A 56936-nucleotide genomic window follows, 5' to 3' on the forward strand; every position below is an offset into this window, starting at 1 on the left:
CGGATGCCAGTGGTGCGATGCTCACGATCGCGACTAATGCCCCCCACTTGACCAATGGGCGCATTGGAATTCTCCGCCGATTATCCGCAACAATAGTGTCCGCAGGGGCGCGCGCACGCGTTGGCCGAATCTGCAGGAACAGTCGTCGTGAGTGCGGCGAGAGTGAAGACAAAAAGCAGTGCTGCGAACTTCATGGCCTGTCCTCCTATGGATTGACAGATGTTCGCTCGGCTTGACGTCCGGAAACCCGCAACGCTTTGGCGCCGGGACGCGAGACATCTCCTTGCAAAACTACGCCCGGCATGGGGTCGCTGATATGAACTAGCTCACACTCTATCTATAATTGTGCTGAGTCTCGCGGGGCGTCGCCCTTCTGTATGTCCTCAGCGCCCCTTGATCTCCGAATATTTCGCCATCGCGCGCTCGAACTTGCGGTTGAACAGCCACATCGCAGCGAGGATCTCCCGGAAGCTGGCCGAGTTGCGCGCCCGGTCGGCCTGTCCGAACGCGAAGATGCTGTTGTTGCGCAGGTGCTTCATGATGGTCGGGCTGGACACCCTGTAATTCAGGACATCGCCTGATTTGAGCGCGGACCGCGTCGGGGTCGGCACGATCTGGATCAGTTCGAACAGCTTCATTTGGTCGATCGGATCGGGCAGCGTCTTCACGATTCCCGGGATCTCCCGAAACACATCCGCGTGCGCGTTCATCAGGCCGTCGCGCACGTTGGTCCAATGGTTGAAGCGATAGTCCGTGCCGCGGGCGCGCGCCTCTTCCTTGTCGTCGCGGGCGCTCAGCTCGGGGTTGGCCGCCGCGATCTCGCTCTTGATCGCCTCCCACTTCCGGCGGCCGTTGCGGTCCTCGGACGGGCCGGTCTGGAAGCTGCCCATATAGGTATTCGAGCGCCCGTTGCGGACATTCTGCTTGCCGTTGGTCTCGGCGAAGAACAGCCCGAGGCTGATCCGGCCCGCAGCTTCGGCGTGAGCCGGTGCAAGCCCCTTGGCGCGTGCGATCGCTGTGGCGAGATCGACGACGTCCTTGAACGGCGTCGCCGAGTTCTGCGCGCCGGCGGGCGGCGCCTCCATGACGTCGAACAGCTTTGAATATTCGTCGATCAGCGGCTCGATATCGGCGTCGAAATAGGCCGGTGGTATCTCGAACTTGTTGGGCTTGCCGATTCGCGACGGCATGGCGTCGGTGAGATCCTTGTAAGCACTGATGACCGCGACGCGCGCCAGATAGAGCGCCTGTCCCGGCAGGTTCGGCAGCGGCTCCTTTGCCTCGATCTGTCGGTGCCGCTCGGCAAGGATGGATTTGAAATCGCCGAGCGCGCGATCATAGGTGGCGAGCGCCTCCGATTGCTTCGCGTTAAGCGTTTGTGCCCGGCCGACTGTGAACGTCGTGAGGATCAGCCCAAGCACCGCCAGGGCTATGGCGGCGTGACATCGTCGTCCCATGGCCGGTTCCCATGTGCCGGAGATTCGTCGGTCACGGGATCGTAAACATCAAACGCGCGGACTGGCGAGTTGCAAATCACGCTCAGCCCGGGTTCTCCGACCTTATGCTGTGGCCCGGTACTCCGGCGCCGTCGCCAGGAACTTCGCATAGGCATCCGCATCCGGCGGCTGGAAGTGTCCGGCGAGCCCGCCGCGCTTCTGGTTCTTGGCGCCGATGTCCGCCATCAGCTCGTCGAAATGGCGATAGTGATAGGGCGCGACGCAGAGGCCGCCATAGACGCCGGCAGCCGGCCGTTCGACCCGCTTGAAGTGCAGCATCATCTCGACATTGTCGCGCATCGCTTGCGCCGTCGGCTGGTTCGAGAGCTGGCCGTCGGCGTAGCGCACCAGCCAGTTCGCGGCGAGATCGGCACAGAGCACGGTGCAGAACGACGAGTTGAAGCCGACGAAGCCCATCTCCGGCAGATCAGGGTTGGCGATCAGGCGGTAGAGCCGGTATTGCCCGTCCGCATCGACAAGTTTCTGCCGATAGGCCTCGGGCAGGAACGGCACGCCGAGCTTGTAGCCGATCGCGAGCACGGCGACGTCGGCCGCGACGCGCTCGCCGCCGCTCATCACGATGCTGTCGCCTTCATAGTGGTCGAAGCTGCCGAACACCGCCTTGATGCGGCCGTCGGCGACCATCGGGTAGAAGTCCGGCGTTGCGATCGGCACCGAGCAGTTGACGCCGTCCTCGATCCGCTCCTTCGGCACCATCTTGCACCGGTTCAGCTTGAGCTGCGCCTTCAGCAGGCTCTCCAGCCCGCGCCAGTTCGCCCAGATCAGCGGCGCGGCGATGCGGTGCGCGAGCCGTGCCATGGAGCTCGCGCCCCAGCCCGGAAACATCTCCTCCTGCGCGCGGATGTAAAGGATGCGCTTGAAGTTCACGAGCCCGCCGATGAAATAGGGAATGCGCCACACCGGCTCGCGCATCACGATCGTGACTTCGCGTGCACCTGATTTCACCGCGTTCACCGCGATGTCGGTCGCAGACTTCGAGCCGCCGAGCACGACGACGCGCCGCCCTTTCGCCAGCGTTGGATCGCTGTATGTCGACGAATGCAGGATCTGGCCGCCCTGCGCCAGAAAGCCGTCCTCGCCCGGGCAATGCAGCTCGCGCGGCTCGTTGAACTGCCCGGTGCAGACCGCGACGAAATCGAAGTCTTCATTCGTCGCCGCGCCGTCCTTGCCCGATAGCGCGAGCGTCCAGCCCGGTTTGCCATCGGCGCGGCGCTCCATGCCGGCGACCCCAGTGTTGAGGCGCAGCATGTGGTCGAGGCCGAAGTTTCTCGCATAGTCGCAGAGATAGGCATGGACCTGCGGCCCGGTCGGCCATTCCGGATAGGTGTCCGGCATGGCGCGATCGGTGTAGCGGTAGAGCTCCTTCGGGCTCTGGGTCTGCACGTCAGGATAGGAGCGCGCCGGCTCCCAGACGCCGCCGAGATCGGCACTGCGCTCGACGATGGTGACGCGGTGGCCGTGGTTCGAGAACGCCTTTGCGGCGGCGAGGCCGGAGACGCCGGCGCCGATCACGCAGACATGCTTGGGACTGACCATGGGATTCCTCGGAATCAATGTGTTTCGGGCGCAAGCGACCACGCTCGGCCGCGATGCGCGCCCGGCGGACCTGCAGGCAGATGAAACTGGACGAGAAGGCTGGCCGCCTAATCGTTGGCCTCGGGCGGCAGGAAGTCGACCTCGTGCAGCGCCGAGATGCGCACGACTTCGGCGGGGTCCGTCAGATTGTGGAGCTGGTTGAACAGCGCCTCCAGCTTCTGCATCGGCGAGACCCAGAACAGCGCGCGGCACGGCTTGTCGGACTTGTTGAAATAGCCGTGCGGGATGCCGCGCGGCATGCGCACGAGATCCCCGGCATGGGCCTTGACCCATTGGCCGTCGAGCTTGAGGTCGAGCGTGCCTTCCTGCACCAGGATGAACTCGTCCTGGGTCGGATGGATGTGCACGGGCACGAACTGGCCGGGCTCGCTGTTGGTCTCGAACGCGAAGGTGGAATCTGTGACGGCCTTGGGAAAATAGACCTGGCCAAGGATGTTCCAGCTCTTTCCGCCATAGCCCGTGCCAACAGCGGTTATGCCCTTTTCGAGTGCAGTCATGGCTCACTCCTCATGGATTCCGGCGAGGATGGAGCTTCGGCCCGTCGACGGTCGCTGTCTATCCGCTAAACGAATCCGGATGCGGCTGTTGCCATGCAGCACGACGATTTTGCGACGCGGCTCTTTTCGCGTCCCGGGAACTATTATAGGCTTAAAGCAACTCCGTGACCCGAGGCGTGGTCGACGATGTCCGCAGCCGAGCTGGAAATGAGCACGCGGCGGTCCGAAGCCGAACGGCTTGCGGACTTCGCCCGCGTCACCACGGACGATGTCGACGAAGCGGCAGAGCAGATCGGACGCATCTTCTGCCCGCACGATCTCGAGCCGGTACGGCCGCGCGGACCGGGCTTCTCAGCCCGGCACAATTGCGCGGCGTTCGACGGCTTCTCCATCAACTATGTCGCCTATGGCGGGTCGGTGAGCATCGATCCCGGCTGCCTCGAGCGCTTCTTCCTGGTACAGGTCCCGCTCACCGGCACCGCCCGCATTCGCGCCGGCGTCAGCGAAATCGATGCCGCGCCGGGCCGGACGGCGTCGCTGCTGTCGCCGACCATCCCGACCCGGATGATGTGGAGCGATTGTGCGCAGGCGATCCTGCTGCTCGACCGTCGCATGGTCGAGCAACGCGCTGCGTCGCTGTCGGGCAGGGCGGCCGGCCCAGTCGAGTTTGATGCCGCGATCGACCTCGACGCACCGGCGGGGCAGGACTTTCGGACCAGCCTTGCCGAGCTGATGCTGCTCGCCGAGCGTCTCGGGCCGTCCGGCAGGCTTTCACCGGTCGCAATGGCCGATTGGCGCGAGGTGCTGCTCGATCATCTCCTCAATGGCCAGCGCCATGGCCTGTCGGATGCCATCAGGAGGTTCTCGGGGCAAGCCGAGCGTTTGCCGCGTGCACTGCGCGCCGCGCGGGACCATCTTGCGGAAAATGCCGGTGAGCCGCTCGACCTCGCGCAGCTCGCCTGCGCGTCCGGGATCGGCGTCCGCGCGCTCCAGCTCGGCTTCCGCCGCCACTTCGGCGTATCGATCTCGGAGATGCTGCTCGACATGCGCCTCGCTGCTCTGCACGCCCGGCTCGCGCAGGCTTCGCCGGATGTCTCCATCACCGAGATCGCCTTCGATCTCGGCTTCACCCATCTCGGCCGCATGGCGGGTGCCTACCGTGAAAAATTCGGCGAGACGCCGTCGGCAACGCTGCGGCGAAGGATGAGCTAGGCGTCAGACATCTATTTTCGCGATCGCGTCGTGCCGCTGTCTTCAGCCGCCTGCCTCCGCAAAAAGCCCTCGACATCCGCCTGCACCGAGTACGGCGTCGGGATCGGATCGCCCGCGGCGTCGACGGCGGTGTCGAGGGAGCGGCGCAGCATGCGCGCGAGCTCGGCTTTTCGGTACGGCTTTGCCAGAAGCGGCGCACCCATGGTGGCGCGTCCCTGCGCGTGCAGCGAATCGTAGGCATAACCCGACGTGAACAGCACCCGCAGCGAGGGCCGCGCAGCCACCATCTGTTCGGCGAGCTCGCGTCCGTTGACGCCGCCGGTCATCACGATGTCGGTGAAGAGCAGATCGAACGGCGTGCCGTCGGCCACGATGGCGAGCGCTTCGGTCGCGTTGGCGGCGGAGATGACCTTGTAGCCGAGGCTTTCGAGCTGGACGGTGACATATTGGCGGACGTCGCGATCGTCCTCGACGCAGAGGATTGTCTCCGTGCCGCCCACCACCTTGCGCTCGTCATAGCCAGCCGGACGGAGCGTGCTGGTCTCAGCCTTCGGCAGGTAGATCGTGAAAATCGTGCCGCGGCCTTCTTCAGAAGTGACCTTGATGCCGCCGCCGGACTGCTTGACGAAACCGAACACCATGCTGAGACCGAGCCCGGTGCCCTTGCCGACATCCTTGGTCGAGAAGAACGGATCGAAGATGCGTTCGAGAATGGCTTGCGAAATACCCGTGCCGGTATCGGCGATCTCGATCTCGACATAGTCGCCGGCATAGCCGGCGCCCACCGCCACGGCCTCGCGCACGCCGAACACCACGTTGCGCGTCGTCAGCGTGAGCTTGCCGCCATCCAGCATCGCGTCGCGGGCGTTGATCGCGAGGTTGAGCAGCGCTGCGCTCAGTTGGCCGCGGTCGGCGAAAGCCAGCCAGACGTTGCGGTCGAGCCTGGACACGATCTCGATCTTCTTGTCGAAGGTCGCCAGCAGCAGCTTTGCCACTTCTTCGAGCAGTTCGTTGACGTCGATCTCGGCCGGCTGGAGCGCCTGCTTGCGGGCAAAGGACAGCAGGCTCGATGTCAGCGCGGCGCCGCGATCGGCCGCCTCGCTGATCAGCTTGGTGATGGTCGCAAGCGGCGGGTCGTCCTTCACGGCGTCGGCGAGGATCTCGATCGTGCCCGTGATCACGGTGAGCATATTGTTGAATTCGTGCGCGATGCCGCCGGTGAGCTGGCCGACCGCCTCCATCTTCTGGGCCTGGATCAGCTGCTCCTCGGCCGCGCGCTTCTGGGTGACATCCTTGACGAAATTGTTGATGATGGTGCGCCCGCCGAGCTGGAGCGCCGTGCTCGACGCCTCGATCAGGATCTGGTCGCCGTTCCGGTGCAGCAGCGTTGCTTCGAACCGGATGCCGATCGGCGTATCCGACAGTTCCGGCAAAAGCCGCATCATGCGTTGCCTGAAGCCGTCGCGGAGCGGCTCGGCGATGAGGAGGTTGACGACGTCGGCGCCGAGCGCCTCCTTGCGTGTCCATCCGGTCAGGGCCTCGGCCTGGACACTCCACTCCAGGACGATGCCGTTCGCGTCGGTCTGAACGAAGGCGTCGAGCGCGGTCTTGATGACGGCCTGGGTCATCTGTGCGCTGGCCTGGGCCTGCTCGGCCAGTTGCGCGGCGGCGCGCTTGTCCTGCGCCGTTTCGATCGCGCGCGTGCACAGGCGTGCGAGCAGTACCGCGACGGCGCCGCTTGCCAGCAATGCGACGACCTGGGCAAAGCCGAACCCGGTCCCGGTCGCGGCATAGGAGGCGAGGAGGGCCGCGGCGGTCACGGCGACCTGCGCGGCCATCGCGAGTGTCAGAAGCGGTCTGAGTTTCATGGTCTCACACCAACGACGTCAATCGCGGGACCCTCGCGTTCGCGCTGTAGATTGCTCCGGCTTCACGTCAGCTACAGGCTCCGCGGGCCTGCGTCGAGGGGCAATTTCCGGCAGGGCGCCGGCGTTCCTCGCGCTCAACCTGCCGGCGAATCGGTCTGGCGCAGCGTCGTGACCCAGATCACACGCGCGGCCTGCTGGGTCGGGTTGTCGAACATGTGCGGCACGATGCTCGGAAAGCGGAAACTGTCGCCGGCCTCGAGCAGATGAGCCTGGTTGTCGAGCCACAGCCGCAGGCTGCCGGAGAGGATGTAGCCGGCCTTCTCGCCGGTGTGCTGCAAGAAGTCGGTGCCGGACGAGGCGCCGGGGTTGAGCGTCAGCTCGTAGAGTTCGAGCTGGCCCTCGTCTGCCGGCGTCAGCGCTTCCTTGACGACGCCGCTGGCGGTGAGCCGCAACAGGCGCCGGCTGTTCTTGCGCACGATGTAGCGCTGCACGTCGGCGGGATCGGTGGTCTCGAAGAAATAGGAGATGGGAACGTCGAGCGCGATGCTGAGCAGGCGCAGCGTCCGTATCGACGGCATGGCCCGCGCGCGTTCGAGCTGGCTGATCATGCCGTTGGAGAGCCCGGTCTTGGTGGCGACGTCCTGGATCGAGAGGCCGGCGCGCTGCCGCAGCAGCCGCACGGTCTCGCCGAGCCGCTGGTCGACCGCATCGTCAGCCTCGATCGCCGGGGCGTCCTTCGGGCTGTTGGTCTCGCCGCGACCATCCATGTCGCTCTCCCATGCATTGCCTCGCCGCCGGAATGGCCGGCGGCGTGAAAAGGTCGCGCATCCTAGCAATGTGATTGACAGCTGTATTTAGTCATGATGAACTTTTGACTGAAAAATTTAGAAGCACTAAAGCCCACTCCTGTCCCTTTGCCGGGTCTCGGGGGCGCGGGAGACGGTGCCGTGTGCGGGAACGGAGACTGGTCATGGCAGACAGCACCGGCAAGTTCGGCGTTGGCGGACTGCGTCATCTCGGCATTCCGAATCGCCGACAATTCTTCCAGCTCGGCGCAGGCGCCGCAGCGGGATGGACCCTTGCAGGCGACGCCTTTGCGCAGAGCGAACGCCCGACCAATCCGCCGGACAAGCCGCGCGGGCAGGTGATCGCGGCGCTGTCGCAGGAGCCGACCGTCTTCCATCCGCTGATGCCGGGGATCGAGGTCGATCAGGGCATCTGGTGGCAGGTGTTCTCACCGCTCTGGTTCATCGAACCCGACGGCAAGTTCGTCCCTGATCTCGCGCGCGAAGTCCCGACCGTCGAGAATGGCGGCCTGTCGGCCGACGGCCTGACCTGGAAGATCAAGCTGCGCAGCGACGTGAAATGGCACGACGGCACGCCGTTCACGGCCGAGGACGTGAAGTTCTCGCTGGACCTGATCAACAATCCCGAATTCCGCGTCCGCAACCGCGTCGGCCACAACCTCGTCAAGGACATCAAGGTCGTCGCGCCCGACGAGATCCATTGGCGGATGGAAGCTCCCTATTCGCCCTACATGTCGATCCTGTCGCTCACCTTCATCGTGCCGAAGCACATCCTGGAGAAGCTGTCGGATCCGAACGCCTCGCCGTTCCACAATGCGCCTGTCGGCACCGGGCCGTTCCGCTGGGGCGAGCGCGTGCCCGGCGACCACATTCAATTGAATGCCCACGCCGGCTATCACGGCAAAGGACCTTACGTCGAACGCGTGGTCTTCAAATACATTCCCGATCTCACCGTCCTCTACACCCAGTTCCGCACGGGGCAGGTCGACTACACCGGCCTGCAAGGCATCTTGCCGAACTTCGTGCAGGAGGCGAAGACGCTGAAGGGCCGCAAGATCTTCGTCTCCGCGACGTCCTCGGTGGAACACGTCGCGCCCAATCTCGAATTCGGCCCCTTCGCCGATCGCGCGGTGCGCGAGGCGCTCTACCTTGCCATCAACAAGCAGGCGATCATCGATGCGCTGAACTACGGCCTGCCGACCCAGACCGAGAGCTTCGTGCCGCAACAGGCCTGGTCGTTCCAGCAGGGCCTGCCGCAACACAAATACGATCCGGCCAAGGCCAACGCGCTGCTCGATGCAGCCGGTTGGACCCGCGGCTCCGGCGGCATTCGCGAGAAGGGTGGGGTCAAGCTCGAATTCACCAACTCGACGACGTCGGGCAATGCGGTGCGCGAGCAGACCCAGCAGCTCCTGATCCAGGACTGGCGCGCGATCGGCGCAGCGATGCGCGTCAACAACATGCCCGCCGCCGTGATCTGGGGCGATTTCTGGCAGCAGTCGAAGTTCAATTCGGTGCTGGTGTCCGTGAACTTCATGCTCGGCAGCGACCCTGATGTGACGCCGCGCTTCGGCTCCGGCGCTATCCCTGCCAAGGGCGGCCGTGGCTTCAACACCTATCAGTACAACAGCGCCGAGGCCGATCGTCTGCTCGCTGAGGGCGCCAGACAGTTCGATCTCGCCCAGCGCAAGACGACCTATGGCGATCTGCAGAAGCTGATCCGCAACGACCTCGCTATCCTGCCGCTGTTCCAGGGTTTTATCGCCGAGGGCGTGAAGGAGGGGCTGCAAGGCTTCCGTCCCAACATCAACACCTCGATCAATTGCTGGAACATCCGCGAATGGTATTGGGCCTGATGCGCTTGGCGCACTGGATCGCCTGAGATGGCCCGTTACGTCGTCAACCGCCTGGCGCAAGCGATCATGCTGCTGGTGATCGTCTCCGCGATCGGGTTTGCCATCCTGCATCTGGCCCCCGGCGGTCCGCTGTCGCAATACGCGGCGTCCGCGCAGATGACGCAGGAGGACCTCGACCGCGTCACGAGGCAGCTCGGCCTCGATCGCCCGTTGCCGATCCAGTATCTCGACTGGTTCGGCCGCATGCTGAAAGGCGATTGGGGCAAGTCCTACCGCGACGGCGAGGCGGTGCTGTCGGTGATCTCCTCCCATCTCGGCGCCACGCTGGAGCTGATGGCGACGGCGACGATCATCGCGGTTTTGCTCGGCTGCTGGATCGGCGTGCTGGGCGCGCTGCGCCGCTATTCGCTGTTCGATACATTCGCGACCGTCGGCGCCATGATCGCGCTGTCGATCCCGACCTTCTGGTTCGGCCTCGTCACCATCTACGTGTTCTCGGTGAAGCTCGGCTGGCTGCCGGCCGGCAATCGCCAAACCGTCGGCGACGGCTCCTTCCTCGACCTGCTGCATCATCTGATTGCGCCGGCGCTGGTGCTGGCGCTGGTCGAGACCGCAATGTGGGGCCGGTTCATGCGCTCCTCCATGCTCGAGGTGATCAACCAGGACTACATCCGCACCGCGCGCGCCAAGGGCATGCCGGAATGGCGCATCCTCACCGTGCACGCGCTGCGCAACGCCCTGCTGCCGATGATCACGGTGGCCGGCCTCCAGTTTCCGACGCTGCTCGGCGGTGCGCTGGTCGCCGAGACCGTGTTCACCTGGCCCGGCATGGGCCGGCTGTTCCTGGATTCCATCGGCTACCGCGACTATCCCGTGGTGATGGGCATCCTGATGTTCTCGGCGACCATGGTGCTGATCGGCTCGCTGCTTGCGGACATCCTCTATGCCGTCGTCGATCCGCGCATCCGGGTGGGCTAGGGATGACGGTTGCGACCCTCTCGACCGTTCAGCTCGCGCCCGGCCAGGCCGCATGGCGGCGCTTTCGCCGGCACCGCCTCGCACTTGCGGGTGCTGTCATTATTCTGGTTCTCGTCCTCGGATCGGCGTTGGGTCCCTATCTGCTGCCGTTCGACGACACCTATATCGACATCATGAAGCGGTTCGCGCCGCCGTTGTCGGGCGCGCACATCCTCGGCACCGACGAGCTTGGCCGCGACGTGCTGGCGCGGCTGATGATGGGCGGGCGGATCTCGCTCTCGATCGGCATCGTCGCGATGGTGATCGCGATGGCGGTCGGAATCGCCGTCGGCGCCTTCGCCGGCTTCTATGGCGGCGTGGTCGGCGCGGTCCTGATGCGGCTGGTCGACGCCGTGCTGTGCTTTCCGACGATCTTCCTCCTGCTTGCGCTGGCCGCCCTCACCGAACCTGGCCTGATCACCACGACGGTGCTGATCGCGGCGACCGCCTGGATGAGCGTTGCCCGCGTCGTCGAGGCCCAGGTGCGTTCGCTGCGCGAGCGCGAATTCGCGCTCGCCGCGCTCGCCTTCGGCTCGTCGAACCTGCGGATCATGTTTCGCGAGCTCGTGCCCAACGCGATTGCGCCGATCGTGGTGGCGGCGACGCTGAACGTCGCCAAGGCGATCCTGCTCGAATCCTACGTCAGCTATCTCGGCTACGGCATCCAGCCGCCGGCCGCGAGCTGGGGCAACATGCTCAACAACGCGCAGATCTATCTCACCAGCGCGCCATGGCTTGCGATCGCGCCGGGCCTCGCCATCACGCTCGCGGTGACGAGCTTCAACTTCCTCGGTGACGGCCTGCGCGATGCGCTCGATCCTCGAATGAACATCCCATGACGAGCCTGCCCCCGAGCCGACTTGCCTCGATCGAACCGAATAGCTGGAGTGTCCCATGTCCCCGCCGCTCACCCGTATAAACAGCGACGAACGCCTGCCGGCGCAGGTGGATGTCGTCGTCATCGGCGGCGGTGTCATCGGCGTGTCCGCGGCCTATCATCTGGCGAAGAAGGGCCTTTCCGTTGCCCTCGTCGAGAAAGGCCATGTCGGCGGCGAGCAGTCGAGCCGCAATTGGGGCTGGTGCCGCCAGCAGGGCCGCGCCCGTGAGGAGATCCCGCTGGCCCGCGAGGCGCTCCGGCTCTGGGAGGACATGCAGAACGACGCCGGTGTCGATGCCGGCTTCCGCCGCACCGGCGTGCTGTTCCTGACCAAAAGCAAGGACGAGCTTGCCAGTTGGGAGCGATGGGCCGCAACGGCGCGCGAGATGCAGGTCCACTCGACCGTCCTGACGCCGGCGGAAGTCGCCGAGCGCCTGCCGGGGAATTCCGAGAAATGGGTCGGCGGCCTGCACACGCCGAGCGATGGGCGCGCCGAGCCGTCGATGGCCGTGCCGGCGCTCGCCACCGCCGCACGCAAGCATGGCGTGACCATCCATCAGGGCTGCGCTGCACGCGGACTGGAAACGCAGGGCGGACGGGTCAGCGCTGTCGTCACCGAGAAGGGCACCATTCGCACCCAGTCCGTGCTGCTGTCGGGCGGTGCGTGGTCGTCGCTGTTCTGCCGCCGTCATGGCATCGAGCTGCCGATCGGTCTTGTCAACGCCACCGCATGCCGAACCACGCCGGGACCGGAGATCACGTCCGGCGCGCTCGGCACCGACTTCTACTGTATCCGTCGCCGCCTCGACGGCGGCTTTACACTGGCGCTGCGCGGCCGCGGCACGGTCGAACTGTCGCCAGACCTGTTCCGCTACGCGCGCACCTTCTGGCCGACCTACCTGCATCGCAAGAACGGGCTGAAACTGTCGTTCGGCAAGTCGTTCTTCGACCAGATCGTGCGCGGCACGAGCTGGAGTTTTGACAAGCCGTCGCCGTTCGAGACCGAGCGGGTGCGCGATCCGGCGCCTGACATGTCGCTGGTCAACGCGGCGCTGGCTTCGCTGATCAAGTCGAATCCCGAATTGAAGGACATCGAGATCGCGGAAGCCTGGGGCGGCACGATCGACTGCACGCCGGACACCATTCCCGTGATCTCGCCGGTCGATGCCTTGCCCGGCTTCTTCCTCGCGACCGGCTTCTCCGGCCACGGCTTTGGCATCGGTCCTGCGGCCGGCAAGCTCGCCGCCGACATCGTGACCGGCGCGACGCCGCTGGTCGATCCCGCGGCCTACAGCCACAAGCGCATGATCGACGGCCGGCGTCTCGCGCCGGTCAGCCCGTTCTGAGAGTGCTGGTGGCATGACGGTTCTCTACAAGGCCAACATGGTTCGCGGCGCCGAATGGGCGCGCTTCTTCGCGGAGCGCGCGCCCGATGTGCCGTTCCGGCTCTGGCCCGACATCGGCGATCCCGCCGAGGTGCGCTACCTGGTGGCGTGGGTGCCGCCGGACGATATCGCGACGACCTTTCCCAATCTCGAGCTGGTCTTTTCGGTCGGTGCGGGCGTGGATCAGTTCGATGCCACGAAAGTTCCGGCGCACATTCCGCTCGTCCGCATGCTGGAGCCCGGCATCGCCGAGACCATGGTGGAATACGTCACCATGGCCGTGCTCGCCCTGCATCGCGATCTCCTGCACTTCATCAGCCAACAGAAGGAGCAGGTCTGGCGCGAGATCCGGATCACGCCGGCCAAACGTCGTCGTGTCGGCGTGATGGGGCTAGGCCAGCTCGGCCAGGCCGTGCTCGACCGGCTCAAGGCGTTCGACTTCCCGCTTCTCGGCTGGAATCGTTCGCCGCGCGAGATTGAAGACGTCACCTGTTACGCCGGTACGGACACCTTGCCCGAGTTTCTCGCGCAGGCCGACATCCTCGTCTGCCTGCTGCCGCTGACAGACGAGACCCGCGGCATCCTCAATGCCGATCTGTTCGCGCGCCTGCCGCGCGGAGCAGGGCTCGTCAATGTCGGGCGTGGCCCGCATCTCGTCCAAGCCGATTTTCTCGCGGCGCTCGACAGCGGCGCACTGTCCGGTGCGGTGCTCGACGTTGCCGATCCCGAGCCGCTGCCCGCCGGCCATCCGTTCTGGAGCCATCCGCGCATCCTGCTGACGCCGCACAATGCCAGCATGACGACGCCTGATACGGCCGTCGATTTCGTGCTCGACGTCATCGCGCGCCACCGCCGCGGCGAAGATCTGCCGGGGCGTGTTGATCGCAGTCGCGGCTATTAGGGCAATCGCATGAGCATCGGCGCAAGCAGGCCTGATCCGATCGTTGCCGAAGCGCAGGCGCCCGTGTTGTCGGTCGCGGGCCTGACCACGTCCTTTCTGCGCGAGCGGCAATGGATTCCCGTCGTCCGCGACGTGTCGTTCGATATCGCGGCCAAGGAAACCGTGGCGATCGTCGGCGAGTCCGGTTCGGGCAAGAGCGTCACCGCGCTTTCCATCATGCGGCTCATTCCGAAGGAGAGCGGCCGGGTCGAGGGGCGCGTCACGCTCGCGGGCCGCGATCTGCTGACGCTGTCCGAAGCGAGCATGACGGATGTCCGTGGCAACGATGTCGCCATGATCTTCCAGGAGCCGATGACGAGCCTCAATCCGGTGCTCACCATCGGCTTCCAGATCGCCGAGGCGCTGATCCAGCATCGCGGCCTGTCGCGCGCGGCGGCGGAGGCCGAGACCATCCGTCTGCTCGATCGTGTCCGCATTCCCGCGGCGGCATCACGCTTCCACGAGCATCCGCATCGTTTCTCCGGTGGCATGCGCCAGCGCGTGATGATCGCGATGGCGCTCGCCTGCAAGCCGAAGCTGCTGATCGCCGACGAGCCGACCACCGCGCTCGACGTCACCATCCAGGCGCAGATCCTGGAGCTTCTGAAGGAGCTCCAGCAGGAGGAGGGGATGTCGATCCTCTTCATCACCCACGATATGGGCGTGGTCGCGGAGATCGCGGACCGTACCGTGGTGATGTATGGCGGGCAGGCGGTCGAGACCGATGCGACCGCGCGCATCTTTGCTGCGCCCTCGCATCCCTATACGAGCGCGCTGCTCGCGGCCGTACCGCGCCTCGGCTCGATGGGCGGGCGGACGCGGCCGATGCGGTTTCCGGTCGTCGACAAGGTGACGGGCACCTCGGACGAGCCGACGGAGACACCTGAAACGGTCTCAACCGCCGAGCGGCCGCTGCTCGAAGTCTCCAACCTCACCACACGCTTTCCGATCCGCTCCGGCTTGTTAGGCAAGGTTTCGGGCCGCGTCCACGCGGTCGAGAACATCTCCTTCACCCTGCGCGCCGGCGAGACGCTGGCGCTGGTTGGCGAATCCGGTTGCGGCAAATCGACGACAGGCCGTTCCATCCTCAAGCTGACGGAGCCGGACAGCGGCACCGTCCTGGTCGACGGCCAGGACGTCCTCGCCATGAACGCCCGGACCTTGCGCGACTTCCGCAAGCAGATGCAGATCGTATTCCAGGATCCGTTCGCGAGTCTCAATCCGCGCATGTCGGTGGGGACGGCGATCGCAGCGCCGCTGCTCGCCAACGGGCTCGCCACGGCATCGCAGGCGCGCGACAAGGTCGCCGACCTCCTCGTGCGCGTCGGCCTGACCGCCGACATGGCCGCGCGCTTTCCGCACGAATTCTCCGGTGGCCAGCGCCAGCGCATCTGCATTGCGCGCGCGCTCGCGCTCGGGCCGAAGCTGATCGTTGCGGACGAAGCGGTCTCCGCCCTCGACGTCTCGGTCAAGGCGCAGGTCGTCAACCTGATGCTCGACCTCCAGGCCAGCATGGGCCTTGCCTATCTCTTCATTTCCCACGACATCGCGGTGGTCGAACGCATGAGCCATCGCGTCGCCGTGATGTATCTCGGCGAGATCGTCGAGACCGGCCCGCGCGCAGCCTTGTTCGGCAATCCGCAGCATCCCTACACGAGGAAGCTGATGGCCGCGGTGCCCGTGCCCGATCCGTCGCGCCGCGGCACGAAGCGCGAGACCTCGAACGACGAGATCAGAAGCCCGGTGCGCGCACCGGATTATCAGCCGCCGGTCCGGCAGTATCGCGAAGTCTCGCCCGGCCACGTCGTCCAGGTCTGGGGCGAGGAATGGTCGGCCTAGCGGCGCAAAGGCGCGCAGCGGATGCTTTCCAGAACGCACGATAAAATCGTGCCCTGATCAGCCGCACACGTTAACGCTGTTGTCCTTCGCGATGCCAAGCCTGTGAAATCGTGCTGAAATCACAATGAATTCACCTCGTCGCGACGGAGTGCGACCGCCTGCCACAATCTATATGCTAATCCGGCGAAGCTGGACCGTCGGCCGTCGATCTCCGATAATGCATCGACTCGGAAAGGCTGGCGCAGACGTGCCTTTCACGGATGGAATATTGAAATGACACAAGCAGGCGTCTACGGGCAGAGGCTCGGGCGGGGCCTTCACGTGAAGGAAGCTCCGGTTCTGATCACGCGCTCGCTGCGCAGCGCGGAGCTCGCGGTCACCGAAGTCCGCAATGACAAGCCGACGTCCGAACTTTCCGGCTCGTTGCCGGCTGAAGATGCTTACCTTGTCAGCTTGAAGCTCCGCGACTATCCCGCTTGCGAATGTTGGGAGGAAGGCCGCTACGTCACCAGGGAGGATATTCGTGCGGGCGCGACCTATCTGTACGACCTCAAGCGCGACCCGCGCTATGTGATCGACAAACCGTTTCACTCGCTCTTCTTCTATTTGCCGCGCTCGGCCCTTCACGACATGGCGAGGCAACCCGGCGCGCCGCGCATTGGCGAGCTCAGTTACGAGCCCGGCGTGGGCCATGACGATGGGGTCATCCGTCATATCGGCGCCAGCTTGCAGGAAGCACTGCGTCGGCCTGACGAGACCAACCAGCTTTTCGTCGATCACATGATGCTCGCGCTCACCGCCCACGTCGCCCAGACCTATGGCGGGCTGAAGCCTGTCGCAGAGCCTAACCGCGGCGGCCTCGCGCCATGGCAGGTGAAGCGCGCCTGCGACCGGCTCGACTCCGATCTCTCAGGCAAGGTCGCGCTGGAGCAGATCGCGACCGAGCTCGGCCTTTCGGTCAGCCACTTTTCACGCGCATTCCGGATCTCCACCGGCCTGCCGCCGCATCAATGGCTGCTGCGCCAGCGCGTGAAGGCGGCCACGCAGTTGATGACCGTCCGCAACCTGCCGTTGTCCGAGATTGCGATCTCGGCCGGATTTGCCAATCAAAGCCATTTCACGCGGGTGTTCACCCAGATGGTCGGCGTTAGTCCGGGCGCATGGCGCCGCGAAACCCATGGCGGGCGGGACGCGTAGAGCGTTTTCGCGTCAAAGTTCCATCTTCAATCCGGCCAATCTCGCCGACGGCATCGGCCATCCGCCTGACGAGATTTCTGTGGCGCAACGCGGGACAGCTTGCGAACTCACGGCGCCTGTCAGTTCGCGCTTCTGCGCTCCCGCGTATGCAACGATGCAAACTTAGTCCTCCTGAGATCGTGACTGGATGGAGCGACAGGGAACAGGAGTATGTGAACAGTCTCATAGTCCATCACTCTCTTTTCGAGCTAACTCTCCCCCAAGAAATTGCTGCACCCGGAGCTGACTGACAGACACGGGTGAGATGCAATGCCTGCGAAGCCGCGAGCTCGCAGCTTTGGACTGGCTCTCGTCTTGGTTACGAGCAAGCCAGCCCCATCACTCAGCCACATCTTTTGGAAATTGGAATCAAGGGCATCGCGAAGCGCGTCCACGCAGCTTCTAATCGGGGTCGGCCGGTAGGCTGCTACTTATTGAGGAGCCCCCAATGAAGATAGGCAACGCAGTTTCCAGCGCATTTTCCCTAACGAGGTACGCCGGTAATCTTGGGATCGCCCGTTCCAGTCTTATCAAGTCGGCCCATCTCCTCGAAAGAATTGGGCTAGCAGCCGTTGGGGCCTCTTGCGGCCTCTATGTGGGTGCGACCCTGTTGCGTCAGCAAGGCGGGCTTTTTGAAAGCGGCTGGATCGTGCTGCTAACAATGCTCTACGGAGCTCTCAGCTATTATGTTGGAATTGATTTGTCCCGGTCTGTCGCTCGGAGGTCGATTTCGAGCACCTCGGAAGAATACAACGGCTCTGAGGTTGCTGAGATCATGAGTGCGGCCGGTACGTTCGGCGCGGCGATTGCAGCAACTCTGTCCGTCAGCATCCTTGTCCTTGATCAAAGCCTACCCAATGCGCTGATAGCGTTTCTCGCCGGCTGTTGGGTCGTTGGGTCTTCGCTTCAAGTTGCGGCGGGAACGATGGCGCGCAACTACGAAGTGCCCAAGGACGAGGAATGAAGACAATTGTGCTCACGGAAAAACGTCTGCTTGGCGTCGTGATGTGGGCACCAGTGCCAGTGCTGACGTCAGGTCTGAAGGCGAGTGGTTGACGGCTCATCGCAACTTCTGTCGTTCAACGCTGCGTGCAGACGATTTTTAGTAGCGCGACCGTTTGCATCGAGCAATGTCCTTGCTTGGAAGCGGCATCGGTACTGAGCAACCTAAGTTATCGCGCAACAAACAAGACGTGCCATCATGGTGGCGTTGGGATATTGTCCCCGCGCCGTGGTCCAAAATTCTGCTAACCGCCAACCGCACGATCGGTGGAGCCAATGCAGATTGCGGAGTGGCTCGAGAAGCTGGGGCTTGGACAATACGCAGAGCGTTTTGTCCAAAATGGGATCGACATGGGCGTCCTTCCCGAACTGATGGCCGAGGACTTCGATAAGCTCGGAGTCCTGCTTGGCCATCGCCGCAAAATGCTGCGTGCCATTGCCGACCTCGATCCAGCCGCGTTGATCGCATCGCCGGCTCCTCCTCACGACGCCGAGCGGCGTCACCTGACCGTTATGTTTTGCGACCTGGTCGGCTCGACTGCGCTCTCCGCGCGTCTCGATCCCGAGGATATGTGGGAAGTGATCCGGGCCTACCGCGCCGCCTGTGCGAGCGTCATCGCTGCTTATGACGGCAGGATCGCCAGGTTCGTCGGTGACGGAATACTGGTCTATTTCGGCTATCCCCGCGCCCACGAGGACGATGCGGAGCGCGCAGTGCGAGCCGGCCTCGACACCATCGCTGCGGTCGGGCGACTCAGGACGGGCGCCACTGAACGGGTTGAACTGCGGATCGCAATCGCGACCGGGCTTGTGGTGATCGGCGACCTCATCAGCGGCGATGCGTCGGAGGAGCACGCAACGGTCGGCGATACACCAAACCTTGCTGCCAGGCTTCAGAGCCTGGCCGAACCGGGAGTGGTCGTCGTCGCCTCGTCGACGCGCCGGCTGCTTGGCGATCTCTTCACTTTTCGCAATCTCGGCCGCCGCGAGGTCAAGGGGATAGCCGAACCCATCGCGGTCTGGGCGGTCGAGGGGGCGGCCGCGTCGGAGAGTCGCTTCGAGGCGGTCCGCGCAGCGCGTTCGATCGGCTTTGTCGGTCGCAAGGAGGAGATCGAATTCACGCTCTCGCGCCAGCGATTGGCATGGCAGGGGCAGGGCCAGATGGTTTTGATCTCCGGCGAAGCAGGCATCGGCAAGTCGCGCATCGTCGCAACGCTGTCCGAAAACCCCGCGTTGGGGGCGCACCGCCGGGTGCGATATCAGTGTTCGCCCTACCACACCAACAGCGCGCTTCATCCCTTTGTCGCGCAGCTGGAGCGCGCAGCCGGTATCCGCTCGCACGACACGCCGGAGCAAAAGCTCGACAAGCTTGAGGCAATGCTGGCGCTTGGAACGCAACAGGTCGCCCGGGCGACACCGCTCATTGCGGCTCTCCTTTCGATTCCAACCGGCGACCATTATCCGCCGCTTGGTTTGAGCCCGGCGCAGCAGCGGCGACAGACATTTGCCTCGCTTCTCGATCAGCTCGAGGGGTTGGCGCGAGAGCAACCCCTGCTGGTTATCTGCGAGGATATGCATTGGGCCGACGCCACGACACTTGAACTGTTCGATCTCGGGGTCGACCGGATCAGGGGACTGCCGATACTCATGCTCATGACATCCCGGCCAGAGTTCGAGCCCTCCTGGTCGGGCCTCGCCAACGTCAGCCTGTTGCGGCTCGACCGGCTCGACCGGCAGGACACGCGTGCGCTGGTCGAGCAGGTGACCGTTGGCCGCCAGCTGCCGCGCGAGATGATGGAGCAGATCATCGACAAGACGGACGGCATCCCGCTATTCGTCGAGGAACTGACCAAGATGGTGCTGGAGTCCGGACTGCTTGTCGAGGATTCCGGACGCTACCGCCTCGATAGTCCGCTCCCACCGCTCGCTATTCCCGCGACGCTGCAGGATTCGCTGATGGCGCGGCTCGACCGGCTGGCTCCCGTCAAGGAGGTGGCGCAGATAGGCGCCGCCATCGGCCGCGACTTTTCATACGCGCTGCTAAGATATGTGACAGGACGCGATGATCTGACGCTGAGCGCTGCGCTGGGGCAACTCGAAGAGGCGGAACTGCTGGTGCGTCGCGGGACACCGCCGGACGCAAACTATAGCTTCAGGCACGCTCTCGTTCAGGAAGCGGCCTATGAAGGCCTGCTCAAGAGCAAACGGCAGGTGCTTCACAAGCGCATCGGCGATGTCCTGCGCGAGAAGTTTCCCGTCGTTGCCGAGACTGAGCCGGAAGTTCTGGCACACCACTTCACTGAGGCGGGGCTGAGCGAGATCGCCCTCGAATGGTGGCGCAAGGCGGGCCAGCAAGCGCTGAAGCGCTCGGCCTATTCCGAGGCGATCGCGCATCTCGGCAAGGCGATTGCGTCCGCCGATGAGGTGCCGGATGATCCCTGCCGGATGATGAGCAGGCTGCACCTTCAAATCGAGTATGGCCGTGCATTGCGAGGCAGCCTCGGCCACAGCGCTCCCGAAACGGTAGCCGCATGGACGCGTGCCCGACAGTTCGCTGCCGACATCAATGATCCCGTTGAACTCGCGCCGGTCCATTCGGGTCTCTTCAATGCTTGCCTGACACACGGCGAACTCGCTCCGATGCTGGAGCTGGCGGATGCCATCAGGAGCGCGGCTGACCGACGACCGGACTCACCGGTGGCCGCCGTCGTTGCACATTGGACGGGCGGGGTTACCTGCTGGTTCGGCGGTGACTACTTGGACGCGAGGATGCACCTCGAGCAGGCACTCGAGATCTATGGTGCCGAACCGGATCCCGCGACGTTCAGGGCTTCGGCACTGGATCTCCCGTTCGTGATCATGAGGTTTCTCGCCCTGGTGCTTTGGCCGCTTGGCAAGATCGCGCGCGCACGCCGCCTCGCCGCCGAAGCGGTGAGTGCTTCGGGAGAAAAGCGGGCGCTGTCCCAGGCCAACGCGCTGGTTCATCGCGCTGTGTTCGACGGACTATGCGGGGGCATGTTGCAGCAAACGGAGACGATCCTGGCGCTCGGTCTCGCGCGCGACCACACGATGCCGTTGTATGTAGCCGCCGGCACCTACCTGGATGGCCTCGCCAAGTGGCGTGCCGGCGACCAAATGACCGGACTGACGGAAATGCGTCGCGGCTGGACCTTGCTGCACGAGAATGACTGCTATCTCTGTGAGCCGTTTTGGGGGATGCATGTCGCCTTGGCGAACGCAGCGTCGGGTCAACTCGAAACCGGGCTGGAAATCTTGAGCGAATTGATCGCATGGACCGGGCAATCCGGCCAGCATTGGCTTGATGCCGAGCTGCATCGCGCCCGCGGCGAGCTTTTGTCGCGTCTTGATCCTTCGGACGAAGCCGGTGCCGAAGCTTCCCTCAAGCGAGCGCTTGAGATCGCACGACACCAGCAGACGAGGACCTTCGAGCTGCGCAGCGCCCTTGGACTTGCGCGCCTGCACAAGAGAAATGGCCGAGCAGGCGGGGTATCCGAGGTGCTCGCTCGCGTGCTGGCCGAATTCGATGTGGAGCGAAATCTTTCTGAAGTCGTGGAAGCGAAAGAGCTGCTCGAGCAAGTGCATTAGGCACGTGCCGTTTTCCCCCAGTCCGGGGACAGGGAATGACAGTCAGGAATTCACGTGCACGAAATCCCGCAGCAGCGGATAGATCTCGTTATTCCACCGCTTGCCCGAGAACACGCCGTAATGGCCGACGCCGGCCTGCATGTGGTGGACGCGGCGATAGGCGCGCACACCGGTGCAGAGGTCTTGCGCGGCGAGCGTCTGGCCGATCGAGCAGATGTCGTCCTTCTCGCCTTCGACCGTCATCAGTCCCATGCGGCTGACGGCCTTGGTGTTCACGGGACGGCCACGGTGCATCAACTTGCCTTGCGGCAACAGGTGCTCCTGGAACACGTCACGCACGGTCTCGATGTAGAACTCGGCCGGCAGGTCCATCACGGCGAAATATTCGTCGTAGAAGGTCTTGATGCTCGCGGCCTTCTCCTTCTCGCCCTTGGCGATATGGTTGGCGAGATCCATGTGCTGCTTGATGTGGCGCTCGAGATTCATCGAGACGAACGCCGTGAGCTGCACGAAGCCGGGATAGACCTTGCGGAGCGCGCCGCGGCATTGCACCGGCACGTAGTTGATCAGGTTCTGCTCGAACCAGTCGATCGGCCTGCTCTTGGCGAACTCGTTAACCCTGGTCGGCTGGATGCGCGTGTCGATCGGGCCCGCCATCAGCGTCAGCGTCGCAGGCCGCGAGGGGTGATTGCCCTCGCACATGACCGCGGCGGCCGCCAGTGCCGAGACCGAGGGCTGACAGATTGCGACCATGTGCGGACGCGGGCCCAATTGGCCGAGGAAGTCGATGAGATGATCGGTGTAATCGTCGAGCCCGAAGCGGCCTTCGCGGCGTGGAATGTCGCGCGGATTGTGCCAGTCGGTGATGTAGACGTCGTGATCCTGCAGCAGCGTTTTCACGGTGCCGCGCAGCAGCGTGGCGAAATGGCCCGACATCGGCGCCACCAGCAGCATGCGCGGCTGCTCCGGCACGCCGTCCTTCCTGAAGTGCAGCAGCGAGCCGAACGGCGTCGCGTAGGCGACCTCCTCGGTGACGCCGACCTCACGGTTGCCCACCATCACGCTGTCGATGCCGTAGGCCGGACGGTGATAGGTGAGGGTGGAGCGCGAGATCAGCTCCAGCGCGGCGGAGAGCCGGCCGACGACCTGATCCGATAGGCCCTGCGGCACCAGATTGAGGAATCTGAGCGCGGACGAAGCTCCCGCCCGCCACGGCGCGGTGAGGTCCATATGGTTCTGAAAGGCCTGATAATACATCGACATCATACTGAAACGCCCACCTTCCCGTGCTGTCATGCAATATCGAAGCCAAACGGGAGCCCTACCGCCCTCAAAACTGGCACATCGCTTGCTCCTCCTTTTGCGGGAAGCACAGGTCATGAGCACTCCCGCGGGCCGGGCGGCGTGCAAGTCACAGGCGTAGGGAATGGGCCATATGGCGAAGGCGACACTGACGATCAGCAGCAAGAACTATTCGTCCTGGTCGCTGCGCGGCTGGCTGCTGACGAAATTTTCCGGGCTCGATTTCGAGGAGATCGTCACCGCGCCGGACGATGCGTCGGCGCGCGCTGAAATCCTGCTGCTGTCGTCGTCGATCCTGGTGCCGTGCCTGCGCCACGAGGGCGCCGTGGTCTGGGATACGCTGGCGATCGCCGAATATCTCAACGAGGCGATGCCGGAAGCCGGTCTGTTGCCTGATGACCGCGTCCAGCGGGCGCATTGCCGCTCGATCTGCGGCGAAATCCATTCCGGCTTCACAACGTTGCGCGCGTCGCTGCCGGTCAATCTGAAGGGGCACTTCCCCGGCTTCAAGATCTGGTCGCGCGCGCAGGCCGATATCGATCGCGTCTGTTCCATCTGGCGCGACTGCCTGGAGAAATCAGGCGGACCCTTCCTGTTCGGCGCGAGGCGCACCATGGCGGATGCGATGTACGCCCCCGTGGTGACGCGCTTCGTGACCTATGACGTCAAGCTCGAGCCGCTGCTGAAGGCCTATGCCGATACCATCATGGCCATGCCCGAGATGATGGAATGGATCGCGGCGGCCAAGGATGAGCCGGCCGAGATCGAGGAGCTCGAGGTCGAATATTAGGCAGGCCTGGCGCCCGCCTGCCTGTTTTGGGAGCGAGGCCCGGGCTGCCGCACCCGGCAGCCATGTCTTTGAAGCCGTTAACTTTTAGCACCCGTGGCGGGCTCGGGCCGGCCCACCTGCTGCGCAGATATTGTATACGCGTGCGGGCTTATTGCGACATCTAGCCGTGAACAGCCGCGTACACGGCCTTTCGGCTGATTCGGACGTGATTCGTTCGGGCCGCGTTCCGTTCGTTAAGGCAGAGCGCGGCCCCGTTGCATTTTGAGACAGACGCCGCTCGTCAGGCGAAGCCCGAGTGCTTGGCGCGCGGCACGCGCCAGCCGATGACAGTGGCCTCCACCGGGACGCCGGCCGCGTCGTTCTGCCAGCGGCCCTCGACATAGCGGCAGGCGAACGGCAGTTGATACGTTCCGCTATGGTCCTCGCACAGCACCTCCACCGGCAGGCCAGGTGGCGGTTCGCCGGCGCCATCGAATTCCGCCAGACGTCTATCGCGCGTTGCCATTCCAAAAATCTCCCCTAATCAAAGTCGCGGAAAGAGCGCCCACTTTCTTCCGCGCACGGTTCACTGATCCCCGTCCAAGGGAACAAGCCAAGCTCAACGCGAGAATGCGGTACGAGTGTGGTAGCCTCCGGCGTCGGCGAGCAAAAAGCGCACATTGCCGTGATTGATTCGGACGAGGAACCTGCATGTCGCTTCGAAGTGCCGGCGTTTGTTTCGCGATGTTGTTGCTCGCCCCGCTGGCGATTGCGCCGGTCCGCGCGCAAGACGTGCCCGGCATCGAGATCTGTACCGTCGAGAAGACCATGGAGCGGCGCACGAGCTGCCTGCAGAGCAACGTCGACTTCCTGCAGAAGACGATCACCAAGCTGACGCTCGATCATCAGCAGAAGCTCGATGCCGCCAACCGCCAGATCGACGCGCTGAAGACGCTTGTGGCCGGCCTGCAGAAGACGCTGGGCGATCTCCAGGCTGCACAGGTGAAGATCGCGGACGATCTGAAGAAGAAGCAGGACGCGCCGCCACCGAAGGACGCGGCGAAATAGGCATCGCCGTCACGCCACGCGATAGCGCTCCATCACGCCGCGATCGGGCTCATAGCCGAGCCCGGGTCCCGAGGGCACCGCGACCTGGCCGGTGGCATCGACATCGGCGCGGCCGCCCCAGAGACACGCTTCGCGTTTCAGATAGAACATCTCGACCAGCCCGTCGTCGCGCGTCGCCAGCAGGTGCAATGTCGCCAGCAGGCCCGGACCGAAATACGGGGAGTGCGGAACGATCTTGACGCCGAGCTGATCGGCGAGTGCGACGACCTTCAGAAATTCCGTGATGCCGCCGACCTTGGTCACCGACGGCTGGGCGTGGCTCACCGCGCCTGCATTCATCATCTGGCGGAATTGATACTCCGTGCAGGCGTTCTCGCCGGCGGCGACGCCGAGCCCGCCCTTGCGGCGGACGTCGGCGAGCGCGGCAAAATCCTCCGGCGGCCAGACCGGCTCTTCCAGAAACATCGGCTGCGCGTCCTCGCACGCCTTCGCGAATGCGATCGCCTGCTCGCCTGTGAGCGGGCAGTTCATGTCGACCATCAGCGGGATGCCGGGCCCGATGGCCTCGCGCGCGGCAAACACCGCCGGCGTCGTGGTCTCGTGCAGCTTGATGGCGCCATAGCCGAGCGCGAGCGCCTTCTTGCATTCGCCGGTGATGTTCTCAGGCGAGCCGATCCGCAGCAGGCTTGCATAGGCGGGGATGTTCGAGCGCTTGCTTGCTCCGAGCAGGCGATGCAGCGGCGCGCCATCGATCTTCGCAGCCAGGTCCCACAGCGCGATGTCGAGCCCTGATATCGCGAACATGGTGATGCCGTAGCGGCCGAACAGATGCAGGTTGCGCTGGATCTGTTCCATCACCGCCGGAATGCCGGCGGCATCGGGAACCTTCAACCCGCGGGCCTGCGGCGCGATCATCTCCTCGACGGCGCTTCGCGTGGTGCGCGGGGAGACATAGGCAAAGGCATCGCCCCAGCCGGTCAGTCCGGCATCGGTCGTGACCTCGACCAGCACCATGTCGAGCGCGGAGATTGCGGACGCGCCCTGGCGAAAGCTCGCGACACCGGCGTCATAGGGGATGCGGATGTGATGCGCCCGCACATCGGTGATTTCCATGACGCGGTTCCTCTTTCTGGTGAGCGGTTGCAACGAGTGTAGCTGCGAATGCCGGGGCGTTGCCAGTGGCTATTCCGGAACTATTCTCATGCCAGGACAGCAATGCCGATCAAGCGAGGCGGTGGCCGTCAGCGCATCATCGCCAGGCTTCGAACGAGGGCACTTGACGCATGAACCCAGCCCAGCGCGCGCTCTGGTATATCGAGAGCCATCTGGCCGAGCCGATGACGCTCGACGAGATTGCGGCGATATCTGGCGTGTCGCGGTTCCACATTGTGCGGGCGTTTGCCGCAGCCACCGGAATTCCGGCGATGCGCTACGTGCGCGCGCGGCGGTTGACGGAAGCGGCGCGCAGTCTTGCGAACGGCGCGCCGGACATCCTGTCGCTGGCGCTGGAGGCGGATTACGGCTCGCACGAAGCGTTCACCCGCGCGTTCCGCGACCAGTTTGGCACCACACCCGAAGCGGTGCGGGCGGCAACGTGCCTCGACAAACTCAAGCTTCAGGAGCCGATCCTCATGGACTCCACCATGCTCGACCATCTGGTCCCGCCGCGTTTCGAAGCCGCGAAGGCCTTCCTCGTCGCCGGCCCCGCCGAGCGCATCTCCTGCGACAACGGCGCCGCCATTCCAGGACTGTGGCACCGCTTCCATCAGGAAGTCGCCGACATTCCCGCGCGCGTCGGCCAAGGAAAATCTCAAGTCGCCTATGGCGTCTGCTGCAACGGCGATGATTCCGGCAATTTCGACTACATCGCCGGCGTCGAGGTCGCCGATTTCTCCGACCTGCCGCGCCGCTTCGGTCGCATCCGCATTCCCGAGCAGCGCTACGCGGTGTTCACCCACACCGAGCACGTCGCCTCGATCCGCCGCACCGTCAACACGATCTGGAATCAGTGGCTGCCGGCGTCCGGCCTGAAGGCTGCGGATGCGCCGAACTTCGAGCGCTATGACGAGAAATTCGATCCCGCGACCGGCAATGGCGGCTTCGAGATTTGGATACCAGTGCGGGAGTAAGCACGATCCGGACCCGAAGGGCCGCGTTCGCGCAAAGTGCGCAGCGGTTTTCCGAAGAGATCATGCTCAAACGAGACCTAAGACGCGATATGTCATCGCGCTTTACGTTGCAACGCTGGCATACCATCCCGCTTGCTTGGCAAGCCCCGGCGACTTTGTCATAACCGCAGGCAAATCTTGCGTGTGGGGCCCGTGCCGGACATCCCGTGCAAGCCATAACAAGCAGCCGGGAGGGTCCCCATGTCCAACGTTCGCGTTCTCGCCACCGACCTCGAATTTCCCGAAGGGCCGGTGGTGATGCCGGACGGCTCGGTGGTGCTGGTGGAAATTCGCGGCCAGCGCCTGACCCGAATCCATCCCGACGGCCGCAAGGAGGTCGTCGCCAAGGTGCCGGGCGGCCCGAACGGCGCAGCCCTCGGCCCCGACGGCAAGATCTACATCTGCAACAATGGCGGCTTCTCCTGGATTCCGACCGGCAAGATGATCATGCCCGGCCCGCAGCCGGACGGCTATCTCGGCGGCTCGATCCAGCGCGTCGATCTGCAATCGGGCAAGGTCGAGACCGTCGTGACCAAATGCGGCGAGCACGATCTGCGCGGGCCGAACGACCTCGTCTTCGACAAGCACGGCGGCCTCTGGTTCTCCGATCTCGGCAAGCGCCGCGCCCGCGAGATGGATGTCGGCGGCATGTATTATCTCAAGCCCGGCATGACCGAGATCGTCGAGGTCGTGCATGGCGTGCTGCCGGCCAACGGCATCGGCCTCTCGCCGGACGAGAACACCGTCTACATCGCGGAGACGCCGACGGGGCGGCTCTGGGCCTATGAGCTCTCCGCGCCCGGCACGCTCAAGCCGCGCGAGGTGATCTACCGCGGCGAGCGCGGCAAGCCGATCTGCGGCCTCGGCGGCTACCAGATGTTCGACTCGCTCGCTGTGGAGGCGAACGGCAATGTCTGCGTCGCCACCCTCGTCTCCGGCTGCATCTCGGTGATCGCGCCTGATGGTACGCTGGTGGAGCAGGTCCCGACCGGCGACCGCGTCACCACCAACATCGCCTTCGGCGGCGAGGGGCTGAAGACCGCCTACATCACGCTGTCGGGCAAGGGCGAGCTGATCGCCATGGACTGGCCGCGTGGCGGTTTGCCGCTCAATTTCCTAAACAAGTAAACGGTGCTAGTGACCGTCATTGCAGGCGAGGCAAAGTAACCAGCAGACCCTCACCCCTGAGGAGCGCGCATCTTGCGCGCGTCTCGAAGGGCGAGGCCACCAGCCGGGCCTTCATCCTTCGAGACGCGCCTTCCGCGCTCCTCAGGATGAGGATCTGGCAGCACCGGTGCCTCGCTTCACAACGACGTAAGGAGAGACTATCGATGCCCTGGCCTGATCCCGTCACCCTGCGTGGGCAGCACGCCCGTCTCGAGCCGCTGTCGAAAGAGCATCGCGAGGGGCTGGTGGAGGCCGTGAAGGACGGCGAGCTCTACACGATCTGGTACACCGCGATCCCGACGCCGGAGAACGTGGCCAAGGAGATCGACCGCCGCTTGGGCCTCCAGGCCGCAGGCTCGATGCTGCCGTTCACCGTGTTCGATGCCGGTGGCAAGATCGTCGGCCAGACCACCTATATGAACATCGATGCCGCCAACCGCCGCGTCGAGATCGGCTCGACCTGGTATGCGAAGAGCGCGCAGCGCGGGCCGCTCAACACGCAGTGCAAGATTCTGCTGCTGACCCACGCCTTCGAGACGCTGAACTGCATCGCGGTCGAATTCCGCACGCATTTCTTCAACCACCAGAGCCGCCGCGCCATCGAGCGCTTGGGCGCCAAGCAGGACGGCATTCTGCGCAGCCACCAGGTCACGCCCAACGGCACGCTGCGGGACACCGTGGTTTACAGCATCACCGCCGCTGAATGGCCAACGGTGCGGACGCATTTGAACTATCAACTCAACGACAAGCCGCGCTGAGCGGCCGAGGCACCATGGACAGATTCGATTATGTGATCGTCGGCGCGGGCTCCGCCGGCTGCGTACTGACCAGCCGGCTCAGCGAAGATCCGAACGTGAGCGTCTGCGTGCTCGAGGCGGGCCCGAGCGACTGGCATCCCTACATCCATCTGCCGGCGGGCTTCATCAAGACCTTCCACATGAAGAGCATCAACTGGGCCTACCAGCAGGAGCCGGGGCCCTACACCGGCGGGCGCAGCATCTATGCGCCGCGCGGCAAGACGCTCGGCGGCTCGTCCTCGATCAACGGCCACATCTACAATCGCGGCCAGCGGATGGATTTCGATACCTGGGCGCAGATGGGCAATCGCGGCTGGGGTTATGCCGACGTGCTGCCTTACTTCAAGCGGCTGGAAAAGCGGGTCGGCGAGGGCGAGGACACCTATCGCGGCCGCGACGGCAATCTCACCGTCACGACCATGGAGTGGCGCGATCCGCTCTGCGAAGCCTTCATGGAAGGCGCGGTCTCGCTCGGCATTCCCCGCAACCCCGATTACAATGGCGCTAAGCAGGAAGGCGTCTCCTACTGCCAGCGCACCATCGACAAGGGCCTGCGCGTCTCCGGCTCGACCGCGTTCCTCAAGCCCGCGATGAAGCGCCCGAACGTGCATGTGCACACCCACGCGCACGCGACCGAGATCATTTTTGAAGGTAAGCGCGCCGTCGGCGTGCGCTACACCAAGGGCGGCCGCGACGGCACGCCGGTGGAAGTGCGTGCCAACAAGGAAGTGATCCTCTCCGGCGGCACCTATAATTCGCCGCAGCTGCTCCAGCTCTCCGGAATCGGCTCACCCGATCTGCTCGGCGCGCACGGCATCGCGGTGCGCCACGCGCTGCCGGTCGGCGAAGGTCTGCAGGATCATTACGCCCCGCGCACCGTAGCGCGCGTGAAGGACATCAAGACCATCAACGAGCTCCGCCGCGGCTTCTCGCTGTGGATCGAGGCTCTGAAATGGGCGACCGCGCGCCGCGGCCTGCTCTCGCTGTCGCCGACCATGGTGTATTGCTTCTGGCACTCCGGCGAGAGCGCCGACAGTTCCGACCTCCAGCTCACCTTCACGCCGGCGAGCTACAAGGAGGGCGTGCAGGGCCAGCTCGAGGACGAGCCCGGCATGACAGTCGCCTCCTGGCAGCAGCGCCCCGAGAGCCGCGGCTATGTCCGCATCCGCTCCAACGATCCGTTCGCGCCGCCGATCATCCAGACCAACTATCTCGACGCCGAGCTCGACCGCCGCGTCATCGTCGGCGGCATGAAGCTCGCGCGCAGGCTTTTGAAGAGTGCGCCGCTGTCGCCCTATTACGCCTACGAGGATTTCCCCGGCCCCAACATCAACACCGACGACGAATTCCTCGCCGCCGCCACCGAACGCGGCACCACCACTTTCCACCCCGGCTGCACCTGCCGCATGGGCCCGGCGGACAGCACGTGGGCGGTGGTCGACGACCAGCTCCGCGTCCATGGGTTGGAGGGCCTCCGCGTCATCGACGCCTCCGTGATGCCGCGCATGATCTCGGCGAATTTGAATGCTTCCACGATGATGATCGCGGATCGTGCCTCGGACCTGATCCGAGGCAAGCAGCCGATGGAATCCGCGCGGATTCCGGACGCGGCGGTAGCGTAGGCACAGCTACGTAGGGTGGGTTAGCGAAGCGTAACCCACCACTTCTCTCGATGCGGAAATAAAAGAGGTGGGTTACGCTGACGCTAACCCTAACCCACCCTACGGTCCCTGAGAACGGACTGAAACATGATCGATTACGGTGAAGCCAAGTTGCTAGCAAGAAATACCGTGGCGGCCATTGCCGCAAAGGTTTGCGATGAGTTTGTTGTGCTTGATGAGTTTAGCAAAGAAGTAGAGGAGGGATGGCTCTTCTTCTATGATTCGAAGGAGTTTGTTGAAACGGGCAACCCTAGTTCAACTCTCGCCGGGAATGGTCCCATACTGGTTCGTCGAAATGGAGAAGTCAGAATTCTCCCGAGCGCCAGTTCTTGGCAGGTAGCGATCAAAACCCCTGATGAAAGCTCGTAGCCCATAGGATGTGGTTCGCTTCGCTTTACCCACCCTGCGGTCGCTAATTATGAGAAGCGGCTATGTCGAACGCCAGAAAGAGATCGGGCTACACCCGGAAAGATCTGCGCGAGGTCAGCGAAAATCCGAGGCTGAAAAAAGCTGATATCGCCAAGGCCCAGCCATTCTCCGAAGTCTTCCCTGATCTCAGTGCATCTATCCGAAGGTCCCGTAGCTCGGGTGGAGCGAAGCGCAATCCGGGATAGCTGTATCGATCTGCCTGCATTCCCCGGATTTCGCTGCGCTCCGTCCGGGCTACGATCCCTGTGCATTTGGACGACGTCATTTGAGCACAGAGCACAATCGTCCTCTCACAGATGCCGAGCGCGATCTTGCGCGCTGGATGCTGGAGCATGGCACGGAAGAAGCCAGGCAATATCTGGATCAGCTCAAGCTGGCTGAGGTCACGCCTTGGAGATGTCGATGTGGATGTGCCAGCATCAACTTCCAAATCAAGGGACATGCTGAAGCGCCGCCCGGTGCTCAGATTCTCGGTGAATTCCTGCTGAGCGATGGCGATCTCCAGAGCGGAGTGTTCATCTATTCGAGCGGTGGCTTGCTGAGCGGCATCGAAGTCTATGGCTTGGTGGGCGATGCGCCAGCTCTGTTGCCGCGACCTCAGAATTTGTCTGCTTTCGAGTTCGGCAGTTCGTAGATCGGTTTCTGCCCAAGCTGTCTTCAAAAATGATCAAGTGCTTGCGAAGCATCGCAAGGGGAAGTCCGATGGACGACACATACGTTGAGCCCTGGCGCCAAATCATCGATGAACGCGAGCGACTCCTTCTCGAAGATGAATTGAGGAAAGAGGTTGGTGATGGGCACCCGCTTGTTGGTTGGGAGATCAAGGTGTTCGCCAGGCGCGATGACCGTGACGACATCCTCGTCTCACTGGAAGATGGAAGAGTGGCCGAAGTTCATTTGACGTGGTCTGGCAGGAAGGAGGCTCATCCAAGCTGGCCCAGAACCGCCATTTTTGAATCGATGGACAAGTGGCGGACAGGGTCTGATCTGACGTAGCCCGACGGAGCGAAGCGCAATCCGGGACGATCGCATCCGTTCGCACGCCGTTCCCGGGATTGCGCTTCGCTCCATCCGGGCTACAAACGTGACCCGTCGGGCAAAACACCCCGCCACCCGTCAATCCCTCCCCACAAAAATATTCCGCTTTATCGAAATTCGGAATTGCGGCATACATCGAAACAGCCCGGCCCGAGGAAGAGGGGCGGTTCGCGAGTCGTTCGAAACGCGGGCCGGGTTGCGGTGGACGCGGCAGCGTCGGGCGCGAGAGGCTAAGAGCAGGGCGGATTGCTCTCCGTGAGCCCTGAGGCTTCGTGCGGACGAGCGGCGCTGTGTGCGTACGGCAAAACCGTGTGGTCCTGGCGTCCAGCGATTTCGTGCGGGTTGGGGAGAACTAAAAAACGTCGACCAAATAAGGGCTTATAAGGACCGTCGAACCGCGCCGGTGCGCCGTCTAAAAGCGCTGGGCCCTATTAGGCCCTAGTTTCACAAGCAGCGTTGGGCGACGAGCTGGACCTGATGATGCTGATCGGCCGGCGGGCGTGGCCCGATGACCCAGCGGCCTGCCGGGCGTGGCCGCCTGTGTGCCGGCGCCGCTTGCCCGCTGTCCTGGGCCTTGCACGCGCGGCGCGCTTTAGCCGCCTCCCGACGGCCTTGACGCGGCGCCTGTCGGAGCCGGGCCTGTGGATACCGGCAAACAACTTCTCGGCTCATGCGCGAACGGGTCTACCCTGATCGCGACTGAGTTTCGGGGGAGGAGCGATAATCTGTCCTCTGTGGGAGCAAACGGTTGTCCATTCTTCGCAAACCTTTAGAGGCCGTGACCGTTTCGGATTTAGACGATCTTGTACGTGTCGCCGCTCGGGAAACGGGTGAACTGGAGTTCAAAGGCGCATTACCGTTTGTGCCGATCAAGGGACAGCCCGCAACGGCAGATCGTTGGATTGAGAAAGGTGATCGCATCGGCGACTACGCCCGCGATCAGATACTGGCCGAGATAGTTGCGTTCGCTAACGCGGATGGCGGCACGCTGGTGTTGGGATTACACGAAACCAAGGAGGAGCCTCGGCGCGCCGAGCGTCTTGAGCCGCTTCCCAGATGTGAAGACCTAGCCAAGCGCTTTCTTGATGCAATGGAGGATGTAATCGAGCCGAGACTACCGCCGGTCAGTGTACGGGCTTTGTTGGTCTCGGAGGACGGTTCTGGATATGTGTTGATGAGGGTCGGCAAGTCGTTGGCTGGTCCTCACCGCCTGACAACGACGCGCGAGTTCTACGTCCGTCGCGGAGAAAGGTCGGCCAGAATGAGCGTTAGAGAAATCACAGCTCGAACTCTCGATTTAGCACGAACGGGCGATCGAATTGAAGCGATCTTCGTGGAGCGTAACGATGTTGCTGCTCGGCTTTACAAAACTCTGTTGAACGACAACACCGTAACATCTGCCGACGCGATAATGCCCCTGCTTGTCCGGGTAACGGCCATTCCTACGACGCCTCAAGATATTCCGGACCTCACCCGGCGGCCCGAATTATGGTGGACTGGAAGCGGCTTTTCTGCGGCCATTGACGGCAACAACTACTCTTGTAGTTATCCGGCCCGAAACTTTAATCAGCAGCCCAATGTTCGACTTCGATCCCTCGTTTGTGATGTAGACAGCAGATCGGAAGGACCGGCTCGATTGATCCGGACCGATGGACTAGTTGAATTTTCGCTCATTCATCCAAGGCGCAAGCCAATCGCCGGCAGCGGTTCTCGCGTTTACATCGGATGGCTGATCAGTCTGGTCGCTGGGGTAGTCGCGCAAGTCGAACGCCTCCGGCATCGACTTGCGTGGGATGCCGTAGAGTACGGTTTAGAAATCCAAATTTGGAGCACGCCGCCGGTTGGGGTTTTCTGGAACGATGACGGATTTGGCGGCGGCTACACTATGAAGGCCGAGATGCCGTTGACCCTGCCACGTTACTCTCTCGCCTCTGGCGACGATTACGATGATCTAGTCACAACTGTTGTTCGAGACCTGATGAACTCTTGCGGGATCAGCTCAGGGACAATCTGTAGCGTGCCTTGGACCGAATTGACCAAGCGCGGGGCAGCATAGTCATCGGCGGCGATACTTGACCTCAGTGTTCAAACGAACCGACACCAAGCGGTTTACGAACCCTCCAAACATCCCTTCTGAGAAAGGATGGCTCTCCGCGACGGCCGATCATTCAGGGTCCTCCTGAGGCGTGAGTTCCTGCGGGGACCGCGCGACCGTGACCTGCGAGGATATTTGCAAGTTTCCAAACTCACCTAAATTTCGTACCGGTTCGCACACAAAGGCGATGCGCGAGGTGGACCAAGTTTCGCGGTGGCGTCAGATCATGTGGTGCTCCGGCGCAACGTGAATTATCCCACAAACTCGCACAGCTATGTGTGCTAGCTTGAGGGGATAGCATGTTGTCTTGCCCGCTTGGCGGAGCAGATGCCCACCCGATCTTCCATTCTTTGCAGCCCATGCGCTGTCTTGATCGTTGCTGGCCTTGTGCTGTTTTCGTGGGGCACGGCTGCCGCCCAACCGAACTCGGACACTCCGCAACAGTCCAAAGGGGCCAGCTTGCAGCTGCGCAGCTTGCAGCACCGCAAAGCCAGACTTGAAGTTGAGAGACTTCGCCTTGAGCTTAACAAGCTCAAGCAGGAACTCGACGGCGACCTGCCGCAGCGGAAGGCAAAGTTCGAAGTTAGCAAGCTTGAGCTTGAGGCTAAAAAGCTTGAGCGTGAGGCTAAGAAGATCGACGATGAGCTTCGTTGGTCGAGCAAATGGGGGCCGCCATTACTCACGACGATAACAAGTCTTTTCGTCGGCATTTTGGGTGGTTGGATTGCCGCAAGAGCAGCTATGTGGGTAGCTCACCGGAATGCTCTCGCCGAAATGGCGGCGGCCACTCACGAAAAGAGACTAGAATGCTACCCAGAGCTTGTCGAACATACTTTACCCTTGGCTATCTACTTCCCCATGCAACCACTCGACCCGCGCACCTGCGAGGAAATCGGTCGCGCAATCTCGGGTTGGTACTTTGTTTCGGGCCTGCTCTTGAGCGCTGAGGCTCGCGATGCCTACTTTCTGCTGGCGCGTGCCCTCACGCGCGCATCAGACGTGAAGGAACTGCTTGTCCCTCAGTCCACCGATGACGCCAAGAAAATAAGCCCGAAAATCGTCCAAGACTACCGTGACCGTTTCAACATTGTGAAGCCTGACAACGGGACTATCGAGAATTGGAAATTCGGAGTTCGCGACGAGAAACTAAAGCCCGACGATTACAAGGACTACGTGCTGCTCCAGACATTAGGCAGCTGGCTTCGAACCATGCTTACGGAGGATATTGGCAGCCGCCGCCGACCGAGTGAAAAACCACCCTCCAGTTCGCTTGCATCTTGAAAACGGTGGCAAGATGGGGTGTTGGCTCACTTGCTCCGCTGCTTGATCGCCCGCAGCCGATAGGCTTCCTCGATGTACGGGTCCGGCTCTGTGGGTTCCGGGATCAGCTTCGCGCCTTCCTTCCGAAAATGATCGAGACCGCGACCCAGCTTGCGACCGGCCAGCTTGTGCTGATCGTTGGCCCAGTCCGGTATCGTCGGTACGAAGTCCTCCAGCATGGACCGGAGCCCGATGGCGGCAGCGAAGTGGCAACCCGCGCGGGACTTCGGCGACCTGCACATGACGCGGATCGCGTTGCCCACCATCAGCCGGGCTTCGCCGATGGACTTGCTGTAGCGCTGCTACCCAAACGAAAGATGAACGTGCAACTGATCGACGCGCTGTTCCTGGATATGATCGCGCTTGTAAAGTCGGTCCAATCGCCCCCCACCGAAACCTAGCTTGGCGCGCGCCTCCTTGCGGGCTTCCTTCTCAATCACTCGCGCTTGGGATCGGTAAAGTATCGGAAGCTCGTATTCACAACCATGTCATCAAAGGACACGGCATACGTGGCCGGAAGCTTATCCTTGTCATCGCTCTCGTAGTAGGGATGGTAGGGCTCCATCTCGCGATTGGTGAGCAGAATGAGGTCGTAGTCGCTCATAGCAGTTCGGAACAAGTTTGTTTCCGCAGCCGAGAATGCGTCCGCTGTCTTGGCGAAAACGATGTAAGGCCGTATTCCGATCGCTTTGAGCTTATCGGCAATTGCTTTCAGATTTGCAGCGTCCTTGGCATCAATTGTTCCGCCAGCCGCTTTGGCTTCACCTATTGCGCAGCAGGTCTCACCGCGCAAATGCTGTATGGCCACAAAGTCGATTTCGCAGGGCGACGCGCCTCCAACTACCTCAATTGAGGTGATCCGCAGAAATTTCTGTTCTCTGCCGACCCGTCCCAAGGTCAAAAGTGAAAGAATGACAGGAATTGCTCCCTCTTGATTGTTATCTTTTGCGAGTAACCCACTCTTCCGAAACTTCCAATCACCACGGTCACGAATATGCAGGCTAGTCGTGTTTGCTCGGCCGCAATACTCACACGCCCAAGTATCATCGATCTGCCTAAGCGAAAGCCAACTGTCTAGGCCACAGTTGTCACATTTGAACTCGAGACCGGCGCGAAAGAAGCCATGCTTTAGAAGAAAATCGAACGTCGCTCCCACGGTCAAGTCTGGCGTCTTTCTCGCCTCGATGTGTAGCCGCTCGTGCTCTTTGAATTGACGATTATTCCAGATGGTCTTGGTAGCATCGCCCCGTGTGATTGTGTCTTGCGTAGGTAGATTGGTGATTAGATTTCGTACTCCGCGAACTTTAAAGACGCGCGTATCTTCGTAACCGCCGACCGCTTCCAGCAGTCGATCTGCCAGCCGGCCACCAGCGCTCGGTCTAATCTTCAAGCCGGCCTCACCAAAGATCGCTTCGATCACCGCCGCGTGCTCAACTGGCCGCATCCGGATAGTATTTTCTCTCGTACCGACAAACAATCCGATGCCCTCCGGCTCGGGACGAACTCCCCATGGATCACTTGCGATCTCTCTGCCGTAGAATTCAGTAAGAGCAGGCCGCAATGGCGGCTCGAGCGTATGGCCTGGATAACCAAGGTCGCCGTGCGGACCGATCGAGACAGCCAGAAGTTGGTCGGTCGGGCTGGCGCGGGCGTTTCCTAGGAACCTCTTTTCAGGAAGAGAAAGTGTGACGCTATAGTCGCCGCGATCACCGTCGATTATCCCGAGAGCAAAATTCCAATCGAAGCTAAACATCGCAGGATCGCCCTGCGAGACATCTCCTGCCGTGCCGCGAAGGCGCTGAAGCAGGGGGCTCCGTTTAGTTGGAAATGATTTGATCGCATCGAGCACGGCGCTTTCATTGTTCCGATAAAATATGCCGATGTGATCTTCAATCGTCGGATGCCGTTGGGGAATGCTGTCCAGGCGATTGAGGTGAGCTCTTATGAACGCATCCAGCCGCGCAGCCGCCGACAAACAAAGGAACTCGACAAGGCCGCCTGAAGCTCGAATGTTCCAAAAATTTACTAGGTCTTCAAAATCGTTTGCGTCGCCAACGTACACGCCGCCCGACTGAGAGTGGACCGCGCCGCCATAGCCTCTTAGATCGATTCCGGACAGCAGCGCGGGTGTTATCTTCCCGGCCAGCGCTTCCGGCACCTCGGCGCCGGGATCAATCTTGACCTCGCTTGCTCGGAGGCCGCGCTCGAACGCTTGCCGAAAATCGCGCTTGAGATTTAGCGCGGCCGTATAGCTGCCAAAGCCTAGGCCGAAAAGAACATGAAGTGGATCAGCTTGCTCCCAAGAAACTAACCGGCACTCGCTTTGAGTTCCGATCGGCGAGTGTTTGAATTCCTGGTCCCAATACTTGTCGATGGCATTGAGGACATCGAGATAAGCGGGAATGCGCTTTTTGGTATGCCAATCTTCCGAAAACAGTTCTCGCGCTGACAACCGGGGACTACATAGCGCCCGGTGTCGCTCCGCAAATTCTTTGATCGTCGGCGTCTCGTGAACCGGATAGAGAACGTCAACACGAAATGCATGAACCAGCTCATCAGACGCAGCATCGATCTTTGATCTGATAGGAATGATTGGGTTGTGCAATCCGCCCCAGAGCAGCAAAGACATGGAAGCTGCGGCTTCTAGATCGGCTAACTCTCCTGCTCGAACCAAGAGCCCGATACGGACAGGCCGGTGTTGCGTGGTAAAATTTGCGGTTGCCATGGTCCTCGAGTATCCACTTTGCGTGCACGCTATTTACAACGCGCTTCAACAAGATCAAAGGACGGGCCCGTAAAAAGGGTGCTTTGGCGCCCCCCGCCGCAGCGCTGGGGTCGCGGGACCCTCTTTGAGGATGTCCGCACCCTGCGTTTTCCAGTTTGTATCCGGGGTTTATGCTGCAAAATCCGTAGGACCGACGGGCGATGCGTTAGCGCGCTCGGTCGAGGCGCGGCGTGGCCCGCCGACGAGACCGAAGCGGCAGCTTAGGAGCATCGCTCCAGTCCCTTCTCCCAGAGCGGCTTTGCTGACGCACCGCCCAGGGCACCGGAAGCCGCCGCGACAGAAGCCTCCGGGACTTCGTGTCCGGCCAACTAACCCGCACGCGCGCGCCGTCCTTTACCCCGAGCGCGACGCGGATTGAATTCATCGACCGCGTCCTGCCAAGCGACGATCTCGTCCTCAAACCAGACGCGGCGGTTCGGGCTGATGTAGGTCGATTTGGGGAAGCGGCCGGATTTCTCCATGCGGTACAGGGTGGTGCGGCCGACCGGGATAATTTCCAAAACCTGCTTCTCGTTGAGCATGCGGCGAGGACGGGATTTCGCCGGTCTTGCATCCTCCGTTTCGGCTTCGCGTTGATTTGCTGCGGTCATCACGATCCCATGGTGTTTCCCGCAGTATCGCCTGCTTCACCGTCCCCCTGAAGGTTACGTGCGCCGATGCTCTCTCCCGAGCGAGTAACCTTGCCTTAAGCGCGCCTTACTATTTCTGGATGCCTCTGGTGGTAGAAACCGGCACACAAAATTCCCTGCCATGGCCAATGACAATTCCAATGAGACGCCTGCTTCTGTCACCATCGGTCGGCGATTGTCACCGCGCATTTTCACGAGGCCCGAGCACGTCGCTGATGTCCTGAAATCCTTTGGACCCCAGCGCCAGTCCACGCTTCGAGAAATCGTGGAAGAGCTGGATCGGATGGCAATCGGCTACCGGATCGCGCTAAAAAAAAGGGCTCCCAAGTTCGAGGAGGTCGATCCGATTTTAGAGCGGTTCGAAAATTCGCTCCTCAAGATAAAAGAGCAGTGGTTGGATGAGTTGCGCCCATTGCATCCGGCGATCATCGCGCGGAGGATCAAGATGATCCCGCGAAGCCAGCGAAAGCAACAGGCCGATGCTGCGATGGCCACGATCAATCTTGATCTGGTCGCGACAACCCTGCTGCGAACAGTGAGGAAGCTGCGCGCCCCCAAAGAATATGCTGCAACACATTATCAGCCGGGCGGTAAGTCTTTTGAGCGAGCGTTTCTCTGGGAGCCGTTCTTACGGCTAATGAAAGAGCACAACGTGAAGCCCGGCCAGCATGGCTCGTTTTCGGCCGCGATCAAATCCATGCATCTCGCCCTTGGGATAGACCCGCCGACAGGCGCACTTAAAAAAATGCTCCATGATTTGAAGCACGGCAAGGGCTCGAAGGGGGCCAAAGGTTACTCCACGGTCAAGAAAACTCCGAAGGCGTAACCTTCACTTCCAGCGGCAACCGGCAGACCTTCTTCGGCACGATCAGTAACCGAAGGAGCTGGACTGGAATGAAAACCCCGATGTTGCTCGGCGATCGCGCTGCTCGGCGCGCGCAACAGCCCGACAGCAAAACCAATGGACCGCGCCTCGGATACAAAATTTCCGAGTGGTCGAAGATGACCGGCACCAGCCGGGCCACGACGTGGCGCGCAATTAAGACGGGCAAACTCAAGGCGCTGAACTATTTCGGGATCAAATTGATCCCCGAGAGCGAACGCGCTCGTCTCTTTCAGCTTTAATTCTAAGCAAAAGCCCGGGACGTTGGCGCGTCGCCGGGCTTTCTTAAGTTCGGATGTTTTCAATGCATGGTAATTTTAGCAGCGCGGATGCGCGCGAGCAAGCTGGAACGCCCCAGCTCGCGCCTAACGAAGCTGAAATCGGCGCCTTCTTGTACGCGCTGTTCGCGCCGGACTTCGTGCATCAGCATCCTGATGCATGGATCGAGGTCGTCTGCATCAAGCCCGGAGAACCGATCAAGTGGCGTTTCTTCTCGGCGCATGACTTGAAGCCGATCGTCGAGCACGTCGCGCACATGAATGGGCTCGGCTATAACTGCTACGTCGGCGCCGCGCTGCGCCACGGCAACAAGCCTCCAAAAGGGCGGGCCAGCAAGGAGCATTTCTGCGCTGCGCGTGTCTCGTGGATCGATTGCGATAACGCCGGTGATTACGAGCGCGTTGTCGCGATCTCGAAGCGCGAGCAGCTTCGGCCGGCTCTCGTCGTGCAAACGGGCAGCAAGCCGCACTGGCGCGGTCAAGTTCATTTCCTGAACAACGAGCCGCTGAACGATCCCAAGGATGTCGAGGACGCAAACACCGCACTTCGCGACCTGTTCCAGAGTGATGACGTTCAGAACTGCGACCGGCTGGTGCGCATCGGCGGCACCATTAACTATCCGAATGAAGCCAAGCGAGCGCGCGGTTACGTCACCGAGCTGACGACGGTGTACATCGACCCCAATGCGCCTTCCTATACCGTCGAGGCACTGTGCGCGCTTCGGCCGGCATACAGCAGCACGCACCGCGCTCAGACTAACGAAGGCCCTTTCGCGGAATTTGGTCGCGCCGATGGCCGTCGCCGCGGCATGGACAAGGTCCGTGAACTCCTTGCCAGCGCTTGTCCGGGGCATTGGCACATTCCCGTGCGCGACGCCGTTGCGGTCATGGTCGGCCTCCAATTGTCTGATGCCGTCATCAAGATGATTTGCGCGCGCTATTGCAGCGGTGGCTATGACGACGTTGACCTCGCGAAACTGATCGAAACCGCACGCGAGAAGTTCGACAAGCCGGACTTCGGCGACGCCGGAAGCTCGGCTGAGCAGCCGCACGGAGAAGGTGCCTATACCTTCCACCGCAAGGAGACGCAGTTTCTCACGCTCGATCAATGGCGCGACCGCGACCTGCCGACCCTTGACTACCTGCTTGGAGAGATCCTCTCGACCACGAGCCGTGCGATCTTGTCCGCTCCGACCGGCTTGGGCAAGTCGAACGCAGCCATTGCTACCGGGATGCGTATGGCCGCTGGTGCCCCCTTCCTGCATTGGCAGGGCCGCCGTGGCTGCAAGGTCTTGTACATCGATGGTGAGATGTCGCGGCGGCTCCTCAAACAGCGCCTGTTGGCGGAGGATGCGCGCGTTTCGGCTGAGGTCGGCGAGAACGCGGGTGAGACGTTCACGCCGACCGGATTTCACGCTCTGAGCACGGAGGACATCCCGAACTTCCACCCGCTGAACACGCGGCCGGGGCAGATGGCTATTGAGCGCATCATCGCCGAGATGGGCGGTTGCGATTTCATCATCTTCGACAACGTAATGTCGTTGATCTCGGGCTCGATGGTCGATGAAGAAGCGTGGGCGCAAACCTTGCCTTGGCTGAAGTCGCTGACGAAGCGCAGCATCGGCCAGCTCTGGGTTCATCACACGGGGCATGATGAAAGCAAGGGTTACGGCACCAAGACGCGCGAGTGGCAGATGGACGTGGTGATCCATCTGACGAAGATCGAGCGCCCGGATACGGACGTGTCCTTCAAGCTGGAGTTCAGGAAGGCACGTGAGCGCCGGCCGGACAACCGAGAGGACTTTCAGACTGTCAGTATCTTCTTGGTCGAAGATCGGTGGCATGGCGATGCCCCCTCCGGGTCTCAGCGCGTCAAGCAGATCTCGCCGATGGCAGTGAAGTATTTTGAGGCACTTCAGAACGCCGTGGGCGGAGGCGAGTTGCCGAAGTCGAAGCGGCTGCACGGCCTTCATGCCGTGCATCGTGATGACTGGAAGTCGGAGTGTGAGCTGCTTGGCCTGCTCGATCCGAGGGGCGCTCCAAACAGCCAGCGCGCTAAGTTCTCCAAGTACCGGGCCGAGCTGGTCGCCGCAAATGTGGTCGCGTGCGAGGGAGACCACACGTGGATCAGGTAGCTCCGCGCGGGGTTCACCGGAACGGTTGCGCACCAGCCCGCGCAACCGCCCTGCAACTGTCCCCATTTCGCCGGAGCGCAACCAAGCGCAACTATCGCGCAACCGGCAGCAAACACGGCGCAACCGACGCGCAACCGTCATCCGAGGACCAACGCGCAACCGCGCAACCGGCTGCCTATAGGCAGCCGGTGCGGTTGCGCGTCCCTGATCAAGGAAAACAGCCGGCCAGTTCTTCGTCTTTGAGGATCGGTTGCCAAAGAATTCCCCGTAGGCACAACCAGCGGGGTCCCTGTCTCAATGTACCCGTAACGGTTGTCGCGCGAGTGTTCGCCACGACTAGGGATAAAATTTTCCAAGAGGCTGCAACAGCAACAAAATATGCCACGGGGATCATAATGGACGAGGGTGATAAGTCGAATATTCTCTATTCCATTAATCGAGCGGCCGATCTGCTCGAAAAGGACCGTGCGACGCTGGTCAGAGCGCTGCGGGGCGTCGCGCCCGACGGCATGCAGGGCGATTGGCCGCGCTACACCATGCGCACGATCACGGATGCACTCGCCATGAAGCCTCGCGAGCGCCGCGCGGGGGCTGGTCTCATTCGCCACTCGGCGGTGCTCAGCGATCTGCGTCGTGCGATCGAGAAGCAGTTGGCGTCGATCGGCGTCGAGAAGTCGCCCGACATACGTCGCCAGATGGCGCTCGCGCTGGCGCCGCAGGTTGCGGGATATCAGGCAGCCTATCTCGTCGCCGGTCGGGCTATTCACGTCGATGCCGACGCGCTCGGCGTTCGCGCCGACCTGATCGTTCAAGAGATGCTGGAGGAGATCACGGAGGCTGTCGGATGCGAGGATCGCGGCGCCTTCTACGCCGGGATGGTCGCGGCCATGCAGGCGCACGGTGATGGCGGGGAGGTGGTCTAATGAGCATCGAGACCACCGACGCCGTCGCCCCCAATCCCGGCGCGGAGCATCGGAACTTTCTTGCAGATGCCCTCCGGGTGCTGGCAGGGTGTGTCGATCGGATCGATGTCGATCTGCCGGTCGATTGGGTCGATGCCCGCACGATCGGCGACTTGCTGACCAGTGACGAGGCCGGCGCCATCATCGGCAAATCGGCGGATACGGCGGTCCGATGGTTTGACGATGCCGCTGAAGAAGGTTTCGCGCTGGGCATCCGGTTTGCTGGTGTGCGTCTATTCAGTCTGCGGCGCTTGTTGATCCACGTCGAAATGTCTAGGGGCGGCACGCCAGCACGGCTGGCTTGCGAGACCCGCGCGCAAAAACTTGCGGAAAAGCGGGCAGCACCGCAAAAGCAGCCTTAAAACAGCGTCAGATGCGGCCGTAGCCGCATCGAGATTGCACCGGCCTGCTTTATCATGGCGACATGAAACTGTTCGCATGGTCGAAACCTATGAAAAAACTCGAAGTGAGCCTCGCGGCCTCGCGGAAGCGCTTCGCGCTGCTTGGCGAGAAGCGCTTGGCTGCAAAAGCTGCACTCGATGCGGCACAAATGCGCCGGTTGAAGTACCTTCACGAAGGTGATCTTGCCGACGAGAAGCTGGGCGAGAAGCTGCAACTCAACGTCGATACTGCGTCGAGCGTGCTCGCTGGCCTCGACGAGGCAATCGGTGTTCTCCAGACCCAGATCGATGCCGCTGAGAATGACCTCAACGAGCATCGCGAGCGCGAAGAGCGCGAGACGGCGGCGGATGAGATCAGCACCGCTGTAGACGCTACTATGGCGCGTGTCGAGCCTGCGTTGACGGGAATGCGCGACCTTGCGCAGGCACTTTCCGAAATCGATCATCTCGGCTTCGAGGTTCGTCAACTCGCACAGTATCTTCGTGGCGCGGCCGGTGAGGTCGAACTCGCCATCGCGGTGGTGTTGCCCGGCGCGCGTCATACTGTGAGCCTGATTAAGTCCGCCGATGTCGCGATCCCGCGTCGGGCGACGGCAACTGTTGAACCCGTCATCGCCGCCGCGCCCGAGGTGCGCCGCGTCTTCGTCATGCGTTCGGTCAAGTGGAAGGATGCGGAAGGCCGTCAGCAGTTCGTGAAACAGTATGAGGACGCCGATCTGCCGCCCGCAACCGCCGACAAGGCGATGCGGTCTGGTGCGGTCTGTGCGCTCGATGATCCGCGTCGCAAAACTCTCAAGGGCGTGCGTGGCGGCGAACACGTTGACACGAATGCGTCGGACCTGCTCGACCTCGATGCTCTCGAAGGTTGGAGCGGCGCCCGCCACACGGGGGCCGACCCGGCGGCTCAGGCCGTGTTCACGCCGTTCAATCGCGGTCCCGATCGCAAGATCATGATCGAGGTGCCTCGCCAGTGACCAAGGTTCCGCATTCCAGCAAACTTCAGCACCGGTTCGTTGACGCCAGCAAGATAGCGTTTGCCCCCGGGAGCTACGACCAGACGGCCCACACAGTCGAGGCCGTGATCTCGATGGGCTCTCCGGTCAAGCGCGCTTACGGCATGGAGGTTTTGCGCATTTCTCCGGATGCCGTTGATCTCAGCCGCCTCGTTGACGGCGGAATTCCGCTGCTCGATCACCACAAGCAGGACGGCATCGACAGCATCCTCGGCCGGGTGACCAATTTGTGGATCGAGCCCGGAAAGCTGATGGGTCGTATCCAGTTCAATAAGACCAAGCAGGGTCAGATGGCCGAGGGTATGGTCGCTCGCGGAGAGCTGACCGGCATCAGTGCCGGTTACCGCGTCGAGGAGTGGGAGATCACCGATGCCGATGGTGATCTCGTCAATGAGCGGGACGTTTGCTGGGATGGATGACGGTCTCACGTTCACCGCGACGCGCTGGCAGTTGTTTGAAGCGTCGCTTGTGGGTGTGCCTGCCGATGCCGTCGCGGGCGTTCGTTCGATCGGTAGCAGTAACGAATTGGTGGACATCCGCGCCCGAATGCTCGCGCGACAGCGTATGTTCGATCGCATGGGCCAGCTCGATGATTGACGCGCTGGGTGTAATTGGTTCCAGCGATCGTCGCAGTTTCTCCAGCGACGATCTGGTTGGTGGGGTGCCCCGGCCGTCTTCCTGTTCCTTGGACGGCCGGGGCGAAAATCGCGGCCCTTGGCCTGAATACCCGCAACTCTGCGAATACGGACTGCGCCGTCCTCCGAAGAGCAACATCGTGTCGGTGATCCGCGCAGATCAGGTTCAGACGGCGATTGCATTTCTGCGTCTGTTTCGACCGACGAAACGAGGAACGTACAGAACGCTGGGGTCAGCGTAAGGGGTTCTGCTGCTATGTGAGCAACGGCGCGCTGCTTTGTGCAGCTCTGCATCTTGGTCTCGTCATCGACGAATACAGAGACCGTTTCCCGACGTCTCCGAACGCGAAGATTGGCATCAACCGACGCGACTTTAACAAGTTCATGCGTGAGTAGGAACTACACCGCCATGTCTGACTATCTCGTCGTGAAGGCGTCACGGTCGCCGGAGTTGAACCGCCGGATCGCGGCCCACGAAATCGGTCATGCCTATGCCGCCCGCGCGCTCGGCTCTTTCGTCGAGTTCGTGACGATCACCCCTGTTGGTCCGTATGCCGGCCGTTGTGTCCGGCGCGGCGTGCCTTCTCCATCTTCCTTGGCGTTCCTTGATGAGAACGCGAACAAACGTGTCGATCCGGCAGCTGACGCATCGTCAACTGCAAAGATCGTTTCCATGTGCGCAGGAATTGGTGCGCCGGCGATCGGCGTGGCTCGGGTCGAGTTCGCCGAAGAGACTGTGCGCGCGTGGGTCATGATCGTCGAACTTGTCGCCGCGAGCGTCTGTGAGCGCGTCATGTTTCCTGACTTGCCGGTCCTTGGTGCGGAGCATGACATCATCGAAGCGCGCGCGCTGGCGTCTCTGATCTGCTCCACGGCGCACTCGATCGATGCATTGCTGGCGTTTGCAGAGGCAGAGGCCGAGGGGCTGATCCGTATTCACATGGGCGCGGTGGAGGCATTGATCGAGGCTTTGGTCGAGCAGGGCACTCTGTCCGGCGAACAGGCTGATCAGATCATCAGCCGAGCGATCGCCGAAGAGAACGCTGCGGCCGAGCGAGCCCGGCGTCAGCGCTGGGCGCAGGAGATGGAGCGCGCCAAAAGATTTAGAGAGATGAACCTTGGCTGATGACCTTCAGATGGTCTTGGTCGCCAAACTCGTCAACCAAGTTTCCGGTCGGGGCGGGATGTCCCCGCAGACTGCCGCTCAGCTCGACGGAGCGTTGCAATCGATCGGCGGCCTTGAAGATGCGCTCTATGCGCTCATTGACGCCGTTCATGATAGCGGCGCTCCCATCTTTACGATCTCTAATGCGGTGCGGCAATGCGAAACCGCGCTGCGAGATCGAGCGCGGGCGTTAGGTGCTTGAGCGGCTGACGGTTGCGTTGGCGCCACAACACGACAACCTACACCGGGTGGGGAGCGACCCCATCGCGTCATTTCGCCGCTGCGCAGCAACTATGTCGCGTTTAGCGCAAACCGGACATCGACTTGAGCGGGTAGTAAGTGTCGTCCACTGTGCTGCGCATCAAGCGCACGCTCGACGGCGCCGAGATCGACAAGATCAAAGACGATGTCGAGCCGCGCAAGGCGGGGGGCGATCGAGCATCGTGGGTGTGGACAGCATCAGCTCCAACACCCTTGGCGACCGGCGCCGCGATGTGATCTCGTTCGATCCGCCGCGCGATGGTGCGTTCGGTCTCACAGAAAAATGGGACATGCCGTTCAGTGTTTCGAGCCGAGCGCTTTCGTGACCTCGCGGAGCGCTCGGCGGTCATGGTTGCGTAAGCGATTTTCTCCTCAGTTGTGATTTCGCGACGCTGACGGATCGATGGACAACACCGGTTCGGCAGCGGTCGCAGGCGTAGGCGCAACATTCGGCTGCATGACGTACACGACCTGCGGCTCAGGTTTTCGCACAGCGGTGGCCGACCAGATCAGCGCGGCGATCCAGCCCAGCAGTGTCCAGCCAAGCAGAAGGTTCGTGAGCAGGATTGCTCCGGTCTGGTGATGGTGACGCACGATCGCGACGATTGTCGGCAGGAAGTAGATCGCCAGCAAAACAACCCACGCGACTGTTCCAGCCGCGCCAGTGCCAAGTGAAATTCCCATTTAACTCTCCTCTGCTGTGATGCCCGTGATCGTTTCCTTCGCAATCTTTCAGTAGTTCCGAGCTCGCGACATATCGGCGGGATGGCAGTGGCCGACCAGACCAGCGCGCGATCCAGCCGAGCAGCGTCCAGCGAGCACAGGTTGAGAAAAAAAGATTGCGACGCGCTGATGATGGTAACGCATGATTGCGATGATTATAGGCAAGAAGTAGATCGGTAACAGAACAACCCAAGCGACAACTTAAACCGCGCCAGTGCCATGTGAAATTCCCACTTAGCCCGCCTCTGCCGTGATGCGTACGATCGTCTCCGCTACGCGTGCTCTGGCTATGATGCGAATACGTGGCGGCGCGAGAAGCGCGACCTGGATGATCATGTTGATGCGATGAGGATCAGAACGTGGGCTCCTCTCGCTGGCCTGCGATCGAGGCGCGCGCAGGTCTACTTGGGCGCTGCCCCAACTCCGGCTGATCATCACGAGGTAGCGGCGGCGGTGCATCACCGCTCAGGCGCGCTAGGGCCGTCAACAGCTCCATATGACGAAGCTCTTCTTGCCGCTCCCTATGTAGGTTGGGCAGAAAGGCGAGAGCCAACGCAGCGCCCAACGGAGACAGAAAAATCGCGAACGCCAGCCACCCGACATCGCTTCTGCCTCTAGCACGAGCCGCACTCGCCATGATGCCGCTCATGATAAACCATAGCGTAGCAAAGAAAATGAACTCCATTTCGTTCGGGCCTCCTCTGACTTCCACGGATTGCCGGTTGACAAGAACCCGAAATTGGGCGCCGGCACTAGAAATAGCACGCGCTTCCTTGATGTCATCGAGCGATGATGTGGCAGCGGCGGAGCTGAGGATCAGGCCCTTGCCGGCGAGCGGCTGTGTCTCGCGAATGTATGCGAGGACCAACAAGGCTTCATCTCGCCCCTGCTATCTTGCGATAAGCCGATATCATCTCTGTGGTTACATCGCTCGGATAGCAAAGCGGCATAGATCCTCCCGGCCGCGAGTAAGCGCTTCTCCCCCCGCACGCTCGACCGTTGCGCATCAGATCGTCAGGGCAAGCGCACGGCCTTCCCGACGCGTGATATTGGTCGCGGCTTGCTTGAATGAGGATCGCCGCAATTGCCGCTGCGGTGAGCACCAACTCGGCCTTACGCTTAGCGTCCGGTTCCGGCGGGGCCGCTGCACTCGTGTTAGCAAACTGAGAGCTGGGCGTCGGCGTAGCGTTCTGCGCATGTGCCACCGTTGCCGTGAGACACAATAGAGCTACTATGGTCCGCCCGCGCATGGCTTAAGCGCCCGCCGGCCCTTGCGCGATATCGATCACGTGGCGATCGGCGCCCACTGATATGACGATCGTATAAGTCTTCGGCCCGCCTCCATCTGCGGCAACCGGCGGCGCCAGATGCAATTGCCCGCCGTACCACTCGCCGGGCATGAGCGTGTTATCCTTGATGACTGACTGCTCAAGGGCCGCCATGTTGCGCTGGCCTGCCTCCACCGTGGCAGCAATCATCGTTTCATTCTGAGCGGTTGCATTGCCTTGAGCGATGGCGGCAGCGGTTGGGCTGTAGAACGTTCCTGTGCGGCCACTCGGCGTCGTGTAATGGCCATAACCGGCCTGAGATGCGCTATAAGCGTTCCCTGCGGCGGCGAGCCCGGTGAATACAGCTGCTGCTACCTGCCGGTTCTTTTCCTCTTGGACGAGCATTTCATAGGTGACGACCTGCATGCCGTAGTCGGAGCCGGCGACGTGTTGCGTCGCCTCGACTTGTGCAACGCGAAAATCAACAGGGCCTTTGCTCAGGTTGTTGATGGCGACGACGAAGACGGGCCGACCGTTCGCGCGCACTTGCCGCGAGGCAGGACGAACCAAGACGAGCGAACTTTTCTGGCGAGAAACTAGGGCTGCTTGCCCATCACGCATCATTGCCTGTTGTTGTGGATTGGATGGCCGAAACTGTACCGTCTCGGCATTTGTTACGCAGCCGCCCAACGTGGCGCACAGCGCCACGAGCCCCCATGCACGCATTACTTCCTCCCAGCCAACCGGGATAAAAGCGCAACCAGCGCGCGAGATCAATGGGAGCAACCGTAATTACACTAGACCTTAGTTGTATGTGTACAAACAGGCGCCGACTTGCGGCCAACTATTCTGGCTCGTATTCGGTACCAACCGAGCGTTCTTCCCGGGAAGCGTACTGGCAACGACATCATACGAACGACTGTCGCGCTGCTGTGATGGCGAGCGCGATGCGATCGCGAAGGACGGCTCGGTTGGCGCTGATGTAACGGCCGAGTGCAAGAGAGTTGCAGTCCGTCGTTTCTGACTTATGTTCAGAAGTCCTGACGGGGGTTGGGGGTGGTTTTGTCTACCGATGAGTTTTTGCGGTACTTTGAGATCAGCCTGTTATTTTTGGTGGTTTCGATCTGCGGTTGGTACGCAGGCGGCCTGCTTGAGCGCCTGCGCGATCGTATCGTCTCTATCGTAAAGCGCCGTCAGTCTCTCTGAATTGCCCTGAGGCAGTAGCGCCAAACACTTCTTGAAATCAGCCGCAGGTTTCCTCAAAACAGACGAAGTCCGACGGGGGCGGGACAATGAATTTTATTAAGTGGGCCTGCTTTTTAGCGGCGGTGCCGGTCGCGGTATCGTTTGGCGATATTTCCACCGCAGCGACATTGAAGTCGATAGCGACCAAAGAAGGGCACGTTCTTATTTCGATTTCCGGCGAAATCGTAGAGGGAGATGCCGACGCTTTGAAAGCCACCATCAAGGGAGCTAACGATGCTGGAAAGTTCGTGTCGGGAATTCGACTAAACTCTATCGGCGGGAACCTGCTTGAGGGTGTAAAGCTTTCGGAGACCGTGAAGTTTGCCAAGATGGCGACTAATGTTGCTCAAGGCGCGACGTGTGCCTCAGCGTGTTTTCTGATATTTGCAGCGGGAGACACGAAGTTCGCAAATTACACGGCGCAGGTTGGTGTTCACGGCGCATCCGACCAAACAGGTGCCGAAACAATTCAATCGGGAGCCGCTACAGTCTCGATGGCGCGGGTCGCCAAAGAACTCGGCGTCCCCGCCGCCATCATTGGGCGAATGGTAGTTACTCCGCCAAGCGAAATGGTTTGGCTTAGTCCATCAGAACTCCAGTCGATGGGCGTAACAATGGTCGGAAAGCCGTCGCAACTTGCTGCGCCGCCCCAAGCGAAGAATATCCAGCAATTGCCATCGGGCGATCCCACAAGCATTACTCCGAATGCCAAGGCATCCAAGCCGCCGACTTGGAATGAACTGGTTGATGCGGTCACCGCCATGTCAGCGAGCCAAAACAACGGACGACCAAGGTACTTCCGGAGCTGCCAACCGGAGCTAAAAGTGTGCAACACCGGAATAGCCTATCGAGACAATAAAGGTACGGACATGGCCTTAAAGGTCGTCAAAGACATGAAGGAAGCTATATTGTCTCGTGAGATTTGTTCATTCAACGTGCAGGGTGATATTCGCGTGTGCTTCGATTGGGATAAGGTCTCAACGCATCGCGATATGAAGGACAACAAGGGCGATTGGTACAAAGTCGCTGACGAATAGTTGGCAATCTCAGTGGAGACTTGCCGAGGATGCGCCGCGAGGCGGCCTCCACGCCGTTCGGCGTGTATCGGCGGCGCGACATGCTGCGATCAAAGCGGCACGCTGATCGGCTGGCAAACTATCAATCCCTCGCAGGTCGGAGCGGGCGTAGGCCCGCTGTCAGTCGTGGATGTGAAAAACCTTGCTAAGATCGAGGCTCAGCTTTGGCTGGTCAGGGTCGTAATTTCCGCTTCCAAGGTGGCTGCGGCACAGAAGAGTGAATGCTCCGGGGCTCGATCGGCGGCGGAACGCCTATTGGGCGACTATCTTTGATCCGCTTGAGTTCCTCTCGGTCCATGCCGAAAAGAGCCTCGATCGCACGACGATCCTCCTTGAACTGCTCGTATTTCTTATCTTGCTCGGCTTGCCACCGTGCCAGTTCGACAGGGTCCTCCGGATCGGTACAGCCGTTGTCGCGCATGTCTCCAACCCATTTGTCGTGCTTTGCCTTTCTTTGACGTTCTTCTTCCGCAACCTGACGCAGGTCTCGGAGTATCCGCCCTGTCCTTGGTTTGTCGTTCATCGAGTGTCCCCATTGAGGGGCACGGTATAGCAGGCAGGAGAGCGTCCGGAAGCCCTCCCTTTGGCGGTGGGCGGGGGCCACGCGCGTACTGTCGGTGCGGTAGCCGCGCCGTGACCCGCGATGGCGTCGCCGCAGCGTGCGTCATAAAGAAAAGCCCGACCCCGGCGACGTGGGATCGGGCCGATGATCAGTCGATCGGTGCGACGGTCAGGCGAAGAGCCGCAATCCGGTCTCCGCTTGCGTCGTTGGGGTCTGCTTGCCAACGATGCGCCGCAGCTCGACGGCGACGCCCTCCAACACCGCGCGCTTCTCCTTCATCCGCTTGGAATGGTTGTAGACCTTGCCGGTGACGGTCGGCACGACGACCTCGGCCTTCTTGCTCGCGGCGTGGTCGAGACATTTCGCGATCCACGCATCATCGAAGCCGAGGTCGCCGGCCAAGGTTGCCGCCGTCCGGCGCAGATCGTGCGGCGTGAACGGCTTGAGGCCGAGCAGGGTGCAGATGCCGGGCGTCCTCACCTTGCCCTTGCGGTTGTCGCCGCGCAGCGCGTCCGCCATGGCCTTGCGGTGCAGCGGCTGATCGCCGAGCGGGGAGGCGAAGACGTATTGCTTGTTCGATCCCCGCAAGGCTTCCTTGATGATCTCGACCGCGAGACCGGAGAGGGGCTGCTGGATCATCCGGCGCTTCTTGACCCGCTTGAGCGGCACGTCAAAGCGCGGGTTCTCGCCGTCGAGGTCGAATAGTTCGTCGCGGTGCGCGCCAAGCAGCTCGCTCGACCGCAGCATGGTCACAAGCTCGAATTTCAGCGCGAGCCGCGTTCGGCGATCCCATGATGCCAGCAGGACATCATCGTCGAGGCCGTGCCAGAATATCTTGATCTCGTCCTCTGAAAGAACTCGGGTGCGGGCGTGTTCCGCATCGAGCTTCGGAAGGTTGATGCAAGGTGACGCGCTGACGTAATCGCGGCCCGCCTCGGCCGCCCAATTAAACAGGGCGCTGGCTGCTTTGCGCATATGCCGCGCATTGCTGACCGAGGGCTTGCCGAATTCACCAGCGATGATGTCGTTCGAGAGCGTCGCGATGTCATTCTTGGTGACCTCTCGCGCCAGCTTCTTGCCGAGCCGGGCACCCACGAAGCGCCGCAGATGGCTGGCCGTGTTCTCCCACGCCTCCAGCCGGGGCCGCATCTCGCCGTCCGGCTTGCGGACGGGCGTCTTCATCCAGTTGATCCGCTCCTCGATGATCTCGGAGACGGTCTTGCCGTTCTGCGCGGCCTTCGCCTTCTGGTCGCGGAAGGTCTGGGTAAGCGCGTTGCCGCCCATGCCCTTGAGGCCGTAGACCTTGCTGCGGGCATCCTCGACCGTGAAGGTCTCCGGGTTATAGATGCCGAGCCATCCGGTGCGCTGTTTGCCCGTGGTCCGATCGGTGAACTTGAACGAGAAGGTTGCGACCCCGGCGGCGGTAATGCTGACGTAGAGGCCGGGGCATTTGCGGTCGTAAATTTTGGTGCGCTCGGTCACCCGCTTCTCGCACATGCGGTCGATCAGGATGACGCTGCTCTTGCGGCCCCGCTTGCCGAAAGGGGCAGCGGTAATGGTAGTATTCATGTGGTTTCGGCTCCTAGCTTGAGACCAAAGGGCCGGGATTTGAGCTTTCAGTTTGTCGTGCGGACGCTGAAGCGCTTAGGTCCCGGCCCTAGATTTGGCGAACTCCGCAGGAACAGCCCGAAACAAGCCTACGCATAAAGTGCTTATTTCAAAGGGTTTTCTTAGTTTCACGGTGTTTCACCGAACACCAAAATATAGACGTGTGGTCCTGGCCGTCGTTGCTACGGTCAAGCTCTTGCGGATGCGGCATTTGCGTCAACCGGCGCGGTGTCGGCGACTTTCGCAGGGGTGAGGGAGGCCAGAACGAACTCGGCTCCCGGGAGAGCACGGCATACGCCGTCCGACCACTGCGCAGGGAAGGCCGTGTGTTTGGCTTCACCTGTATGCCGCTGTGCAGTTCTTCTGCGTGTGCTTTCGCACAGCGGACCGTGGGTGCCAGCCGGCACCCGGCCTTCCCTGCGCCCTCTTTCCTGGAGGGCGTGACGGAGACAGCAAAGCTCGGGCGAAATGCGCCGCGAGGATGCTGCGGCGTGTCTGCGCTCGCAATGACGATGTGGAGAGCGTGCGCTTTCCCTCTTTCCTCGAGCGCGGGCTCCTCGGGACATTCACCCTTAAATTGCAGGATGCGCCTTGACGTAGTAGAAACAGCAGATGCGCTTCATCTCAATACTCTGCCTCTTGATCCTCACGATCTCTCCCTGCTTTGCCCAGTCTCCCCGGGCCTCCGCAGAGGTGACGACCCTGATCAGCCAGGGGCCTCTGCTCGCGGTGCTCGATCATGACAATTCATCCGCGCTTTCGCTGGTGACCCTGTTCAGGAAAATTCACGCCGCGCAAAAGCTGCCGCAGCCGGCGGTCGCCGACGGCCCGACGCGGGCGAGCGACTTGTCTCAATTCAGTGGGACCTACGCGCAGTTCGCTGCCGTGATGTCCGCCGACATCACGCGTATCACAGCGGGACTCGGCATCGATTGGGAAAAGGAGATCCTGAAAACCTACGACCCGAAGTCGGCCAAAACGGACGCTGGCAAGACGCTGCGGCTGAATGGCAATGTTGCGCGCGTGTTTAACGAGAAATGGCTCGGCTCCAGCGACGGATTGTTCCTCCTGTCGGGCGTAGTCAATCGGATGGACCGCCGCGATTTCGATTCCGCGCATTGCGGCGAATTGCGCTTCATCTACCGGCTCGGCTACGAAGTGAGGATGAACGGCAAGACTTACGCGTCGCGCATGCCGTTCACCGTGAACAGGGTGTTCAGTTACGCGGATGACGGCAGGAATTGCCAGGACGTCGCCTCGCTCTGGCGCGTCGCCGGGATCGATGCTGACGATCCGGCAGTGGTTGCCCAACGCCTGCTGCAGGGGCCGCTGGATTTTTCGCGACTAATCTTCAAACAGATGGAGATCAATGCGCAGGTGGTGCGCTTTCCATCAGACCTCGAAAACATGGAGAACCGCAAATTCGCCGGACAGGCGATCTACTGGATGCGGATCTTCGCGCTGAGGGATGGCAAGTTTCAGCCGACGCGGCTGGAAAATACGCCTGATGTGCAGGCAATTCTGAAGGATCCCGCCAAGCAGAAGCAGTTGCAGGACTATCTCGCCGGCCACATCGCCGAGATCGACAACGGCACCTTCAGGATACCGGAGAGCCTGGAGGCCGATATCGCGCTGAGTTTTTCCACTGCCGGCAGCGCGCGCATGGCCAATCGTCCCTTCGATCTCGCAATCGGCAGCGAGCAGGCGGCACGGATCGTCGCGGCGGCGGGTGTCCCCGGGAGGTCACCAAAATTCGTGCAATCCGGCGCGGGTCTGCTCGAACGCCTGAACACGTCGTCCTGCATGGGCTGCCATCAATCATCCTCGACCGCCGGATTCCATTTTCTCGGCGTGGACCGGTTCGATTTCGGCCGCGACGCGGACGCCATCAGAAACGCCCTTGACGGTAACGAGTTGCAATTGCCGTTCTCGCCCCATGTCTACGCGGAACTTGTTCGCCGCAAGGACTATGTCGAGCGGGTTTCGCTCGGTCAGGCGCCGAACAGTTTTCGCCCGCATCCTTCGGCGCCCCCGGCGGCCTGGGGGAGCGGAAATCCGGCCTATGTTGTCGCCGGCGACAACATGCCGTGCCCTTTGAATGCGGATCTGGCGCAGGCCGCGAAATGGAGCTGCAATGCCACGCGTAACCTCACTTGTCAGGCGTTGGTGACGAACGCTGCGACTTCCTCCAATCTCGGCCAATGCGTGGCCGCGGCACAGAATGTCGCCGCGGGTTTGAGCTGCCGCTCAAACGTCATCGAAGACTCCACAGCGAAGACCGCCGCCAACAACCCGCTCGGCTTCAACCTGCGCGCGTTCAGCGACCGCGTCAGCAAGGAAGAACTCGTCTACAAGCTGCCGGAAGGAAAATTGAGCGGCTACGGCTACAACTGCCGTCCAACGAAGATCGGCGTGCCGCTGGGCCGCGTCACGCGTCCCTGCAAGCCCGAGGAGGCGTCGCTGGCGGTGATCCGGCCGGGCAGCGTGCCCGAGGAAATCTGCGCGATCGTCGGAGGCAAGGGCTTTGAGCAGATGGCCAAGGGATATTTCGACAGCGGCATTTTCGCCGCTGGCGTCGGCCGCGGCCTCCTGAACACATGCTCGCCGTCGCGGTTTTGCCGCGAGGACTATATTTGCCAGCAGATGCCGGATTTTGTCACGAGTGCAAGGTTCAACGTCAGTGCCCCGGCGTTGAATAACTTGAGAAGCCGAAAGATCGGGTTCTGTACCCCAACCTATTTCGTTTATCAGCTCCGCCTTGACGGTCATCCGAATCCGAGATGACGCGGGGAAACGCGGCCCAGAGTAGCGGTAGGAATTGCGGTCAGGTTGTCTCTGCGCGCTTGCAGATCAAACCTCCCTCCGGCTCAAAAATGCCAGCCGCTCGAACAGGTGCACGTCCTGCTCGTTCTTGAGCAGCGCGCCGTGCAGCGGCGGGATCAGCTTGCGCGGGTCGCGTTCGCGCAGTTGCTCCACGCTCATGTCCTCGTTGAGCAGCAGCTTGAGCCAGTCGAGCAGCTCGGAGGTCGACGGCTTCTTCTTCAGGCCCGGGACTTCGCGGACCTCGAAGAAGATGCGCAGCGCTTCCTCGACCAGGCGCTTCTTGATGCCGGGGAAGTGGACGTCGACGATGCGTCCCATCGTGTCGGCGTCGGGGAACTTGATGTAGTGGAAGAAGCAGCGGCGCAGGAAGGCGTCCGGCAGCTCCTTCTCGTTGTTGGAGGTGATCATCATGATCGGGCGCTGCTTAGCCTTGATCGTCTCGCCGGTCTCGTAGACATGGAATTCCATGCGGTCGAGCTCGAGGAGCAGGTCGTTCGGGAATTCGATGTCGGCCTTGTCGATCTCGTCGATCAGGAGCACCGGGCGCTGCTCGGCGGTGAAGGCGTCCCACAGCTTGCCGCGCTTGATGTAGTTCTTGATGTCGGAGACACGGGCATCGCCGAGCTGGCTGTCGCGCAGGCGCGACACCGCGTCGTATTCGTAGAGGCCCTGCTGCGCCTTGGTGGTGGACTTGATGTGCCAGGTCAAAAGCGGCGCGTTCAGCGCCTTCGCCACTTCCTCCGCCAGCACGGTCTTGCCGGTGCCGGGCTCGCCCTTGATGAGCAGCGGGCGCTCCAGCACGATCGAGGCATTGACGGCGACCTTGAGATCGTCGGTCGCAACATAGTCCTTGGTGCCGGTAAATTTCATCGCGCGTCCTTGTTGGTCGTCGGCCGGGCATCGCCCTGGTCCAACAAACGGAACGGCCGCTCATGGCGGCCGTTCCTGGTTCGGTCAGGCTTTCAGACCCGTTTTATCAGCGAAAGGATGACGAGCACAATCACCGCGCCGATGGTGGCATCCACGATGGCGCCGATCGTGCCGGTGGCCAGCGCAATATGCAGTTGCGGCAGCACCCAGCCCGCCACCAGCGCGCCGATGATGCCGACCACCATGTTGCCGATCAGCCCAAATCCCGCCCCATGGACAATCTTGCCGGCAAGCCAGCCGGCGATCGCGCCAATGATGAGCGCTGCGAGAATTCCCATTGCAAACGTCCCCAAAACAACCCCGTGAGACGGTCAATTCTAGAGCAAAAAGCCGACCGGTCCAGCGTCCCGCGGCGGGCTCGGCCCCTTGACGTTCGCCCCCCGACGGGCAATCTGTCACCCATGTTCCTGCAATTCTTCACTTCTCTGCGCGATGCGCAGGTCCCCGTGACGCTGCGCGAATACCTCACGCTGATGGAGGCGCTCG

General features: G+C 62.0%; 54 protein-coding genes (2 of these 54 running past the window's edge). 35 read left to right on the forward strand and 19 right to left on the reverse strand.

Annotation, left to right across the window (positions count from 1 at the left end; translation table 11 throughout):
• The 4 genes from ABIB95_RS12225 to ABIB95_RS12240 form a co-directional block, all read right to left on the reverse strand.
• Window positions 1-64 carry the 5' end (the start) of a hypothetical protein gene (locus tag ABIB95_RS12225; protein WP_166343939.1) on the reverse strand. 719 nt of this gene lie to the left of the window's left edge, so only the first 64 of its 783 coding nucleotides appear in the window; its start codon is at window positions 62-64; its stop codon lies beyond the left edge, outside the window.
• A 319-nt stretch (window positions 65-383) separates the two neighbouring features.
• Window positions 384-1457, reverse strand: a complete 1074-nt coding sequence (locus ABIB95_RS12230) for a hypothetical protein (RefSeq protein ID WP_354239572.1) — start codon at window positions 1455-1457, stop codon at window positions 384-386.
• Between the two features lie 102 nt (window positions 1458-1559).
• The gene (locus ABIB95_RS12235) at window positions 1560-3053 is read right to left on the reverse strand and encodes a flavin-containing monooxygenase (protein ID WP_354239574.1); all 1494 of its coding nucleotides are present in this window, start codon (window positions 3051-3053) and stop codon (window positions 1560-1562) included.
• Window positions 3054-3160: 107 nt separating this feature from the next.
• The gene (locus tag ABIB95_RS12240) at window positions 3161-3610 is read right to left on the reverse strand and encodes a cupin domain-containing protein (protein ID WP_063981444.1); all 450 of its coding nucleotides are present in this window, start codon (window positions 3608-3610) and stop codon (window positions 3161-3163) included.
• A gap of 186 nt (window positions 3611-3796) precedes the next feature.
• On the opposite strand from ABIB95_RS12240, the gene ABIB95_RS12245 reads away from it, so the two are divergent.
• Window positions 3797-4822: an AraC family transcriptional regulator gene (locus ABIB95_RS12245; RefSeq protein WP_354239576.1), complete on the forward strand. Its 1026-nt coding sequence runs from the start codon at window positions 3797-3799 to the stop codon at window positions 4820-4822.
• An 11-nt stretch (window positions 4823-4833) separates the two neighbouring features.
• Here the strand turns inward: ABIB95_RS12245 and ABIB95_RS12250 are convergent, their stop codons facing one another.
• Window positions 4834-6690: an ATP-binding protein gene (locus tag ABIB95_RS12250; RefSeq protein ID WP_354239578.1), complete on the reverse strand. Its 1857-nt coding sequence runs from the start codon at window positions 6688-6690 to the stop codon at window positions 4834-4836.
• 134 nt (window positions 6691-6824) lie between these two features.
• Window positions 6825-7457 carry a cupin domain-containing protein gene (locus tag ABIB95_RS12255; RefSeq protein WP_063981448.1) on the reverse strand — a complete coding sequence of 211 codons (633 nt, stop codon included), beginning with the start codon at window positions 7455-7457 and terminating at the stop codon, window positions 6825-6827.
• A 203-nt stretch (window positions 7458-7660) separates the two neighbouring features.
• Between ABIB95_RS12255 and ABIB95_RS12260 the strand changes: the two genes are divergently transcribed.
• From ABIB95_RS12260 to ABIB95_RS12300, 9 genes are all read left to right on the forward strand, one after another.
• Entirely contained in the window at window positions 7661-9352 is a 1692-nt protein-coding gene (locus ABIB95_RS12260) for a peptide ABC transporter substrate-binding protein (protein WP_354239580.1), read from the forward strand.
• A 27-nt stretch (window positions 9353-9379) separates the two neighbouring features.
• Window positions 9380-10330, forward strand: a complete 951-nt coding sequence (locus ABIB95_RS12265; RefSeq protein ID WP_354239582.1) for an ABC transporter permease — start codon at window positions 9380-9382, stop codon at window positions 10328-10330.
• Window positions 10331-10332: 2 nt separating this feature from the next.
• A complete protein-coding gene (locus ABIB95_RS12270; protein ID WP_354239584.1) occupies window positions 10333-11208 on the forward strand; it encodes an ABC transporter permease in 876 nt (291 codons plus the stop codon).
• A gap of 55 nt (window positions 11209-11263) precedes the next feature.
• Window positions 11264-12592 carry an NAD(P)/FAD-dependent oxidoreductase gene (locus ABIB95_RS12275; RefSeq protein WP_354239586.1) on the forward strand — a complete coding sequence of 443 codons (1329 nt, stop codon included), beginning with the start codon at window positions 11264-11266 and terminating at the stop codon, window positions 12590-12592.
• 13 nt (window positions 12593-12605) lie between these two features.
• Window positions 12606-13532 (forward strand): 2-hydroxyacid dehydrogenase, encoded by a 927-nt coding sequence (locus ABIB95_RS12280; protein WP_354239588.1) that lies wholly within the window; start codon window positions 12606-12608, stop codon window positions 13530-13532.
• A 9-nt stretch (window positions 13533-13541) separates the two neighbouring features.
• Window positions 13542-15410: an ABC transporter ATP-binding protein gene (locus tag ABIB95_RS12285; RefSeq protein ID WP_354239590.1), complete on the forward strand. Its 1869-nt coding sequence runs from the start codon at window positions 13542-13544 to the stop codon at window positions 15408-15410.
• A 273-nt stretch (window positions 15411-15683) separates the two neighbouring features.
• Window positions 15684-16607, forward strand: a complete 924-nt coding sequence (locus ABIB95_RS12290; RefSeq protein ID WP_354239592.1) for a helix-turn-helix domain-containing protein — start codon at window positions 15684-15686, stop codon at window positions 16605-16607.
• Window positions 16608-17094: 487 nt separating this feature from the next.
• Window positions 17095-17610: a hypothetical protein gene (locus ABIB95_RS12295; protein WP_354239594.1), complete on the forward strand. Its 516-nt coding sequence runs from the start codon at window positions 17095-17097 to the stop codon at window positions 17608-17610.
• Between the two features lie 314 nt (window positions 17611-17924).
• Entirely contained in the window at window positions 17925-21254 is a 3330-nt protein-coding gene (locus tag ABIB95_RS12300) for an adenylate/guanylate cyclase domain-containing protein (protein ID WP_354239596.1), read from the forward strand.
• 42 nt (window positions 21255-21296) lie between these two features.
• On the opposite strand, the gene ABIB95_RS12305 is transcribed toward ABIB95_RS12300, so the two are convergent.
• Window positions 21297-22520 (reverse strand): polyhydroxyalkanoate depolymerase, encoded by a 1224-nt coding sequence (locus tag ABIB95_RS12305; protein WP_187387949.1) that lies wholly within the window; start codon window positions 22518-22520, stop codon window positions 21297-21299.
• 169 nt (window positions 22521-22689) lie between these two features.
• On the opposite strand from ABIB95_RS12305, the gene ABIB95_RS12310 reads away from it, so the two are divergent.
• Window positions 22690-23346, forward strand: a complete 657-nt coding sequence (locus tag ABIB95_RS12310) for a glutathione S-transferase family protein (RefSeq protein ID WP_208088377.1) — start codon at window positions 22690-22692, stop codon at window positions 23344-23346.
• 280 nt (window positions 23347-23626) lie between these two features.
• Here the strand turns inward: ABIB95_RS12310 and ABIB95_RS12315 are convergent, their stop codons facing one another.
• Entirely contained in the window at window positions 23627-23851 is a 225-nt protein-coding gene (locus ABIB95_RS12315; RefSeq protein WP_041953164.1) for a hypothetical protein, read from the reverse strand.
• Between the two features lie 185 nt (window positions 23852-24036).
• Here ABIB95_RS12315 and ABIB95_RS12320 point away from each other — a divergent pair, with 185 nt between their 5' ends.
• On the forward strand, window positions 24037-24393 hold the full coding sequence (locus tag ABIB95_RS12320; protein WP_354176393.1) for a hypothetical protein: 357 nt from the start codon (window positions 24037-24039) through the stop codon (window positions 24391-24393).
• 9 nt (window positions 24394-24402) lie between these two features.
• Here ABIB95_RS12320 and ABIB95_RS12325 read toward each other — a convergent pair whose 3' ends face one another.
• Window positions 24403-25506: a mandelate racemase/muconate lactonizing enzyme family protein gene (locus tag ABIB95_RS12325; protein ID WP_354239599.1), complete on the reverse strand. Its 1104-nt coding sequence runs from the start codon at window positions 25504-25506 to the stop codon at window positions 24403-24405.
• 170 nt (window positions 25507-25676) lie between these two features.
• On the opposite strand from ABIB95_RS12325, the gene ABIB95_RS12330 reads away from it, so the two are divergent.
• The 9 genes from ABIB95_RS12330 to ABIB95_RS12370 all read left to right on the forward strand — a co-directional run bounded on the left by ABIB95_RS12330 (window position 25677) and on the right by ABIB95_RS12370 (window position 35029).
• Window positions 25677-26522: an AraC family transcriptional regulator gene (locus tag ABIB95_RS12330; protein ID WP_354239601.1), complete on the forward strand. Its 846-nt coding sequence runs from the start codon at window positions 25677-25679 to the stop codon at window positions 26520-26522.
• Window positions 26523-26762: 240 nt separating this feature from the next.
• Window positions 26763-27689 carry an SMP-30/gluconolactonase/LRE family protein gene (locus tag ABIB95_RS12335; RefSeq protein ID WP_166102241.1) on the forward strand — a complete coding sequence of 309 codons (927 nt, stop codon included), beginning with the start codon at window positions 26763-26765 and terminating at the stop codon, window positions 27687-27689.
• A 203-nt stretch (window positions 27690-27892) separates the two neighbouring features.
• The gene (locus ABIB95_RS12340) at window positions 27893-28486 is read left to right on the forward strand and encodes a GNAT family N-acetyltransferase (protein ID WP_028147003.1); all 594 of its coding nucleotides are present in this window, start codon (window positions 27893-27895) and stop codon (window positions 28484-28486) included.
• A gap of 14 nt (window positions 28487-28500) precedes the next feature.
• The gene (locus ABIB95_RS12345; protein WP_354239603.1) at window positions 28501-30147 is read left to right on the forward strand and encodes a GMC family oxidoreductase; all 1647 of its coding nucleotides are present in this window, start codon (window positions 28501-28503) and stop codon (window positions 30145-30147) included.
• A 126-nt stretch (window positions 30148-30273) separates the two neighbouring features.
• Window positions 30274-30555, forward strand: coding sequence for a YrhB domain-containing protein (locus ABIB95_RS12350; protein WP_354239605.1), 282 nt, complete (start codon window positions 30274-30276; stop codon window positions 30553-30555).
• 325 nt (window positions 30556-30880) lie between these two features.
• Entirely contained in the window at window positions 30881-31249 is a 369-nt protein-coding gene (locus tag ABIB95_RS12355; RefSeq protein ID WP_231143235.1) for a hypothetical protein, read from the forward strand.
• 68 nt (window positions 31250-31317) lie between these two features.
• Complete coding sequence (locus tag ABIB95_RS12360; protein WP_354239607.1) at window positions 31318-31611, forward strand: hypothetical protein; 294 nt, start codon at window positions 31318-31320, stop codon at window positions 31609-31611.
• A gap of 790 nt (window positions 31612-32401) precedes the next feature.
• Complete coding sequence (locus ABIB95_RS12365; protein ID WP_354239609.1) at window positions 32402-33709, forward strand: AlbA family DNA-binding domain-containing protein; 1308 nt, start codon at window positions 32402-32404, stop codon at window positions 33707-33709.
• A gap of 366 nt (window positions 33710-34075) precedes the next feature.
• Complete coding sequence (locus tag ABIB95_RS12370) at window positions 34076-35029, forward strand: coiled-coil domain-containing protein (RefSeq protein WP_354239611.1); 954 nt, start codon at window positions 34076-34078, stop codon at window positions 35027-35029.
• A gap of 26 nt (window positions 35030-35055) precedes the next feature.
• Here the strand turns inward: ABIB95_RS12370 and ABIB95_RS12375 are convergent, their stop codons facing one another.
• From ABIB95_RS12375 to ABIB95_RS12385, 3 genes are all read right to left on the reverse strand, one after another.
• Window positions 35056-35334, reverse strand: coding sequence for a hypothetical protein (locus tag ABIB95_RS12375; RefSeq protein ID WP_354239613.1), 279 nt, complete (start codon window positions 35332-35334; stop codon window positions 35056-35058).
• Window positions 35335-35504: 170 nt separating this feature from the next.
• Window positions 35505-37793 carry a hypothetical protein gene (locus ABIB95_RS12380; RefSeq protein ID WP_354239615.1) on the reverse strand — a complete coding sequence of 763 codons (2289 nt, stop codon included), beginning with the start codon at window positions 37791-37793 and terminating at the stop codon, window positions 35505-35507.
• 368 nt (window positions 37794-38161) lie between these two features.
• The gene (locus tag ABIB95_RS12385) at window positions 38162-38443 is read right to left on the reverse strand and encodes a helix-turn-helix transcriptional regulator (protein WP_354239617.1); all 282 of its coding nucleotides are present in this window, start codon (window positions 38441-38443) and stop codon (window positions 38162-38164) included.
• 160 nt (window positions 38444-38603) lie between these two features.
• On the opposite strand from ABIB95_RS12385, the gene ABIB95_RS12390 reads away from it, so the two are divergent.
• The 11 genes from ABIB95_RS12390 to ABIB95_RS12440 all read left to right on the forward strand — a co-directional run bounded on the left by ABIB95_RS12390 (window position 38604) and on the right by ABIB95_RS12440 (window position 46452).
• Window positions 38604-39308: a hypothetical protein gene (locus tag ABIB95_RS12390; protein WP_354239619.1), complete on the forward strand. Its 705-nt coding sequence runs from the start codon at window positions 38604-38606 to the stop codon at window positions 39306-39308.
• Between the two features lie 68 nt (window positions 39309-39376).
• Window positions 39377-39607: a hypothetical protein gene (locus ABIB95_RS12395; protein WP_354239621.1), complete on the forward strand. Its 231-nt coding sequence runs from the start codon at window positions 39377-39379 to the stop codon at window positions 39605-39607.
• 62 nt (window positions 39608-39669) lie between these two features.
• A complete protein-coding gene (locus ABIB95_RS12400) occupies window positions 39670-41778 on the forward strand; it encodes an AAA family ATPase (RefSeq protein WP_354239622.1) in 2109 nt (702 codons plus the stop codon).
• Window positions 41779-42101: 323 nt separating this feature from the next.
• Window positions 42102-42701 (forward strand): hypothetical protein, encoded by a 600-nt coding sequence (locus ABIB95_RS12405; RefSeq protein ID WP_354239624.1) that lies wholly within the window; start codon window positions 42102-42104, stop codon window positions 42699-42701.
• Complete coding sequence (locus ABIB95_RS12410) at window positions 42701-43102, forward strand: hypothetical protein (protein WP_354239626.1); 402 nt, start codon at window positions 42701-42703, stop codon at window positions 43100-43102. Before ABIB95_RS12405 ends, ABIB95_RS12410 begins: the two co-directional genes overlap by 1 nt.
• A gap of 62 nt (window positions 43103-43164) precedes the next feature.
• On the forward strand, window positions 43165-44115 hold the full coding sequence (locus ABIB95_RS12415; protein WP_354239628.1) for a hypothetical protein: 951 nt from the start codon (window positions 43165-43167) through the stop codon (window positions 44113-44115).
• A complete protein-coding gene (locus ABIB95_RS12420) occupies window positions 44112-44573 on the forward strand; it encodes a hypothetical protein (RefSeq protein WP_354239630.1) in 462 nt (153 codons plus the stop codon). Before ABIB95_RS12415 ends, ABIB95_RS12420 begins: the two co-directional genes overlap by 4 nt.
• Entirely contained in the window at window positions 44566-44751 is a 186-nt protein-coding gene (locus ABIB95_RS12425) for a hypothetical protein (protein ID WP_354239632.1), read from the forward strand. Before ABIB95_RS12420 ends, ABIB95_RS12425 begins: the two co-directional genes overlap by 8 nt.
• A gap of 447 nt (window positions 44752-45198) precedes the next feature.
• The gene (locus ABIB95_RS12430; protein WP_354239634.1) at window positions 45199-45915 is read left to right on the forward strand and encodes a putative porin; all 717 of its coding nucleotides are present in this window, start codon (window positions 45199-45201) and stop codon (window positions 45913-45915) included.
• Window positions 45908-46156, forward strand: a complete 249-nt coding sequence (locus ABIB95_RS12435) for a hypothetical protein (RefSeq protein ID WP_354239636.1) — start codon at window positions 45908-45910, stop codon at window positions 46154-46156. Before ABIB95_RS12430 ends, ABIB95_RS12435 begins: the two co-directional genes overlap by 8 nt.
• Before the next feature lie 137 nt (window positions 46157-46293).
• Window positions 46294-46452: a hypothetical protein gene (locus ABIB95_RS12440; RefSeq protein WP_354239638.1), complete on the forward strand. Its 159-nt coding sequence runs from the start codon at window positions 46294-46296 to the stop codon at window positions 46450-46452.
• Window positions 46453-46587: 135 nt separating this feature from the next.
• Here ABIB95_RS12440 and ABIB95_RS12445 read toward each other — a convergent pair whose 3' ends face one another.
• From ABIB95_RS12445 to ABIB95_RS12455, 3 genes are all read right to left on the reverse strand, one after another.
• Window positions 46588-46899: a superinfection immunity protein gene (locus ABIB95_RS12445; RefSeq protein ID WP_354239640.1), complete on the reverse strand. Its 312-nt coding sequence runs from the start codon at window positions 46897-46899 to the stop codon at window positions 46588-46590.
• Window positions 46900-47290: 391 nt separating this feature from the next.
• On the reverse strand, window positions 47291-47809 hold the full coding sequence (locus ABIB95_RS12450; RefSeq protein WP_354239642.1) for a hypothetical protein: 519 nt from the start codon (window positions 47807-47809) through the stop codon (window positions 47291-47293).
• A 382-nt stretch (window positions 47810-48191) separates the two neighbouring features.
• On the reverse strand, window positions 48192-48932 hold the full coding sequence (locus ABIB95_RS12455) for a hypothetical protein (RefSeq protein ID WP_354239644.1): 741 nt from the start codon (window positions 48930-48932) through the stop codon (window positions 48192-48194).
• 566 nt (window positions 48933-49498) lie between these two features.
• Here ABIB95_RS12455 and ABIB95_RS12460 point away from each other — a divergent pair.
• On the forward strand, window positions 49499-50488 hold the full coding sequence (locus tag ABIB95_RS12460) for a COG3904 family protein (RefSeq protein WP_354239646.1): 990 nt from the start codon (window positions 49499-49501) through the stop codon (window positions 50486-50488).
• Window positions 50489-50699: 211 nt separating this feature from the next.
• Here the strand turns inward: ABIB95_RS12460 and ABIB95_RS12465 are convergent, their stop codons facing one another.
• Window positions 50700-51050 (reverse strand): hypothetical protein, encoded by a 351-nt coding sequence (locus ABIB95_RS12465; protein WP_354239648.1) that lies wholly within the window; start codon window positions 51048-51050, stop codon window positions 50700-50702.
• A 207-nt stretch (window positions 51051-51257) separates the two neighbouring features.
• Window positions 51258-52658 carry a tyrosine-type recombinase/integrase gene (locus ABIB95_RS12470; RefSeq protein WP_354239650.1) on the reverse strand — a complete coding sequence of 467 codons (1401 nt, stop codon included), beginning with the start codon at window positions 52656-52658 and terminating at the stop codon, window positions 51258-51260.
• A gap of 651 nt (window positions 52659-53309) precedes the next feature.
• Between ABIB95_RS12470 and ABIB95_RS12475 the strand changes: the two genes are divergently transcribed.
• Window positions 53310-55481, forward strand: coding sequence for a hypothetical protein (locus ABIB95_RS12475; protein ID WP_354239652.1), 2172 nt, complete (start codon window positions 53310-53312; stop codon window positions 55479-55481).
• Window positions 55482-55547: 66 nt separating this feature from the next.
• Here the strand turns inward: ABIB95_RS12475 and ABIB95_RS12480 are convergent, their stop codons facing one another.
• Both ABIB95_RS12480 and ABIB95_RS12485 read right to left on the reverse strand, forming a co-directional pair.
• Window positions 55548-56390 carry an AAA family ATPase gene (locus ABIB95_RS12480; RefSeq protein ID WP_085405171.1) on the reverse strand — a complete coding sequence of 281 codons (843 nt, stop codon included), beginning with the start codon at window positions 56388-56390 and terminating at the stop codon, window positions 55548-55550.
• Between the two features lie 92 nt (window positions 56391-56482).
• Window positions 56483-56728, reverse strand: coding sequence for a GlsB/YeaQ/YmgE family stress response membrane protein (locus tag ABIB95_RS12485; protein WP_354239654.1), 246 nt, complete (start codon window positions 56726-56728; stop codon window positions 56483-56485).
• A 123-nt stretch (window positions 56729-56851) separates the two neighbouring features.
• On the opposite strand from ABIB95_RS12485, the gene ABIB95_RS12490 reads away from it, so the two are divergent.
• Window positions 56852-56936: the 5' end (the start) of a vWA domain-containing protein gene (locus ABIB95_RS12490; protein ID WP_028156289.1), read on the forward strand. 1091 nt of this gene lie beyond the right edge of the window; the window shows 85 of its 1176 coding nt (coding positions 1-85); it begins with the start codon at window positions 56852-56854; the stop codon falls past the right edge of the window.

Origin of the sequence: Bradyrhizobium sp. LA2.1, from assembly GCF_040547725.1 — a bacterium.
GTDB lineage: Bacteria > Pseudomonadota > Alphaproteobacteria > Rhizobiales > Xanthobacteraceae > Bradyrhizobium > Bradyrhizobium barranii.

Excerpts from the sequence above, each read along its gene's own strand:
- ABIB95_RS12385 (WP_354239617.1), bottom strand. The coding sequence starts at position 38,443 with ATGACCGCAGCAAATCAACGCGAAGCCGAAACGGAGGATGCAAGACCG.
- ABIB95_RS12470 (WP_354239650.1), bottom strand. The coding sequence starts at position 52,658 with ATGAATACTACCATTACCGCTGCCCCTTTCGGCAAGCGGGGCCGCAAG.
- ABIB95_RS12445 (WP_354239640.1), bottom strand. The coding sequence starts at position 46,899 with ATGGGAATTTCACTTGGCACTGGCGCGGCTGGAACAGTCGCGTGGGTT.
- ABIB95_RS12250 (WP_354239578.1), bottom strand. The coding sequence starts at position 6,690 with ATGAAACTCAGACCGCTTCTGACACTCGCGATGGCCGCGCAGGTCGCC.
- ABIB95_RS12255 (WP_063981448.1), bottom strand. The coding sequence starts at position 7,457 with ATGGATGGTCGCGGCGAGACCAACAGCCCGAAGGACGCCCCGGCGATC.
- ABIB95_RS12465 (WP_354239648.1), bottom strand. The coding sequence starts at position 51,050 with ATGAACGACAAACCAAGGACAGGGCGGATACTCCGAGACCTGCGTCAG.
- ABIB95_RS12395 (WP_354239621.1), top strand. The coding sequence starts at position 39,377 with ATGAAAACCCCGATGTTGCTCGGCGATCGCGCTGCTCGGCGCGCGCAA.
- ABIB95_RS12455 (WP_354239644.1), bottom strand. The coding sequence starts at position 48,932 with ATGCGTGCATGGGGGCTCGTGGCGCTGTGCGCCACGTTGGGCGGCTGC.
- ABIB95_RS12265 (WP_354239582.1), top strand. The coding sequence starts at position 9,380 with ATGGCCCGTTACGTCGTCAACCGCCTGGCGCAAGCGATCATGCTGCTG.
- ABIB95_RS12290 (WP_354239592.1), top strand. The coding sequence starts at position 15,684 with ATGACACAAGCAGGCGTCTACGGGCAGAGGCTCGGGCGGGGCCTTCAC.
- ABIB95_RS12345 (WP_354239603.1), top strand. The coding sequence starts at position 28,501 with ATGGACAGATTCGATTATGTGATCGTCGGCGCGGGCTCCGCCGGCTGC.
- ABIB95_RS12425 (WP_354239632.1), top strand. The coding sequence starts at position 44,566 with ATGGATGACGGTCTCACGTTCACCGCGACGCGCTGGCAGTTGTTTGAA.
- ABIB95_RS12270 (WP_354239584.1), top strand. The coding sequence starts at position 10,333 with ATGACGGTTGCGACCCTCTCGACCGTTCAGCTCGCGCCCGGCCAGGCC.
- ABIB95_RS12375 (WP_354239613.1), bottom strand. The coding sequence starts at position 35,334 with ATGGTGGGCAACGCGATCCGCGTCATGTGCAGGTCGCCGAAGTCCCGC.
- ABIB95_RS12475 (WP_354239652.1), top strand. The coding sequence starts at position 53,310 with ATGCGCTTCATCTCAATACTCTGCCTCTTGATCCTCACGATCTCTCCC.
- ABIB95_RS12335 (WP_166102241.1), top strand. The coding sequence starts at position 26,763 with ATGTCCAACGTTCGCGTTCTCGCCACCGACCTCGAATTTCCCGAAGGG.
- ABIB95_RS12485 (WP_354239654.1), bottom strand. The coding sequence starts at position 56,728 with ATGGGAATTCTCGCAGCGCTCATCATTGGCGCGATCGCCGGCTGGCTT.
- ABIB95_RS12350 (WP_354239605.1), top strand. The coding sequence starts at position 30,274 with ATGATCGATTACGGTGAAGCCAAGTTGCTAGCAAGAAATACCGTGGCG.
- ABIB95_RS12360 (WP_354239607.1), top strand. The coding sequence starts at position 31,318 with ATGGACGACACATACGTTGAGCCCTGGCGCCAAATCATCGATGAACGC.
- ABIB95_RS12320 (WP_354176393.1), top strand. The coding sequence starts at position 24,037 with ATGTCGCTTCGAAGTGCCGGCGTTTGTTTCGCGATGTTGTTGCTCGCC.
- ABIB95_RS12275 (WP_354239586.1), top strand. The coding sequence starts at position 11,264 with ATGTCCCCGCCGCTCACCCGTATAAACAGCGACGAACGCCTGCCGGCG.
- ABIB95_RS12315 (WP_041953164.1), bottom strand. The coding sequence starts at position 23,851 with ATGGCAACGCGCGATAGACGTCTGGCGGAATTCGATGGCGCCGGCGAA.
- ABIB95_RS12235 (WP_354239574.1), bottom strand. The coding sequence starts at position 3,053 with ATGGTCAGTCCCAAGCATGTCTGCGTGATCGGCGCCGGCGTCTCCGGC.
- ABIB95_RS12240 (WP_063981444.1), bottom strand. The coding sequence starts at position 3,610 with ATGACTGCACTCGAAAAGGGCATAACCGCTGTTGGCACGGGCTATGGC.
- ABIB95_RS12245 (WP_354239576.1), top strand. The coding sequence starts at position 3,797 with ATGTCCGCAGCCGAGCTGGAAATGAGCACGCGGCGGTCCGAAGCCGAA.
- ABIB95_RS12325 (WP_354239599.1), bottom strand. The coding sequence starts at position 25,506 with ATGGAAATCACCGATGTGCGGGCGCATCACATCCGCATCCCCTATGAC.
- ABIB95_RS12305 (WP_187387949.1), bottom strand. The coding sequence starts at position 22,520 with ATGATGTCGATGTATTATCAGGCCTTTCAGAACCATATGGACCTCACC.
- ABIB95_RS12310 (WP_208088377.1), top strand. The coding sequence starts at position 22,690 with ATGGCGAAGGCGACACTGACGATCAGCAGCAAGAACTATTCGTCCTGG.
- ABIB95_RS12280 (WP_354239588.1), top strand. The coding sequence starts at position 12,606 with ATGACGGTTCTCTACAAGGCCAACATGGTTCGCGGCGCCGAATGGGCG.
- ABIB95_RS12480 (WP_085405171.1), bottom strand. The coding sequence starts at position 56,390 with ATGAAATTTACCGGCACCAAGGACTATGTTGCGACCGACGATCTCAAG.
- ABIB95_RS12300 (WP_354239596.1), top strand. The coding sequence starts at position 17,925 with ATGCAGATTGCGGAGTGGCTCGAGAAGCTGGGGCTTGGACAATACGCA.
- ABIB95_RS12415 (WP_354239628.1), top strand. The coding sequence starts at position 43,165 with ATGAAACTGTTCGCATGGTCGAAACCTATGAAAAAACTCGAAGTGAGC.
- ABIB95_RS12285 (WP_354239590.1), top strand. The coding sequence starts at position 13,542 with ATGAGCATCGGCGCAAGCAGGCCTGATCCGATCGTTGCCGAAGCGCAG.
- ABIB95_RS12340 (WP_028147003.1), top strand. The coding sequence starts at position 27,893 with ATGCCCTGGCCTGATCCCGTCACCCTGCGTGGGCAGCACGCCCGTCTC.
- ABIB95_RS12400 (WP_354239622.1), top strand. The coding sequence starts at position 39,670 with ATGCATGGTAATTTTAGCAGCGCGGATGCGCGCGAGCAAGCTGGAACG.
- ABIB95_RS12295 (WP_354239594.1), top strand. The coding sequence starts at position 17,095 with ATGAAGATAGGCAACGCAGTTTCCAGCGCATTTTCCCTAACGAGGTAC.
- ABIB95_RS12410 (WP_354239626.1), top strand. The coding sequence starts at position 42,701 with ATGAGCATCGAGACCACCGACGCCGTCGCCCCCAATCCCGGCGCGGAG.
- ABIB95_RS12370 (WP_354239611.1), top strand. The coding sequence starts at position 34,076 with ATGCCCACCCGATCTTCCATTCTTTGCAGCCCATGCGCTGTCTTGATC.
- ABIB95_RS12260 (WP_354239580.1), top strand. The coding sequence starts at position 7,661 with ATGGCAGACAGCACCGGCAAGTTCGGCGTTGGCGGACTGCGTCATCTC.
- ABIB95_RS12230 (WP_354239572.1), bottom strand. The coding sequence starts at position 1,457 with ATGGGACGACGATGTCACGCCGCCATAGCCCTGGCGGTGCTTGGGCTG.
- ABIB95_RS12380 (WP_354239615.1), bottom strand. The coding sequence starts at position 37,793 with ATGGCAACCGCAAATTTTACCACGCAACACCGGCCTGTCCGTATCGGG.
- ABIB95_RS12330 (WP_354239601.1), top strand. The coding sequence starts at position 25,677 with ATGAACCCAGCCCAGCGCGCGCTCTGGTATATCGAGAGCCATCTGGCC.
- ABIB95_RS12390 (WP_354239619.1), top strand. The coding sequence starts at position 38,604 with ATGGCCAATGACAATTCCAATGAGACGCCTGCTTCTGTCACCATCGGT.
- ABIB95_RS12430 (WP_354239634.1), top strand. The coding sequence starts at position 45,199 with ATGTCTGACTATCTCGTCGTGAAGGCGTCACGGTCGCCGGAGTTGAAC.
- ABIB95_RS12460 (WP_354239646.1), top strand. The coding sequence starts at position 49,499 with ATGAATTTTATTAAGTGGGCCTGCTTTTTAGCGGCGGTGCCGGTCGCG.